This window comes from Neobacillus sp. 19, assembly GCF_049463095.1.
Taxonomy (GTDB): domain Bacteria; phylum Bacillota; class Bacilli; order Bacillales; family Cytobacillaceae; genus Neobacillus.
In genome coordinates this window covers 1-44,151 of the sequence record NZ_JBMPZU010000040.1, presented here as the reverse complement: position 1 = coordinate 44,151, position 44,151 = coordinate 1, and the positions used below count along the sequence as shown (strand labels likewise).

Here is a 44,151-nt window from a genome sequence, read left to right as displayed (position 1 = left end):
TCGGCCATCGGTTACACAATGGTATGGAATGTGCTTCGTTTTATCAACTTTGCACATGGTGAGGTTTATATGGAGGGGCATTCGTGTCCCTTTATCTTCTATTATTAGATACACCTATCTGGCTTGCGTACCTTGGAGGAGTATGCGCCGGGGCACTGCTTGGTTATCTCATGGAAAAAATGGTTTATATGAGGATGAGAAACGCACCAAAACTGAATTTATTAATTGCAGCAATTGGAATTTCGATTGTTCTGCAAAATTTGGCCCAATATATTTGGGGGGCGACACCTGAAAGATTAACCTCTCCCTTTCTTTCTAAAAATATTGCTATTGGAGATATGATGATCAATCAGCATTATATTTTCATCATTATCCTTACAATTCTTGTCATGATTGTACTAGAGTTATTTATTAATAGAACGCTGATGGGTAAAGCCGTTCAAGCAGCTTCGCAAAATATTAAAGCAACCCAATTAATGGGAATTAATGCAAATAAGATTATTTCGATTACCTTTGCCATCGGATCAGCCGTCGGAGCACTTGCCGGTATTTTGGTAGGACCGGTGTTTCTCGTTTATCCTACAATGGGTGTTTTTGCCGGTTTGAAGGGATTTACAGCATCCGTTATGGGAGGAATGGGCAATATTCCAGGTGCAATGATCGCCGGCTTATTGCTTGGTATTATTGAAAGCTTCGCTGCTGGGTTCATTTCCTCCGGTTACCGAGATGCGGTTGCAATGGTCATTCTATTAATTATCTTACTTGTGCGTCCTCAAGGGATTTTTGGGAAAATTGTCCAACAGAAAGTGTAAAGGAGGGAGAAGAAATGGAACAAATCAAAAAAACAGGTTTTAGAAAAATCGTGTTTATTTTTGGAGGAATTGCATTATTTCTCCTTCCGCTTGGCATAGCAAATCCTTACATTATGTATGTTATCGATCTTATTTTAATCTATGCCATCCTTTCTTTGGGACTTGATTTAATTGTGGGTTATACAGGTCAGGTTTCCGTGGGGCATGGTGCGTTCTTTGGGATTGGTGCTTATGTAGCTGCGATTATGGCGAAAAGCCTCGGTTTTTCCCTATGGTTAACACTCCCATTTTCGATTGTCGTTACGGCGGTAATTGGGTTTGTTATTGGATTTATTGGGTTGAAATTAATTGAAGAATACCTCGTTATGGCAACACTTGCTTTTGGAACTATTATCTGGCTAGTTTTTCTTAACTGGACAGATTTAACCGGTGGTCCCATGGGGATTGCGGGAATATCAGCACCTCCAACAATTACAATAGGGTTATTTGAATTTCCATTTATCCAATACCATGATTATTATCCCTTGTTATTAATCTTTGTTTATTTAGGTATTTTGATCACATGGCTGATTATCAAATCCGGGTTTGGGCGTGCATGTACCGCCATTCGTGATGATGAATTGGCTGCTCAAGCAATGGGAATTCCTATATTTAAAACAAAAGTTACCATGTTTACCATATCATCAGCCTTTTGCGGTGCGGCCGGTGCCCTTTATGCCCACTTTCTTCATGTGGTCAGTCCGGAAACATTCGCTTTTGGAATGTCTGTCACGATCTTAACCATGGTTATGATTGGCGGGCAGGGCTCGATTGCAGGTGCAATTATTGGAGCGGTCATTCTGACGGTTTCTTCTGAAGCTTTAAGAGAAACACCAGAATTAAGAATGCTGATTTATGGATGCTTGATCGTCATTATGATTATGTTTTTCCCTAAAGGAATTATGGGACTATTCCAAATGTCCAAAAGACGTCTTCAAAAAGGATCAGGTCAAGCAGAAAAAAAGGTGGTAGAGAAAGAGGGGTTGAGTTATGAGCAGTAATCTTGTTAATAATTCAGCTATTTTAACCGTTACGAATCTCTCAAAAGCCTTCGGGGGAGTAAAGGCTGTTAACAATCTATCTTTTTCCGTTACCGAAAACAATATTCATGCCATCATTGGACCAAATGGAGCTGGTAAAAGCACACTTTTTAACCTGATCACTGGAGTGATTACACCCGACGAAGGGAAAATAAAACTAGTCAATCAAAATATCACAGCTTTGAGACCTGATATAATTGCACAGAAAGGTGTATCGCGAACCTTCCAAAATATTCGTTTATTTCCGGATATGACTGTTTTTGAAACAGTGTTGATTGGAACCTATCTGTTGACGGGCGCGAAACTTCTCCCGGCTTTATTTCGAACAAAGAACTTTCGAAACAACGAATACTCTGCCAAAAAGCTGATTGAAGAAATTTTGCATTTTGTAGGGTTGTGGGATATGCGTAATGAATATGCGGCAAAATTATCGTATGGCAACCAAAGACGAGTGGAAATCGCCAGGGCATTGGCAACCAATCCACGGCTGTTATTACTTGATGAGCCAACTGCCGGCATGAATCAGACGGAAACAAACGAGCTTATGGAACTGTTTACGCAAGTCAATAAACAGGGTATCACTATTTTAATTATTGCACATGACATGCATCTCGTGAATGCGCTGTCAAACAAAATCACTGTGATTAATTTTGGAGAAAAGCTGGTCGAAGGTCCTCCTGAAGTGATTCAGAGTCATCCTGCAGTATTGGAAGCCTATATGGGGAGGGCTGAGGTAAATGCTTAATATCTCGAATGTGAGTACCTACTATGGACAAATATGTGCTTTAGATAAGGTCAGTATTAAGGTGGAAGAAAAGGAAGCCGTCTCTGTGATTGGCGCAAATGGGGCAGGAAAGAGTACTTTATTGAAAACAATCATCGGAGAGCTCCGTCCGAAAAGCGGGGATATTCAGCTGTCCGGTAAGTCAATCGCAAATGAAAAAACGTTTAAACTAGTCAGTCGAGGTATGACACTTGTTCCCGAAGGACGGCATGTATTTCCATTACTTTCTGTTTGGGATAATTTGCTTTTGGGGGGGTATACCCTATCTGCAAAGGAACGTCAGCAACGTGCTGAAGAGGTGACAGAACCTTTTCCCATCCTCCGTGAAAGGCGGGAACAATTGGCTGGTCTTCTTTCAGGCGGAGAGCAACAAATGCTGGCTATCGCACGTGCGATGATGACAAGTCCGAAACTATTATTGCTTGATGAACCTTCTATGGGGTTATCACCTAAACTAGTATTTGAAGTGTATGATAAAATCACAGAATTGCATCAGCAAGGTACAACGATTCTATTAGTCGACCAAAACGCGGAAATGGCGATTGATTTTTGCAGCCGAGGCTATGTTTTAATGGCAGGCAGATTGGCTGGTCAAGGGACGAAAAAAGAGTTAAAAGAAAGTGAGCTTGTTCATCGGTCCTATCTTGGATAAAAGAGCAATTAATTTTTTCGCAAACTTGACAATTTTCTGAATAGACTTTATATTATGTTTAAGGACCAAATAAGGATTAATTCCTTAAATGACTAGATGAGAGGATGATCAAGGATGTCAGTTCATGGTGAAACCAAAAAGGTAGAAATTCAAAGATTCCGTAAATTCAAAACAGACCAGTATTATCCAAAACATTTAGGAAAACCGGAGCACCATATTGTAAATGAATTTAGTATGGCAGTAAGAGCAGGAAATCGGATTTTCTTAAGGGGACAGACAGGATTTGATTTAGATGGAAACTTTCATGGTGTTGGAGATGTAGTCGAGCAGGCAGAAATGGCTTGTACTTGTGTGAAACAGCTAATCGAAGAGGCTGGCGGTACGATTAATGATATTTGTAAAATAACAGTCTACTTGATGCACCGCGAAGATCGAAGCAAAGTTTATCCGGTTATCGGGAAACATTTCAAAGATGTTTATCCATGCAGCACAGGATTACTAGTCAGCGGTTTTGCCATGCCTGAAATGTTAATGGAAATTGATGTCGAGGCAGTAATTAGCGAATAATATAGTTTTTTTACTGATTATTATTACTATTGTTATAGTGAAAATAGTGATAATAAGTTGAATAATTGTGTCACCAAGGAGGAATTTAATGACATTTTCAGTAGCAGGACGTTGTGCTGCCACGGGTGCATTTGGAGTCGTTGTTACGTCCAGCAGTCCATCTGTTGGGGCAAGATGCCCATGGGTGAAAACAGGTGTCGGTGCTATTTTAACACAAAATGTGACTGATCCACGGTTAGCAGCAATTGGTTTTTCAGTTTTAGAAAATGGTTATGATGCGGAAGCGGCGATTCGCGCAATGAAGGCAACATCACCATTTCCGGATTACAGACAGTTGGCGGTAGTTGATGCAAACGGAAAACCAGCTGCCTTCACTGGTTCGAATGCATTAGGTGTACATGGTGAGTTTTGCGCGCAAAATGTTGCCAGCATCGGTAATTTGCTAAGTGACCCTGATATTCCGGAAGCCATGGGCCGAGAATTCCTACGGACAGAAGGGCAGCCTCTGACTGAACGGTTAATTGCTGCAATCGAAAAGGGGTTCCAAATGGGCGGGGAGCTGGATCAAGAACGCTCTATAGGACTTCTTGTTTTTACAGACGAACCGTTCGCCTATGTTGATTTACGAGTGGATTTTAGTGAGCAGCCGCTTGAGGATTTAAAAAAGCTTTGGGAAATCTACGGTCCACAGGCAAACGATTACAAAGTAAGGGCAGTCATCCCTGAAATAGCTCCATCCTATGGGGTAAAAGGTGACGAGTAATAGATTGTAATAAACCTTTAAAGCATGGTGCCTGTTCCGCTTTGATTTAATTGTCATGCGGAGACAGGCACTATTTGTTTCTTCTATTATTTGTCTAGCAATTCAGGATTAATCAAATTTTTAGGTCGATTGCCCGTAAGTCCCGCCAGCAAATTTTCAACAGCCAGGTTTGCCATTTTCAGTTCTGTTTCATGAGTGGATGAACCAATATGTGGTGTCGTTACCACATTAGGGAATTGTAGTAATGGATGATCCGGCTGGATTGGCTCGGTTCGGAATACGTCCAATGCTGCACCGTGAATCTCTTTATTTCTTAATGCCTCAATCAGTGCCGTTTCATCTACTGTTTTTCCACGTGAGCCATTCACAAAAATACATGAGTTCTTCATCAGCTTAAATTCGCGTTCCCCAATCAAATTCTCGGTTTCTGGTGTGAGGGGGGTCATTAAGCAAACAAAATCAGCTTCTTTAAGTAATGTATCAAGGTCACAGTATGTAGCATTATATCGCTCCTCTGCTGAAGCGTTGCGAGAACGGTTGTGATATAAAATGTTCATATCAAAACCGAAATGGGCACGTTTTGCAATGGCTGAACCAATTTTTCCCATTCCAATTATTCCTAAAGTTTTATGATGGACGTCAATTGCATATTGTTCTGTGGTTAAATGCTGCTTCCAATTTCCTGTTTTCACAAAGTGGTCTAATTCCGGGATCCTTCGTGCAGCTGCAAGAAGAATGCCGAAAATGGCGTCGGCTGTTGTATTCTCGAGTACGCCGGGTGTATTTGTCCCCATTACGCCCCGTTTCGTCATTTCTTCAATCGAAAGATTATTGTAGCCGGTAGAGTTATTTGAGACTATCTTTAAATTGGGTGCAAGATCTAGGAACTCCTGATCAACGGGAAGCGCCAGGCCCACAATCCCTTCTACTTCCTTTAGGGCAACTAAGAAGGAGGTATCTGTTTTTGGATCAATCCCATCAAATATTTCAACCTCAAATTTGTCCTCCAATTTTTTTAAGGCTTCGGTTAATACAAAGTTATAGGCAATGACTTTTCTCTTCATGAGCAAAATGACTCCTTCCACAAGATGATGTGATTGAATATTGACATTATGTTTCTAAATTGACATAAAGATTCGAGTGAGTCAACAATTCTGAAAATGAGAAAAATGGAAATATCACCATTTTGATTTCAAAATAGGCCTAAAGCACTATTTTAATTATATTTGACAAGTTTATTGGTCCCTCCTAATAAGAATAAATACGACAGATAGAAAATGAATAAAGGGGGATGTTTTCAATTTGAAGAAGAGAAGTTTATTTCTATCATTGGTCTTTCTTTTAGTGATGTCAATGTTTCTAGCTGCCTGTGGCAGTAAGGAGGAAGGCGGGAAAAAAGAGGGTTCAGGCGACGCGAAAAAAGCAGAAGAGAAACCAAAATTCATTAGTATTCTAACTGGGGGAACGGGTGGTACCTATTATCCACTAGGTGGATCGTTTGCGAAAATTATTAAAGATGAAACAGGTATTGAGGCAAATGCGGAGACATCAGGTGCTTCAGCGGAAAACATGACAACCCTGAAAAATGGTGATGCTGAAATTGCTTTTTCACAAACCGATATTGCTTCCTATGCGAATCAAGGAACATTAATGTTTAAGGACAAAAAAGTGGACAATGTAAAAGCGATTGCGACCCTTTACCCGGAAACGATTCAAATCGTTACTACGAAAAAGTCTGGGATTAAGTCTGTAGAAGATCTAAAGGGAAAAAAGGTTTCTGTCGGTGCCCCTGGATCTGGAACAAATCCAAATGCTGAACAAATACTCGAAGTCCACGGGATGACGTTTGATGATATTAAGAAACAAGATCTATCTTTTGATGAATCTACTCAAGGCATTCAAGATGGGACCATTGATGCAGCATTTGTAACAGCGGGAATCCCTACTGGCGCTGTTGAAAGTCTATCAGCAACAGAGGATGTTGTCATCATCCCAATAGCTCAAGACAAAATTGAGGCCTTGATTAAAAAGTACCCATATTACATTAAAGACGAGATTCCCGCTGGAACATACGGGTTAGAGGGGGCAGTTTCAACGGTAGCAGTTCAAGCGATGCTGGTGGCAAGGAGCGACCTTTCAGAACAAGTAGTTTACGATATTACGAAGGCTATCTTTGAAAATCTTGATAAAGTGACACATGCGAAAGGGAAATTAATCAAAGTAGAAAATGCGCTTAACGGTGTGGGAATTGAAGTCCATCCAGGAGCAAAAAAATATTTTGACGAAAAAGGGGTAAAAGCACAGTAAGCTGTGAATCCATTTATATCATCAAATGTTGACCGGCAGCAGAAGAGCGTGCCGGTCTCCTTTTCTCCGGTTTTTGGAATGATGTAAAGATTGAAAAGGTGTAAGGAGATATTATGAAAAATAAAAAGCTAGTACACCTGACCATTATACTAGTAATCTGCTTTGTAATTGCTATCACCTTCCTAGCGGGCATTCCGCTCCAGCAAACCATTGTATTTGAACCGAATCACTCAAATCAAAAGCTTGCTTTCATTCCAATAAAAGATGAAAAACAATTTAAGATTAAATACACCCATTCGATTCATTTATCAGATGTGATCGAAAGTTATCACATTACACCAAGACAACTGATTCGGCAAGTTGAATTGGAATATGAGGATTTTTCCATTGGTATGCCATCAAATGCTGAAGAGGGAGAAACCTTTGAACAAAAAAGTGGAAAATATTATATCAGAAACATGAAGAGAATTTTTCCTTACTTTTATTTACGAATTGGACAGGTTCGCGCCAACCATCGGGTGATTTATAAAAACACAGAATACACATTATCACATTCGATTAAACCGGGAACGTCAGTCAAGGTTGAAATACGAAAGCTTACATTGCTTGAGCAATGGAAGGGAGTGAATATTCTTGAGTCATTATGAAGAGGCACTATCTGAAGAAAAACAGCAGGAGCTGATGGAGAAATATGATCCGGAAGCTGGAACTAGGAAATTAAAAGGTATGATGGGATGGATCACCTTTGGAGGACTGTTAGCGTTTTCCTTGTTTCAGCTTTATACGAGTATCTTTGGGGTATTAACAGCACAGCTTCAGCGCTCGATTCATTTAGGATTTGCTCTTGCACTCATTTTTTTACTTTTTCCAGCACGAAGGAAGAATAGGGGAAAAGAACATAAAGTGGCATGGTACGATATGATGCTAGCGGCATTATCAGTCATTATCGGCGCCTATTGGCCCTTGATGATTGATGATTTGGTATTGCGGGCAGGAAATGTAACTAGCTTAGATTTCTATATAGGAATGGCAGCGATTTTGTTGGTGTTAGAAGCGACGCGCCGTGCGGTTGGATTGCCTATAACCATCATCGCCGTTCTCTTTATGGTCTATGCCGTGTTTGGGCCATACATGCCGGGGTTTATTGCCCATCGCGGGCTTGATCTGGAGCGGCTGGTGCAAACGATGTTTTTTACCACTGAAGGGATCCTTGGTACGCCGCTTGCCGTTTCATCCACATTTATCTTTCTATTCTTATTATTTGGTTCCTTTTTAATCAAAACGGGGGTTGGGGAATATTTTAATGATCTTTCGATTGCAATTGCAGGGAGGAGTGTCGGTGGGCCGGCTAAGGTTGCCGTCTTTTCAAGCGCCTTGCAGGGAACAATAAGCGGCAGTTCAGTCGCGAACGTTGTGACCTCCGGCGCGTTTACGATACCGATGATGAAAAATCTTGGCTATAAAAAGGAATTTGCCGGTGCAGTGGAAGCATCGTCTTCGACCGGCGGACAATTAATGCCGCCAGTCATGGGTGCTGCTGCTTTCTTGATGGTAGAGTTCATCGGCGGAGGCATCAGTTATTGGGATATCGCTAAAGCGGCTGCTATTCCCGCGATCCTCTATTTTACCGGCATATGGATCATGACGCATTTTGAGGCCAAGCGAATCGGTCTCCGCGGTTTAACAAAAGAAGAAATGCCAAACCGGAGAGAGGTATTTGGAAATTTATACTTATTAGTACCGATAATCTCCATCATTCTTTTAATGATGTCTGGAATGAGTGTTATACGAGCGGCATTATGGTCGATTGTGATTACGGTGGTGGTTAGTGGGATTCGAAAAGAAACGCGAATTGGCCTAAAAGGAATCATTGAGGCACTTGTTGATGGGGCAAGAACTGCCCTCGGAGTAGCGGCAGCAACTGCAGCTGCGGGGATCATTGTCGGGGTGGTTACGAAAACAGGACTAGGTTTAAAAATGGCAAATGGGCTGCTTGATCTATCAGGGGGAGCACTTCTTCCAACATTATTCTTAACAATGATTGCCTCTCTAATTTTGGGGATGGGTTCGCCTACGACGGCTAATTATGTAATTACCTCAACGATTGCCGCACCTGCAATCATTTTATTAGGTGTCCCTGATTTATCAGCCCATTTGTTCGTGTTCTATTTTGGGATTGTTGCCGATATCACGCCGCCGGTAGCCTTGGCCGCTTTTGCCGCAGCAGCCATTTCGGGCGGGGAGCCTTTCAAAACAGGGGTAGAGTCCTCCAAGCTGGCCATTTCTGCCTTTATCATTCCGTATATGTTTGTCCTGTCACCTGAGTTGTTAATGATTGATACGACATGGACCTATTTGATTTGGGTTGTGTTTACCGCCTTCATTGGGATGATAGCGATTAGTGCAGGAGTAATTGGCTTTTGGATGCGAAAAATGTATTGGATTGAACGGGTGCTTGTCTTTATCTCCGGGTTATGTCTGATTTATCCAGAAAAAATTAGTGATATTATTGGCCTGGTGTCTTTTGGCCTCCTGCTCGCCCTGCAATATATGTTTAAAGGTGGCAGCAAAACAAAAGTTCAGGAAAGCTAGCGTAGTGTCCCTGTTATTGAACGGGGGCTTTTTCCATTAATAAAAAGAATAAATAGAGGAACCGACTAAATTTACTTATTACGTTCAATTTGAATAAGACGTACTATAGTAACTACTCTATTATTTTGCTAAAATATAATAGTCATTAGTTTTTTTAGGATAAATATCATATAATAACATTAAGGTGAATTTTCTGAAAAATGAAGTAATGTTGTCTTCAGGCTAGGAGGTATTGTCAGTGTGGGATTTTGATATGAATATAGATCAAATAGCGAGAATAAAAGTAATCGGTGTTGGCGGCGGTGGGAATAACGCCGTTAACCGCATGATAGAAGGCGGGATTCAAGGAGTCGAATTTATTGCAGTAAATACTGATTCACAGGCTCTTAATCTATCAAAAGCAGAGATTAAAATGCAAATTGGGGCATCATTGACTAGAGGATTAGGAGCAGGTGCGAATCCGGAAGTAGGAAGAAAGGCCGTAGAAGAAAGCAAAAATCAGCTGAAAGAGGTATTAGAAGGGGCAGATATGGTCTTTGTCACAGCCGGAATGGGCGGCGGTACAGGCACAGGGGCTGCACCGGCGATAGCGGAAATTTCTCGTACGCTCGGGGCTTTAACGATAGGTGTTGTCACTCGCCCCTTTGGATTTGAAGGGCGCAAGCGTGCGGTAAATGCAGCAAGCGGCATTGAGGCAATGAGACAAGCGGTGGATACCTTAATTATTGTTCCAAACGATCGTTTATTACAGATTGTTGATAAAAAAACACCGATGGTTGAAGCGTTTAGGGAAGCGGATAACGTCCTTCGTCAAGGTGTACAGGGAATATCGGATTTAATTGCAGTTCCTGGCTTAATCAACCTGGATTTTGCTGACGTGAAAACGATTATGACGAATCAAGGAACAGCGTTAATGGGAATTGGTGTTGCAAAAGGTCCACACCGTGCTGTTGAAGCTGCAAAAAAGGCGATTTCCAGTCCATTACTTGAAACTTCCATTAATGGAGCTCAAGGTGTACTTATGAATATCACTGGCGGCAGTAATCTCAGTTTGTATGAGGTACAAGAGGCAGCTGATATCGTAGCGTCTGCAGCAGACAAGGAATTAAATATGATTTTTGGTTCTATTATCAACGAGAGCTTAAAAGAGGAAATTATGATTACTGTTATTGCTACCGGGTTTGTTGATGATGACAGCCCTTCGCCAAAGGTGTCTGCTCCTGAAGATAAAAAACGGTCTAAACGTGAACAAACCATTGAGGAGGAGCCGGTAAACGAGTATCGACATCAAAGCCAGTACCAGGAAGAACCTCATTGGCATCAGCCAAATGAAGAGCAAAATGATCATCGTATCGATCAGCAGGAGAATGATGATTTACTAGATATCCCGGCATTTTTACGAAATCGAAATAGAAGGTCAAGATAACTCATAAACCCCCAAACCTTTATTGTTTGGGGGTTAGCTTTTTTCTTCAAGCTATTCAAAAAGAGATGTCGCCAGTTGTATGAGTTTTTGTAATTTCTCCTGATCGAACAGGTTATTTTTCACCTGTAAGGATGAAAGGGCGCTTTCAACAAGAAATCTTCTCGGTTTCTTGCTGTTTAATAGTTCATCCTGAATAAATTCTAATAACTCCATGTATTTCAACTTCTCTTCGTTATGGCTAAGCGATTTTTTTAATGACAATATGGTGTGAACAAGGTCATGTTGGAAATGCTTGCTGCTATTCTTACAATGCGGGATCCACTCCTTTAACACCTCGGGGTGAAGTAATTGTTCCCCTTTTTCTGAAACATCCTCAATCATAGTCGCTGTACGTTTCATACTATAGCGGACAATTTTTTCATAATCCCGCGAATTTGACTTATTTGCCATTCCTTGAAATTTAAGATTGTGGAGTAAGATTCCTACAAACATTATGGCACAATCTAACAAATAGTCTTTTTTCGCTTCTCCAAATAGATCAATAAATCGATTGTATATCCACTGAACATTCCTTAACTGGCCATCCCGCATAAATTGCTTAAGCTCTTCATCATTTGATACTAGCACTTCTTCATATAGAAAAAATAATTTATTACTTCTATGCATTTTCAATTGCATGATCACTTGCTTAATAAAGATATCTATATCGGCTGGATCTTCGCCCATCAATAATTCATTCCGATTTTGATCAAGCTTTTTATTTATCATTTTAAATAGAGCGATTAATAATTCATTTTTAGATGAAAAATAGTTATAAAATGTTCCTTTTGAGATTCCGCTGTAATTTAAAATGTCCTGTATAGACGTAGCCTGAAAACCCTTGTCAATAAATAATTGACGGGCCGAATCAACCACATGCTGTTTCCTGTCATTCATTTTGATCACCCTTAATTATTTGGTTGTTTAGACTGCCTGTATAAAAAACCGGTTGTATAAAAATAATAGTACCTTAATTTTTTATAGGTTACAAACCCATTAAATAACAGGATATTTTTTGATTGCAAAATTTGAACTAAAGGTATAAGATATTGTTTATGCGAATTTAGAGGATAAATTTGAACTATATGTCTAAGGGGGAACTTGAATGGATCAATCCATAAAAAAGCACGATCGTCCGCCATATGGGATAATAGCGGTATTAATGATCGGAGCATTTATTTCATTTTTAAATAATACGTTATTAAACATTGCGCTTCCTTCCATAATGAAGGACTTGAACGTTGAAGCTTCCACCGTTCAGTGGCTAACCACAGGCTTTATGCTCGTAAATGGAATTTTAATCCCAGCAAGTGCATTTTTAATTCAAAAGTTTTCGGTCCGGCATATTTTTTTAGCGGCCATGGCTTTATTTACAGCCGGGACGATACTCGCCGGTTTTGCCCATGTCTTTCCGCTTCTATTAGCAGGGCGGATGCTTCAGGCCTCAGGTTCGGCAATCTTGATGCCGTTGTTAATGAACGTGATGCTCGTAGCCTTCCCAATCGAAAAAAGGGGAGCAGCGATGGGTGTTTTTGGCCTGATTTTAATGTTTGCCCCAGCAATTGGTCCGACATTATCAGGCTGGATTATTGAACATTATGACTGGAGAATGCTTTTTCATTTTATTACACCAATTGCCATCATTGTTTTATTACTTGGTATTTTCTTGCTTAAAGATAAAAAAGAAAAAGTCGATATCCGGCTCGACTTTTTATCGCTTCTATTATCAAGTATTGGTTTTGGCGGTATTCTTTATGGTTTTAGTTCTGCAGGAAGTAAGGGATGGGATAACCCACAAGTATACGGTACAATTATAGTGGGTGTTGTTTCATTGTTTGTATTTATTTTGCGTCAGTATAAAATAGAACAGCCATTATTAAATTTCAGGGTCTATAAATACCCTATGTTTGCATTGTCATCAGTCATAGCAATGACAGTTAATATGGCTTTGTTTTCCGGTATGCTGCTGCTTCCAATTTATGTGCAGAACCTTCGAGGCATCTCACCAATGGATGCAGGATTAATGTTAATGCCTGGGGCCATTTTAATGGCATTTATGTCACCAGTCACAGGGAAATTATTTGATAAAATTGGCGGCCGGATATTGGCGGTTATTGGTTTAGCGATTATTGTGGTGACAACATATGGTTTTAGTAAGTTAACACTTCATACTAGCTATACACATCTAATCATTTTGTACTCAATTCGTGCATTTGGGATGTCTATGGTTATGATGCCAGTTTCGACGAATGGTCTAAATCAATTACCAAGGCAGTTCTACCCGCATGGGACAGCTATGAACAATACATTAAATCAGGTTGCTGGTGCGATTGGTACTGCCTTAATGGTCACAATCATGTCAAACCGAGCAGAGTCACAAGGGAAGATACTTGGTGAAGAGGCTATGAAACATTTGACTGGGAAACCGACACCAGCGGCACTTACTGAAATGAAACAACAGATAATGATGCAGGCAACATTAGATGGTATCAATTACTCCTTCCTAATCGCTACCTTTATCTCAATCGTAGCACTAATACTTGCATTCTTTATCAAACGCGTCAAACAAGCAGGGGATGAACTAAAAGGAGGCAGCACCTCTAATGCCGCCAATAAAAAAGTCACGACGAAATTAGCAGAAAACTAATTTCGTGCCTGACACCCTTTGCACCATTAGCATTATGCTTATAAGCCCATTTCATATTTGGAAGTGGGCTTTTTTCTATTTTTTTTTTGTAAGAAAGCGTTTTATTTCCGAAAATTCTCAAAATAAATTTTATTGAAAGCGTATGCTATAATAATGATAAAAAAACAACAGCAAGGAGTAATCGCGATGTTGAAAGATCTATTCATGGGCTTATCCCAAAACCAATTTCTTAATAGTGCAGCAAAAAAATATGGCTTAAAAATGGGGGCGCAAAACGTAGTAGCTGGCACGAATATACCAGAAGTCATCAAAAGCATTAAAGAACTTAATGCCCGCGGTATCTCTTGTACTGTTGATAATTTGGGAGAATTTGTTTTTAAAGAAGAAGAAGCAACAGCAGCAAAAGAACAAATTCTGAAAGTCATTGAGGCCATTCATGAGAATCAGGTCAATGCCCATATTTCGCTTAAACCAACCCAGGTAGGATTGGATATAGATTATTCCTTCTGTTTGAACAATGTAAGGGAAATTGTCGCTCAAGCAAGCCAATTTGATATGTTTGTCAATATCGATATGGAAGATTTTAAACACCTTGAACTTACTTTCAATTTATTGGACGACCTATCGGTTGAATTTGAGAATGTAGGGACCGTAATCCAGGCCTATTTCCATAATGCGCTTGAATACGTTGAAAAATATAAAAACTTCCGGATTCGACTTGTAAAGGGAGCCTATAAGGAATCGGAAGAAATCGCTTACCAAGATAAAAAAGACATCGATGCCAATTATATCAAGTTGATCGAATGGCATTTATTAAATGGAAAATTTACTTCTATTGCCACACATGACCATAGAATTATCAATCATGTAAAAGATTTTGTAAAAAGTAATAATATTTCAAAAGACAAATATGAATTCCAAATGCTCTATGGTTTTAGGAAAGAGATGCAGCTAAATTTAGCAAGTGAAGGATATAACTTTTGTACGTATGTTCCTTTTGGTAACGATTGGTACGGGTATTTTATGAGACGACTTGCTGAAAGACCACAGAATTTAAATCTAGTTGCCAAGCAAGTTTTTAATAAAAAAACCAATACAATCATCGGTGTAGCAGCCGGGGCATTTTTAATTGGTAGAATGACCACGTCTAAGGATAAGAAGAAAAAACGGAAATAGTTTATTATTAAAAGGCTGCCCGCCATTTAATTATGCCGGGGAGTCTTTTTTGATTTTCTAGATTTTTAACTTGAGTATATTTTAAAGAACATTTTTTTAACTTTTTCAAAAGAAATAGACAATGGTTCAACTTAAGCAATACACTTGAACTATAGCCCATTAGCGAGCAACTCAAAGTGTTTTATGTGAAATATTGAACAAGTAAATTCAAAAAATCGAATGAAAGGGAGAATGATTGTATGGCAGATTATAATTGGTTAGAAGCAATTAGCGTTAGTGAAGAGATGCTTATGAAAACAGATCAAAGACTTCCTGTTATTTGGATTAGTGCACTTGATTGTACTGGCTGCAAGGAGGCGTTTACTCGGTCTTTTGAACCAAGTACATTGGATACATTGTTGAATTTCATTTCATTGGAATATAGTGAACTGCTTTCCGCTGCCTCTGGGGAGCATGTAGAAGCCCATAAGGAATCTATTTTTGAGAAATATAAAGGGGAATATGTACTAGCAGTTGAAGGAAGTGTTCCCGGCAGTGATGAATTTCTCATGATAGCTGGAAAATCAGTAAGAGAAGAGATTTATCATGCCGCAAAAAATGCCAAGGCGGTTATTGCCGTGGGAAGCTGTTCGGCATGGGGTGGTATCCCAGCTGCTGGTTTAAATCCAACGAATGCTGAGGATGTAATGGCGGTGATTCCTGAGGAAGTGCCCGTTGCGCTTGTTCCGGGCTGCCCGCCGATTCCGGAGGCCATAATAGGAACGCTCTTACATATTCATTTTCATGGGGAACTGCCTGAACTTGACAAAAAGAAGCGGCCTATGGTTTTTTATCAGAAAACAGTCCATATGACATGCCATCGTAAACCCTATTTTGATCAAAAACTATTTGTGGAAAGCTATGATGATGAGGGAACAAGGAAAGGATATTGCTTATTTAAGTTGGGCTGTAAAGGCCCAACAGCATTTAATGCTTGCGAATCAATGGGGTACGACCGCTGTATTGCTGCGGGATTTTCGTGTATTGGATGCTCGGAAAAGGGATTTTGGGACAAAGGAGGATTCTGTGGCACAGTAAAAAGAAAACGGAAATGAAGGAATTGAGCAAAAAAATTGAGGGCGGAACCATTCGGCTTCGCCCCATTGAATATTCCTATGATGCAAATATAAGAACTATCATAATACAAGAAAGGGTGTCAGGCACCATTTGTAACAGCGCTGTAGGAGAAATTGGCGTCGTCCCATTGGTAAAGTCCTTCTTGGAGTTTTATGATGGAATCGAAAGGGCATCGGATGGAGTATTCTTCTTCGTGATGTATTTCATTCATATTATTTTTTTGTGCTTCTATCATTTGCTTTTTTAACCGAAGCATATCTGCTTTAGATGCAACTCGGATGATTTTATCCAGGGTAATCTTCTTTTCACTGATTCCATAACTTTTACAGATGCTTGTTTGGAAACTTTTGTTATATTGGAGCATCATGTGTAGATCATTGATACATGCCACCCCAAAAACCTCTTTAATGACATCCTCGTAGCGCAGCTGTGTGCCAGTTGCAAACTTAATGATATTCTTCTCAGGATTCTCTAAGAAATAAACAGTTTCGATTGAATTTTCCATATATACCACCTTTTCTACATTCATTTCTATCTCAAGTTCATCATTGGGCAGTTTACATATTGTTGGAAACTATAAAAAAGTGGCTATATTACGCCGACTATTATCTTTACGGCTCTCTGCATGCAGTACATCATATCTATTATACCACACTTTAATGCAGAAAAGTGATGAGCACTTGGAATGATGTAGATTTTTGTCGAATTACCTAATATTAAGACAGCAAACAGCCGATTTTTCAGCAGCTGTTTGCTCCGTTTATGTTCAACTTCGGTACATTTTATGTAGCTTCAAAGATTCGCTTTCCGGCCTTCCAAAGCTCATTGAATATCACCGGCAGCAGCGGCAGGGTTAGAACTAACAGCCAATCCCTTAGAGTTAAGTTGTTGATTTCAAAAATTTGATTGAAAAGCGGAATATTCACTAATGCCACTTGAATACAAATTCCCCCTGATATCGAACCCAATAAATATTTATTCGTTAATAGTCCTATGCTGAAAAGTGACTTATGATTGTTCCTTAAGTTTAGACAAACTAAAAAGGATGTTAATGGAAGAATGCTTTCAAACGCCCCCTTTACCATCACGAATAAACGCCCCTCATTTTGATGGACTGTGGCCATCATTTTTCGTTCAGAATCAAAGGGGATTTCGAAGACTCGTTGATAGCTTGTGTCCAATCCCTATTTAATAAACCCATGCTGCCTTGCCGCAACAACGAGGGCAATTTCAGTAGGATTTCCCTTTAAATTTGCTGTTTCAATGAAGAAGAAGGGTCAGTCCTCAATTCCGCCAAAATCAAATCAATACTTTTGGAAAACCACATGGTATTTTCACTCTCCAATAAATTGAGATGGAAAACCTAGCTAATTTCATTAAACCATAGATAGGGGGTGTACAACTGATTAACATCTAATAATGTCATAAATTGTTCGAAACTTCACAATATAGCACGCGATTTGCAGTATTCAATGTACTTAACCAATAATTCATTGGCCATTTTACAAATTTGCTGTGTGGGGTCTCCAATTCTCATGAGCAAGTCGAAATTCAGAAGTGCCCATCCTAATCATTCCGCAAAGTTCCGCAAAGTAAATAATTCAGACCAAGACAGCCTTCCATAGGGCTGTTTTTTCTATGTTTTTTAAAAGGATTATAAAAGCTTTGGCAGAATTTTAATATGTTAAAAAATGTTCACAGGATTGATGGCGAAAGTACTATAAAATAGAGGTATGTTAATCATTTCACAAACTTTAAGTGATAAGAAATTACAAAAGGAGAAGTACATATGGGATTCAGTAAACCGGAAAACATTTTGGAATTGACTGTCGAAAATGGCGTAAAAAAAGTAAAATACTCTCTTGTGCAAACAATGATATTAGGTTTTGAAGCAGGCGCATTTATTGCAATAGGTTACTTATTGTTCATCCGCGTTACAGCACCTTTATCACCACATTTAGAGGGGCTAAGCAGTTTAATCGGTGCATCCGTGTTCCCAATCGGTCTTATTCTTACGCTGCTTGCCGGGGGAGAACTGTTGACGGGGAATATGATGGCCGTCCCGCTTGCTTGGATGGCAAGCAAGGTTTCTACTAGGCATATACTCGTTAATTGGTTTCTTGTTTCGGTCAGTAACTTTGTCGGTGCCATATTTGTTGCCTACTTTTTCGGTCATCTTGTTGGGCTTACCGAAACTGCCCCATACCTTGGGAAGACCATTAGTATTGCAGAACACAAGCTTGAGGCATCCTTTCTCCAAGCATTTATATCAGGAATTGGCTGTAATTGGCTTGTTTCTGCAGCCGTGTGGCTTTCGTATGGTGCTAATGACATGTTCGGTAAGATTGCCGGTATTTGGTTTCCAACGATGACCTTTGTGGCAATCGGATTTCAGCATGTGGTAGCGAATATGTTTGTCATCCCAGCAGCCATCTTTGCTGGCCATTTTAGTTGGATGGCCTACTTGGATAATTTTGTTCCGGTCTTTTTAGGAAATGCTGTAGGCGGAACGATCTTTATTGCGATAGCATATTGGTATGCCTATAGAAAAAATGAATCTGCCACTACCGTGTCAAAGATGATTAAGTCAATGGAAAAAGTGGGGTAAAAATATTTTTATCAGCAGGGCGGTTGTTCTGCTGTTTTTTATATCGTAAAAAGGCACCTCAACTTTTCTTGAACTGTGTAATCTCTCTGTAATATTGACATGCCGGCAGGAATAAAATGGGTGAATGGAAGTATTCCCAATTTTGCATTTACGGGATTTTAGTCGGACATCAAAGAATACAGGGAAAGAGGAGAAGTTGAGGGAAATGGCTACACGGACATGGGCAATTTCAATTTTTGTTATTGGTAGTTTGCTAGGACTAGCGGGCTGTACAGAAAAGACCTCTAAAGATTCCATTCAACAAGAAAGGGCAATCGAACCGGAAAAAAAGCCAGAACAAAAACCGGCAGTAGAAACTCCAAAGGTTGAAGAGCAAAAGCCAATTATAGTGAATGTCATCGACCCAAATACGAAAAGCATATTAAAAACATTTTTACCTCTAGATTTGGGATTTGGGACAGAACCGGACGTATATAAAAAGGATTTGGAGAAGTGGGCGAAAGATTTAGCGAGAGGCACTGACACAACGACCGGTTATGACCAACGAATGGAACTTGATAAAATCGATGCGAATGGTCAAATTATAAAAGGAAAACCACAAATCATTTTGGATGAAGCCGAATTAGTGGATCGATTAATGACAGCATCCATTAAAGGAGGCGATGTGGAACTGCCGCTTACAGTAACAGAGAGTGGTTATAAACCTGAGGAGGCTGCCCATTTAAATGAAGTGGTGGTTGCTTCCTTTACGACTTACTTCAATAGCAGCGTGGCTGGCCGCTCAAAGAATATTGAGCTTTCAGCACAAGCGATCGATCAAATTATTGTCGGGGCTCAGGATATTTTTTCATTTAATACAACTGTGGGACCGAGTGATGCTGAACATGGGTATCAACCGGCTAAGGAGATCGTTAATAAGCAATTAGTCGATGGAATTGGCGGTGGCATTTGCCAAACATCCTCCACCTTATTTAATGCGGTTGACCAAGTGGGTGTAAGTTATGTAGAGAAGCATCATCATTCCTTATCCGTCGGTTATGTGCCTGCAGGTCGGGATGCCACAGTATCCTATGGCGGTAAAGACTTTCGCTTTCAAAATACAACAGGAGTACCGTTTATTCTAAAGACCATTTATGACAAAGGGAAATTAACGGTTGAGGTGAGAACGTCAGCAGCCTATCAAAGCCTGATCGCAAAGGGGAATTAGCACTGCAAATAAATAGATGCAGCTAGTAATCGACAGTACCGTTATACGAATAGAGGAGGATCCGAGACGTTTCGGATCCTCCTGCTTTTATGATAATTAGCTCATTCCAGACCCTCGATGACAATGGTTTTTGCAGGCAGGAATTCTTCACCTGTTTCAAGGTACTTAACTGATACCCGATCCCCTTCTTTTAGATAGATGGCTAATGGAGCTTTTTCTGACGAAATCAGATAGTTTTTATGATTGTCAAGGAGAAAGGAAACAATTGTGAAATCGCCGGATTTTTCTTTATAGACCCTAAGGACTGTTCCTGATAGTTGCTTTTCTTCCGCTTTGGAGCTGCCGTTCACGGTCCCTTTTCCACGCTGCAAGGCAGTTTTATATTGTTTTAGGGCTTCATTTGGTGTGACACCAAATACGGAAATTTCAGGATTTGCTGCCGAGACGATGAAATAATGTTGCAAAAAGCCGTTGGAATCCAAGACTGGTGTCAACCAACTTGCTTCACCGTAAAAGTTGTAAAGAATCGGCATTTGCCCGTGCCATTTCTTTTCGATAAATTTCTTTTCGATAATCTGCAATGCCCCCTGAGAGTCCATGTAGGATTGATCCGGGTTCCCGGTATAATAGGTGGCTTCGCCCGTTCTTGAGTTGGTAAGAGAGTAGCCGAGCATCGAATCGACACCTTCTTTAGGACTCGTAAAATCAGTGAAGTAATACATTACTCCATTTTCATCGAATATAGGACTAACGTTTGCCTCTGTTCCTTCATCTGAAGGGAGCTTGACATCTGATTTTCCAAATTTGCTATTCCAAAATCCATGAACAAAGTTTCCAAAGTAGCTGTTTTGCAGACTGACTACTTCTGGCGATACGGCGCCGTCAATGAATTTAGGAACGTTAGCTAATGGGTATTCTTTCGTTTCGCCGCTTTTTGAATCCACTACTACTATTCCTTTTACATCAAACCCGTTTCGGGCGGAAACAAATTCTCCATATGAACGGATGTAATAAGGTTTTCCGTCCTCATCAATTTCCAATTGAACATCTCCATAAAATATCTTTTTCGGTTCATGCATACGGATATGACGCTCAATATTTTTATTAAAATAGGAAGAAGGGGTGTAAACCATTTCAGACTTGATGAATTTAGGATTTTCCGACGAATCGGTCGCACTTAATGAAAAATAGCCCGGAGTTTGATTCCCGTTCCACCATTTGAAAAATCCAGAGAATTCAACTGGAGCAATGTATACATATTCGCCATTCACTTTTTGGATTTGTAAATTTCCTAGCTCATAGTAGCTTGTATTTGGAACCTGGCCGAAAGCTTTTTTCATTTTGTTTCGAGCAAACTGCGGCGGAACGCTAGCAGGTGTTTCTGTTTCATCAAAGGTCTTGATTTCCACTTTTTGATCCATTTTTGCCAATTCGTATTTTTCATCTGCATTCAATATAAAGGCGGTTAAGAAATAAGCCCCCGCGATCAGACTTAGCAAGAATAGGATTCCTTTGAATTTCCTTTCTACCCCTTTTGAAAATATCGAACCACCGGCGGTAACTAGAATGGCTAATGGCCATAAACTAGAAAAATTCCTATCATTATTACTAAAATAATAGAAAGCAAATACTGCTGGCATCAAAATGATGATCACGGCTAGGATGATACCTGACTTTAGTTGTTTACTTTCTTTTGCATTTAGCTGCTCATTTTTATAGACAGGTAATAGAATAAGAGCAGAAGCAATCCCAATGATCAGCGTAAATAATAATATATTCCCCATAAAAAAATCTCCTTTTATCATGACTTCTCATACTTCATGATAACTATACGGAATACAAAATGGAAAAGTTTCACCATTAATCATTTATTGATAGGATTGTGCTAGTTCGTCAATTAGTGAGCCGACAAAGGCTACTGCTTTACGGATGGGATCTGGTGTGGACATATCGACTCCTGCATGTTTTAACAGTTCAAGCGGTTTCATGGTTCCGCCGGCGCGCAGTACTTCAAGCCAGCGGTCAACGGCGGGCTGGCCCTCTTTCTGAATCATTTGGGCAACGGCTGTGGAAGCGGTTAAGCCGGCAGAGTATGTGTAGGGATATAAGCCCATGTAATAGTGCGGCTGACGCATCCAGGTTAAGCTTGCACCTTCATCAATTTTAACTGTGTCACCCCAGAATTCAGAAAGAACAGAAGCCTTTACTTCCGTTAATGTTGTCGCTGTAAGAGCTCTGCCATCCTCGGCAAGCTTATAGACCCTGCGTTGGTATTCGGCTTCGAGCAGGTGTGTGACAAAGTTGTGATAGTAGGTGCCCAGCAACTGTAGAACGACCCAGCGGCGCATTTGCTTATCTTTATTATTCGCTAGCAGATGCTGGCCTAATAGCATTTCATTCAGCGTTGATGGCGCTTCAATAAAATACAGGGATGGGTTGACATTCATGACCCGCTGGTTTTTATTCGCTAAATAGAAATGTCCGGCATGGCCAAATTCATGTGCCAGTGTGAAACAGCCGCGCATATTATCCTGCCAGGTGATTAGAATGTAAGGATGGGAACCATATGGGCTGGAGCAGAAAGCGCCTGTTGACTTCCCAATGTTATCAGCAATGTCTACCCATCTTTCTTTAAATCCGCGCTCAATAATTTCACTGTACTCCGGCCCCATGACTTTTAACGATTCCAAGATGACTTGACTTGCCTCCTCATAGGTGGTTTTCAGATTGAAATCAGAATCCAATGGTGCTTTTAAATCGCAGAAAAGCATTTGATCAAGACCTAAAACTTGTTTCTTTAATTGCGCAAAGCGGCGCATGTGGGGGGCTAATTCTGTGAAAATGGTGTCAATCTGGTTATTGTACATTTCTATCGTAACCTGTTGCGGATCCAGCAGCATATGGGTGGCTGACTCATAATTGCGCAGCCGAGCAAGGGTAACCTGCTTATTAACCTCTGCAGCATACGTTGCGGCTATTGTGTTTTTGTACTGCTTTAGTGTTTTAACGAAAGAGTGGTAGGCCTTTCTGCGAATATCTGTATCTGTCGAAAACTCGTATCGGCTCTCAAATAATGCAAACGACATCGGCAATTCATTGCCCTCTGCATCTTGAAAGGGTGCAAACTCCATATCGGCCAGCTTGGACATTTGATAGATTTGGTAAGGAGCACCCTGAAGTTCGCCGAGAGCAGCCAATGCTTCTTCGGTTTCCGGCGAAAGCTTATGTTTTTTTGATTCGAGAAGCTCTGCTAGATTTTTCATAAAGTCCTTCAGTCCGGGCTCTTCTTTTACGAATTGTTCAATTATACCTTCATCAAGAGCGAGAATCTCGGATTGAATAAATGATAATGCTGCAATACTCTTAGTTCTTAAGGCAGAGATTTTGGAAAAATTCGCCTGATTCAGCGGATCTGTTCCATCTGCGGATCGCTTTAAGCTTGCAAATGTGAAAGCTTTAATGATTCTCATCGAAAGCTGTTCTTGTGCAAGTAAGCAATTTAATAATGCCTTTGCACCAGTATGTAATGCCCTTTTATATTGATTAAATTCCAAGATTTCCTTGTTAATTCCATCTAATTCAACTTCCCATTCTTTTTCAGATGGGAATAAATCATCGAGGTTCCATGTCAGTTCTACGGGAACCTCTGAGCGGACTAGGCGTTTTTCAACCGTTTTTTTCATAAAATCTCCTCCTCGTATAAAAAACCTTCGTACCACTAAATTTTATCATATTGGATGAAATATGTTATACTTTTCTGAAAAAGGGGGAGTGAATATGGTAGAAAACGGTTTAAATGCCATTCAAGATGAATATCCTGACGATTATGCCTGGTGTTACGGCTGTGGAAGATTAAATGAAGCCGGTCATCATTTCCGCACAAGATGGGAAGGGGAGCATACGGTGACGATTTATTCGCCTGAGCCTGAGCACTTGGCATTGCCGGGCTTTGTCTACGGCGGGCTTGTCGCCTCATTAATTGATTGTCATGGGACAGGTTCCGCGGCGCTCACACTGCATCGGAAAAATGGACATGAACCAGGTGAAGGGGCAGAACCTCCTCGGTTTGTGACAGCTTCATTACATGTAGACTTTTTGAAGCCAACCCCGCATGGTGTGCCAATAAAAGCAGTTGGAACCGTACATGAAATTCATTCGAAGAAATTTAAAGTGGAAACAGAAGTGTTTGCTGACGGCCAACTCTGTGCACGGGGAGAAGTGGTCGCTGTAGTCATGCCAAGTTCATTTTTAAAACAGGAATAAAGACATGCCAAAAACCCTTAATCCTACAGATTAGGGTTTTTTTCAAATTCATCCAATTGTGTAAAGAATCCTTCCACTAACTGTTCAAGCTGTATAAGTTCTTTTTTCCAAAAAGAATATTTATTCATAGAAGAAAGAATGCTTTCAATTAAAAATTTTCGCGGGTTATTTGTGTGCAGTAATTCATCCTGAATAAATTCTACCATTTCAATATATTTTTCCTGTTCGTTTTCAGCAAGTACATTTTTTGAAATTGTTTTTCGTATAGTACCTGATAATTGAAGAAGCTGATTTTTAAACTCGTGACCACTTTTATTCGGACAGCTAGGAAGCCAATCTTCTAATAACTCCGGCTTAAGCAATTGATCCTCGGAATCAGATACCTCTTCCACCATTTTTACCAAACGACTTACACTGTAACGAACCACATGGCTGATATTTTCACCGGATTTATGTGCTCTGCGATTAAATTGAACATTATGCTGCAATATGCCCTGGAACATGATGGCACAATCTAATAAGTAGGGCTTCTTATCTTCTCCGAAAATGTCAATGAACCTGTGATAAAGCCAACGAAGCGCATTTAATCGGCTTTCTTGAATAAATTGCTTAAGATCAGCATCATTTGAAGCCATCACTTCTTCATAAATGGTTATGAGTTTATTTTTTCTATTTGTTATCATTTGCATTTCCAATTGTTTAATAAAAATTTCAATATCTTTAGTGTCCTTACCAACTAATAAATCGTTCCGATCCTGTTCCAGCTTCCGATAAATTGATTTATAAATGCCAATTAATAACTCATTTTTTGATGAAAAATAATTATAAAAAGTCCCTTTCGATATTCCGCTGTAATCTAAAATGTCTTGAATAGACGTAGCCAGGAATCCTTTTTCGACAAATAACCGATGGGCCATTTTAATGACATGCTGTTTCCGATTGTACATATAATCACCTTTAATTCATTTTGTACCCCTTGTATAAAATAATACTACCTTAATCTTAGTCCCTTTACAAACCTATAATTTTCTAGTGATTTTTGGTTGCAAATATTTAACTAACAGTATATTATTATCTAAGTATGAAACCCTGGTATAAAAAAATGGACTACCAGTTTAAAGGGAGGGAATTTAGTGAGTCAAACGATAAATAACACAAAGCGTCCACCGTACGGGATTTTAGCAGTTCTTATGATTGGCGCCTTTATTGCCATGTTAAATAACACATTATTAAATATTGCCTTGCCGTCTATTATGAAGGATTTAAAGGTTGAAGCATCAACCGTTCAGTGGCTGGCGACCGGATTTATGCTAGTGAATGGAATATTAATTCCGGCGACAGCCTTTTTAATACAAAAATATACGGTTAGACGATTATTTCTCGTTTCAATGGGGTTATTTACAATAGGCACGATCATTGCTGGATTTGCTCATGTATTTCCAATTTTGTTAACTGGACGAATGATTCAAGGTGCGGGTTCAGCGATCTTGATGCCGCTTTTGATGAATGTGATGTTAGTCAGCTTTCCAGTGGAAAAAAGAGGAGCAGCGATGGGGGTATTTGGCTTAGTCTTAATGTTTGCCCCTGCCATTGGCCCGACATTATCGGGCTGGTTAATTGAACATTATGATTGGAGAATGCTGTTCCATTTTGTTACACCGATTGCGTTTGCAGTGTTGTTGATCGGCTTTTTCTTACTGAAAGATAAAAAAGATAAGGTTAATATTCATCTTGACTTTTTATCCCTTTTGCTTTCGAGTATTGGGTTTGGCGGAATCCTTTATGGATTTAGTTCGGCTGGTAAGAAAGGCTGGGACAGTCCGGAAGTATATGGGACACTGATTATAGGCGTTTTTTCCCTTGTTGTGTTCATCTTCCGACAGTTAAAGCAAGAAAGGCCGATGCTTAATTTCAAGATTTATAAGTATCCAATGTATGCCTTGTCTTCCGTTATTTCAATGGTTGTTACGATGGCAATGTTTTCCGGAATGCTGTTAATGCCAATCTATGTTCAAACCATCCGCGGAATTTCACCGCTTGATGCCGGTTTAATGATGCTTCCTGGTGCAATTTTAATGGCCATCATGATGCCGATCACCGGGAAATTGTTTGATAAGTTTGGCGGCCGAGTATTAGCCATTATTGGTTTAACGATTACTGCGGTAACAAGCTATTATTTTAGCAAACTTACACTTGAAACAACTTACACACATCTAATTATTTTATACACAATACGGATGGCTGGTATGTCAATGGTCAATATGCCGGTTTCAACGAATGGCCTAAATCAATTACCTGCGCGCTTTTATCCGCATGGTACGGCGATGAATAGTACCATGTCACAGGTTTCCGGCGCGATCGGAACGGCATTGCTTGTTACGGTTATGTCAAACCGCACAGAAACACATGCAGCGGAAATCGGGAAGTCAGCAATGGCTCACTTAACCAAACCGCCAACACCGGAAGTTATAGCCGAAATAAAGCAGCAAGTAATGATGAAAGCGATGTTAGAAGGAATCAATGATGCTTTCCTCGTAACAGTAGGAATTGCAACAGTTGCATTAATTCTCTCATTCTTTATTAAACGGGCGAAACAAGCTGAAGAACCAAATGATGTAAAGCCTGCTGGTAAAAATGTTGGCGCAGCAATACCAGAAGGTTAATTTTAAAACTGGGGATGACGATTGTAGTCATCTCTTTTTTTGTATCATTTGCTTTTTTATAAAAAAAAACACAATATTAATGGAGGAAGATACATTTAGGAGGGTTTTCATGTTAAAGGATCAACAATTCACAGAAAATGTTAACGGTGCCAGATTTGCAGAAGCTTATATAGAACGCTGTGATAAAGAAACGGAAAATATGATTAAGAATGAAACATCTGCGTTTTTATCTGAACCGCTTGATTACTTGAAAAAGCATAAAAATGAGTTTATCTATTTGGAATCAAAATGGTTTGAGGATGTAAGTGTAGATTCTATTTCAATAGAAGCAGATGATGTTTTTGGCACATATGATGTCATGTTGGGGTTAAAGCTGCAGAAAAAATTTGAAAAAATGATAAAAGATCAACTGAATGCCAGTTTACAAAATGAAGAAGCGAAATTTGATTTATTATTCAGTCAAGAGGATGGGTTATGGAATTTGAATTTTGCCTTAAATTTTGTCGAGGGTTATACGGAGCAATTATCGATAGGGGAAGCGTTCGAGTTAATTTATAGGTTCCTCTTACACTTGGTTGAAGTGGTTAAAGAAAATAAGAAATGATTGATTATGTTATTACAAACCCTACCCAGCTGATTTTACTGGGTAGGGTTTGTAATAGGGATGGTCACTGTTTTGATCCAAGACCCTGTACTGAATTCTCGAGCTTTAAATTCTACTTTGTCTCGATAAACATTTACTACATAACCTTGGGATAAGGTGTAATTTTCTCCGCTTTCAGGTGTGTATGTGTAAGCAACGGAACTTGTATTTACCATTGTTATGCCATCAGTGTAGATACTTTTAGGGTGATCTAAGGGGTAATGAGAATGCCCGGAAAATAGAATAACCTGAGGATACTTTTTCAGGATGGCAAGAATTCTTTGGTCTTGAAGTCTAGCTCCCCATTCACTTCCATAAACCGTATTTGTAATAGGTTGATGAAAAAACACAAAAATTGGTTTATGATCCACAGCGTTGATTGGCAGCGTTTTTTCCAGCCATTTAATTTGTTCTTCTGTCACGTAGGCGGAGTCTCTCTCAGAATCTCCGTACATTCCAACCATTGTGGCCTCTGATTTTTCACCTGCAATTGTAATAAAATGATAGCCATTAATCCATTTATCATAATAAAGTCCGGACACATTCATTTCTTCAATAAATCTGCCTTTTAATTGCTCATCAGATACAGATGTTTCAGGAATAATCCGTTTTTCCATCCATTCATGATTACCGATAACCATGAATTCATCCGCAGACGGGTTTTTATTTTCCTTAAGGATGGACTTGAATAGTTGGTATTCCTCAGCCAGGCCGAAGTTTGTCATATCACCGTTAATGGAAATCGCATCATAATCTGGTGCGACCTTTTTTAAATCCTGTAAAGCTGTTACAAATTTCTGATTCACAACTGGATCATGTGTATCAATGTGAGTGTCACTCATGATGGCCAACTGCAATGCGGGTTTGTTATCAATTTGTTCGGTTTGTGTATCAGATTCCTCAACGACACTTACTGTCTCTGTAGCTTCACTTCCGTTTACCAAATGAAAAAAGGGGGTGGTGCTGGCATTCGTCAATTGATAAACGGGAAAGCCTAACACTGCGATAATAAGAATGATAGAAACAATGAATTTTTTCATGGGTAACTCCTCACTTAAAACGTTAGTATGCCATGATCATAGATAATTATCCTTAATTTTTTATTAAGATTCACTAATTGGACCGAAATGTTCATCTGCTCTGCAAATGTCAGCAAGTAATTTACGAATGTCGAAAGTTTTTTATTCAAAAAATGGCTAATTCGTCATTTTTTTACATTTTTTTTGATATGGTTGTGATAAATTGAAAAAGAATTCAAATATGTACAAGAAGGCTATTATGACAGTCGACTATCATAGCGGTTAGTGGAAACAAATTTCTTTTTACATATTGGATAATGAAATACTGTCATCATTTTACAAGTTGTATGGTGAATTGCCTATCAAGGAACTGTAAAATGGAAGATAAGATGCGGAATTTTCTGGATATTATTCATTCATCCAAAAGGGGTTGGTGTAAATTTAGGTATCTCTTATTTTTAAAGCGCTTTCATTTCTAGTAAATTAACCATTCAAAATTGAAGGAGGATTTCACTTGGCGAATGAAAAAATGCAGCGTATATCCTTGTCTAACCTTGATGACAACTTTCTTGAGGTGGAACAAGCACTAACAAAGCAAGAAGCTGTTGAAGAATCAAACCGATGCCTCTATTGCTATGATGCCCCATGTATAAAGGCATGTCCTACCGGAATTGATATTCCATCCTTTATTAAAAAAATTGCCTCAGGAAATCTGCTTGGATCTGCTAAAACCATTATGTCTTCGAATCCTGTTGGGGCAAGCTGTGCCAGGGTTTGTCCTACAGAGGAGCTCTGTGAGGGAGCTTGTGTTCTCAACCATTCCACAAAACCAATCATGATTGGCAATCTCCAAAGGTACGCAACAGATTGGGCAATCCAAAACGAACAAACTCTTTTTCAACCTGGTGTTTCAAATGGTAAAACAGTTGCCGTGATTGGCGGCGGCCCAGCCGGATTATCAGCTGCACGGGAACTTGCCAGACTGGGCTATGATGTGACTATTTTTGAAGCTGCTGAAAGAGCGGGGGGATTAAATACTTATGGTATAGTTTCGTTCCGGCTGCCGCAAAAAATTTCCTTTTGGGAAGTCGAACAGGTTGAAAAATTAAATGTAAAAATTAGAACGAACACAGTTGTCGGAAAGGATATTTCAGTTCAAGAAATAACTGAAGTTTTCGATAACATCATCTTGGCTGTAGGAATGGCACATGTTCCTAACCTCGGTGTGGAAGGTGAAAATTTGGATGGAGTTTATGATGCAATTGAATTTGTGAAGGCAACGAAAAGCGGTCAGTTATCGCAAAGCTTTGTCGGTAAACGAGTGGTGGTCATAGGAGCCGGAAATACCGCGATTGACGGGGCAACATGTTCTGTTCGTTTAGGGGCAGAAAACGTTAAGATTTTATATCGGAGAACTGAAGAGGAAATGACTGCTTACAATTTTGAATATGAATTTGCGAAACAAGATGGGGTAGAATTCCGTTGGTTAACCGCACCAAAAAGGATTATTGGCGATGAATTTGGAAAGGTAACGGGGATTGAATGCATCAAAATGAAACTTGGAGAACCTGAAAAGGATGGCCGCCGCAGACCATATGAGATGGAAGGTTCCGAACACGTCATTCCTGTGGACGCAGTGGTAAAGGCAATCGGACAAACAAGGCACTTAGAATTAATCGAAGCATTTGGCCTGCAGCATGCTGGCGGTGTAGTAAAGGTCGAACAAGAAACCCTCCAGACTTCCAATCCAAAAATATTTGCTTGCGGTGATGTGGTTTTTGGTAAAGGAAAAGGGGATGCAATGGTCGTAACAGCTGCCCAGCAAGGGAAAAATGTTGCCTATGCAATCCACAAGCAAAATTCAGCTGTAGGTTTGGCAAATTAATCTATTAATCTAGGAATCACAAAGGGGGAAAAGTGATGGCTGATTTACGCATTAATCTTGCAGGAATAAAATCTCCTAATCCGTTCTGGCTGGCATCTGCACCGCCTACAAATTCAGGCTACCAAGTTCAGAGGGCTTTTGAAGCCGGCTGGGGCGGGGCAGTTTGGAAGACATTAGGTGATCCGATCTTGAATGTATCATCCAGATTTGCCGCGATTAGTTTTAACGGACAAAGGGTAGCGGGTTTTAATAATATCGAGCTCATTACCGACCGGCCATTAGATGTGAATTTAAAGGAAATCTACGAAACGAAAAAGCGATTCCCTGACCATGCCATTATCGCCTCGTTAATGGTCGAGCCAAAGCAGGAAAAATGGCATGAAATTGTCAAGCGGGTGGAGGATGTCGGGGTTGACGGCCTAGAACTTAACTTTGGCTGTCCGCACGGAATGGCAGAGCGGGGAATGGGTTCTGCTTCCGGCCAGGTGCCGGCGCTTGTCGAAAGGCAAACATATTGGGTAAAAGAAGTGGCCAAGACACCTGTTATTGTAAAATTGACTCCAAATATAACGGATATTACCGCTACAGCCGAAGCAGCATGTAATGGCGGAGCAGATGCCATTAGTATGATTAACACAATCAATAGCTTAATGGGAGTAGATCTTGACTCCTGGAATACCATCCCGCATGTCGCAGGCAAAGGGGCACACGGCGGTTATTGCGGACCCGCGGTTAAGCCAATTGCCCTTAATATGGTTGCAGAATGTGCCAGACATCCGCATATTAATGTACCAATTTCCGGAATTGGCGGCATATCGAATTGGCAGGATGCAGTGGAATTTATGCTCATGGGGGCAACGGGGATTCAAGTTTGTACAGCCGCAATGCACCATGGTTTTCGCATTGTCGAGGATATGATTGAGGGCCTCAGCCATTACTTAGACAGTAAAGGGATTGCATCTGTATCAGACATTATTGGAAAGTCTGTCCCAAGATACTCGGATTGGGGGAATTTGGACTTAAATTACAATATTGTTGCCAAAATCAATACCGATGTTTGTATCAATTGCAACAAATGTCATATTGCCTGTGAAGATACGTCCCATCAATGCATCGATATGCTTACAGATGAATCAGGAAAAAGCTATCTTAAGGTACGAGAGGAAGACTGTGTAGGCTGTAATTTATGTTCAATTGTCTGTCCGGTTGATGGTGCGATTGACATGGTTGAAGCAGCAAGGGAACTGCCGCCAATGACATGGAATGAGCGTCAATCCGCTTTAAATGTTGCAGTAGAATGCAAAGCAGATGTAACCAAGTAAGAGAGATAGAATAGGAGGAACCAATCAATGAAAAAAATTATTAAAAATGGCACAATTGTTACTGCATGTGACACGTACCAAGCAGAGATATTAATCGAAGATGGAAAAGTATCACAAATTGGCAAGAATTTATCAGCTCTTGGTGCAGAAGTCATTGATGCGAAAGGCTGCCTTGTCTTTCCGGGAGGGATTGACCCTCACACCCACTTAGACATGCCTTTTGGAGGAACGGTGACAAAGGATGATTTTGAATCGGGCACCATTGCTGCTGCCTTTGGCGGAACCACAACCGTAATTGACTTTTGCTTAACCAATAAAGGGGAACCGCTTAAGAATGCGATTCAAACGTGGCATGACAAATCACGAGAAAAAGCAGTTATTGATTATGGTTTCCACTTGATGATCTCAGAAATTAACGAAAATGTTCTTAATGAACTTCCACAGGTCATAAATGAGGAAGGAATTACCTCGTTTAAAGTATTTATGGCTTACAAAAATGTGTTCCAGGCTGATGATGAAACATTATTCCGTACATTAGTTTCCGCGAAAGAACATGGAGCATTGGTAATGGTCCACGCGGAAAATGGCGACGTCATCGATTATTTAACGAAAAAGGCATTAGAGGAAGGAAAAACAGAACCCATTTATCATGCGTTAACAAGACCGCCTGAATTAGAGGGTGAGGCAACAGGACGGGCGGCAAAGCTTACTGGACTGGCAAACTCGCAGCTCTACGTTGTCCATGTATCCTGTGCTGATGCAGTGGAAAAAATTGCGGAGGCACGCAGTAAGGGTTTTGATGTTTGGGGCGAAACATGTCCTCAATACTTAGTCCTCGACCAGAGCTATTTAGAAAAGCCGAATTTTGAAGGAGCAAAATATGTCTGGTCTCCGCCATTACGTGAAAAATGGAACCAGGAAGTTCTTTGGAATGCCTTAAAGAGCGGTCAGCTGCAAACACTTGGCTCTGATCAATGTTCGTTTGATTTTAACGGGCAAAAGGATTTAGGGAAGGAGGACTTCACTAAGATCCCGAATGGGGGACCGATTATTGAGGATCGTTTATCCATTCTATTTTCAGAGGGAGTGAAAAAAGGACGCATTAGTCTCAACCAATTTGTTGATATCACATCTACTCGCATTGCCAAACTGTTTGGCTTGTTCCCGAATAAAGGAACAATTGCAATTGGTGCTGACGCAGACATCGTCATTTTTGACCCAGCGATTGAACGGGTAATCTCAGCTGAAACCCATCATATGGCGGTAGATTACAACGCCTTTGAAGGGATGAAGGTGACGGGGGAGCCGGTTTCTGTTTTAGTTCGCGGGGAATATGTGATCCGTGATAAGCAGTTTGTGGGGAATCCGGGATCTGGGCAATATTTGAAACGGGCAAAATATAATACGAGTGCCGCAACGGCCCAAGACCAAACTTTATCAATCAACTAAATGACCAAGCTTCACTTCACCAATTATGGAACCACTCCTGCAATTGCTCAGAACGTCCTGGGCAATTGCCGTTTTTAAATTGAAATGCTGTTGTCGGTTTTGAATTTTGGAATCTAAAATTCTTGTAGAATAACCGAAATGGAGTGTTCATATGAAAAAAAGCCACTTAAAATCGCCCGACTTATTACCGATTCATCAAAAAGATCGAAAAATAACCAAATTAGGGTTTTCATTTATGTGGGTGGGAATGTGTGTCGTTCTTGCCGCCTTTGCCATCGGGGGCTCCGGAATTATGAGCCTTTCATTACCCTGGGTAATTCTCGCCACCGTCATTGGCAGCCTCGCGATTGGTTTTTTCATTTCATTAATCGCTGATATTGGGATTGAACACGGGTTGTCCTTTCCTGTTTATATGAGGGCACCTTTTGGTACGATAGGTACCCATATTCCTTCGATTACGCGTGGAATAACGGCATCGATGTGGTTTGGGATTAATACGTATTTTGGTGCGACAGCCATGAACGGCATCTTAAATATTTTATTTGGTTTTGATAATTGGTTTATCTGCTTCCTCATTTTTGCTGTTGTTCAATTAGTTAATACTGCTTTAGGAATTAAATCGATTGAGCGATTTGCTGACCTTGCTGCTCCTATCATTATCTTAATTTCGTTGTGGATGTATTCGTCTTTATCAGATAAAGCTGCAGCTGCCGGAAGAGATATTTGGAGTTGGGCGGAGTCCCCTGTTACGGGCGGTGCTGCCTTTACTGCCTTTTTAGTAGTTATTTTCAGTAACATGGGCTTTTGGGCAACATTGAGTGCCGATATACCGACTATCTCCCGTTTTATTAAAGCGCCCGCACATGAAAAGAACTGGTTTAAACGTAATAAAGGCTCCTTAATTGGAAACATGGTTGCGATGCCATTAACGCAAACCTTTATGATCATTATTGGTGCTGTTGCCTATGCTGCGGTATTAAATTACGACCCTGTTGTTGCGCTTCAGGAATCTGCTAGCGGTTTTATCCTTGCTGTTCTGCTATTGATGATTGTGTTGGCCCAATGGTCAACCAATACCGCCGCAAATGTTGTTCCAGCAGCCACCATATTCTCTAATGTGGGAGGTCCGAAGTTTCCATTTTGGGCGGGTGTAATCACTGCAGGTATTGTTGGCACCATCGTCCAGCCATGGACATTGTTTGGTGTCATTATTCCGATTCTGCTCATTGTCGGGGGAATATTATCGGCTATTGTAGGTATTCTATTTGCCGATTATTATTTGCTTCGGAAACGACGTGTTAATGTCCCTGAATTATATGAAGATCATGGTCAGTATAAATATATGGGCGGTGTAAATGCTGCTGGATTTTTTGCCTGGATTATCGGTGGAATTGCATCCTATTTTGTGCCGGAATATGGGTTTTTAATAGGCTTCTTAGTTGGTGCAGGAATCTACTATGTCCTTGCTAAATACTGGTGGTTCAAAAAATATAAGCAAGCGGAAATTGAAGATCCCAGCGATGAAAAATATTTAGGTATTTCTGTTGGCCGTGATTGGGTTATCGAAGACAAGGCATTTGAACCTGTTATAGAGGAAATTCCAAATAATGTAGATTTATACTAAATCAGAATTTGAGGAGGATAACATGTCAGAACATCAGCAATTTCTCGATGAAAGAGACAAAATTGATTTCCTTATCCAAAAGGGCTGCCGGATCAGTGGGGTAAGAGAACATTTAAACGGAGCTTCCGTTGATTTTCTACACCCAAATGGCAACGTAACCGAAACCCTTCTTATCGGAACAGCAAATGGCCGCAAGTATTTCTCACATTTTTTAATTAACCAGAAACAGGCAAACAGCTAAGAAAGGGTTTCGCAAAATTAGGGAAGGATTGGTCGAATGGTCAATCCTTCTTTACCCAAATATCTTAAGTTCAAGGAGAATCATAGGTATGAAGGGACATTTCCAATTAACGGTCGCAGATATTTTTAAGCGAAAACATTTTGAACATGCCATAGTGATTGCAGGGCATGGAGGCATCCAGCGGACCGTCAAATGGGTTCATGTGGTGGAAGCGACTAGTATTCGGAATCTGTTAAATGGGCATGAGCTCATTTTATCAACCGGTGTTGCCTGGAAGGACAATTCAACTTTATTTGTGTCAATGGTCAGGGAATTCATTGAACAAAATGCCGCTGGATTGTGTATGGAGATTGGAACGTATTTAACTAAAGTTCCTGATGAAGTCATTGAAATTGCCAATGAACATCAATTTCCGATCATTATTTTTCAAAAAGAAGTTCCGTTTGTTGAAATTACCCAAGATTTACATTCGGTTATCATTAATCAGCAATATCAAAAAATTTCGGATTTAGAGAATTATTCACAGAGCCTAAATAAACAGTTGCTAACAATCGAAACATACGAGGATATCCTTCAGTTTATTTTCTCGGCTTTAGATGTCCAAATTATTTTCCGTCTGAAAAATCAGGAGTATGAATTTGTACCAGAAATAAGCAGCAGTGAACAATCTGTTATTATACAACAGCTAAAAAAGGCAAAAAAACAAGACAATCTACATATCGCTGCATCGCCAATTTTCTTATTTGGTCAGGAATATGCCGAGTTGTTTATATATTCCAAAGATATTCCGATCAACGAATATGATTTATTGATTTTGGATCGAACAGCCACTGCATTAGCCCAGCATTTATTAAGAGATTTATTTGTAGAGGAAAAAAAGCGGGTGCAAGAGTTTGAATGGCTCCATGGCTGGTTGGAGAATGAGCATTCACTCGAGGAAATCCATGATTACTTATTAGAAAATGGAATAAAAACAAAGACGAATGATGCTGTGGTTATCCTCACGAAACATATCCCTATGAAAGAAAAAGCAGGTCAGGATATGACTTATTTAAAATTATTGTTTCGATCAATTTTTGAGCAAAATGGATTTTCGGTTTTTTTTGTTGATAAAGAAACGTAATTACCTTCATTCTATTGAATAATCGTACGAAAAGGAATTTGAAGGAACGAATTAAAAAAGCAATCGAATCCATTAAGGAATCTGAATTTATTCAGAAACAATCCTCGGCGAAATTCATCATCGCAGCCGGGAAGTTTATTCATTCCGTAGGTGACGTACATAAAAGCTATCAATCAGCAAAAAGAGACTCTACGAATACAACAAAAAATGCCAAACAAACAAATTTCCCATTTTTACGAGGATTTACATTTATACCGTCTCATTTCTCAATTAAGTGTGTATAACGATTTACAGGAGCTGTCAGCAGAATATCTTCAGCCTGTTATTCAATATGACCGTACATATAATGCTAGGCTTCTAGAAACGTTAAAAGTCTATTTGGAATGTAATGGCTCTAAACAGGAAACATCTAACAAACTGTATATTGTAAGGCAAACATTATACCATCGACTCCAGAAGCTTGAAAACCTCTTGGGGGAGGATTTTATGGCGCACGAAAAAAGGGTCGCCATTGAATTTATGCTTCTTGTCCATGATTACTTATCTGCTGCTAAAGAGAGGCGGGACCATCAAGTCTTGTGAGTTAATTTTGAAATAAAATACTATAGGAATAGAAAAAGAACACTCGCAATCTTACAATTTGTAAATTGCGAGTGTTTTTTTTACTATAAAATGTCGAAATACTCCGAAAGAGTAATTGACAGTGGCTTTCCATCGGTTATAATGAAATTAACATATGTTCATCATGGTTTAGCATAATTTCAGTTATTTGTGTTTTTTGAAATATTGTACATATTAGTTAAACAATGTTTTGAAACCGTTTACTTTTTTAGGGAATGGTTGTTTTTGAATATGATAACTATAGAAAAATAGGTGAATGATGATGGCGGATGAAAAAATATCGCGGCTAGTGGAAGTGGCTAAAATGTATTATCAATTAGACTACAGCCAGCAGGAAATTGCGAAGAAATTAGGTATTTCCCGTCCTACCGTCTCAAGGCTTCTCGTCCAAGCTGTTCAAGAGGGTGTTGTTCATATAAAAATATGTGACCCCACTGAAAATGTTCTCGAGCTTGCAAAAAGGGTAAGAGATAAATTTCAGCTAAAGGACTGTATTGTCGCTCCGATTCCGGAATATGAGGATGAACTAATAAAAGAGAAACTAGGAGAAGTTTCTGCCGATTACTTGCATAAGATTGTACAAAGCGGAGATACCATCGGGATCACTTGGGGAACAACCCTTTTTCAACTAGTCAAAAAACTGCAGCCTAAGAATGTAAAGGATGTAACGATTGTCCAGCTTAATGGCGGGGTGAGTTACTCAGAATCCAGTACATATGCATCAGAGATTATCAATGGGTTGGCAAATGCTTTTCATACGACCCCGCATTTCTTGCCAGTTCCAGCGGTTGTTGACCATATTGTTGTAAAGCAGGCCATTGTTGCCGACAGGCATGTGAGAAGGATTTTGGAACTAGGCAAACAGGCAAATATTGCGATATTCACGGTAGGAGAGCCCGGTGAACAATCCACATTGATGCACGCCGGCTATTTTTTAGACAATGATATCGAAATACTAAAGTCAAATAAAACCGTCGGTGATATTTGCTCGCGGTTTATTGATTTGAAAGGACATATTAGTCACGAGGCTCTAAATGATCGTACGATTGGTATTGAACTATCACAATTAGTTGAAAAAGAATACGGCATCCTTATAGCCGGAGGCAATACAAAAGTTGATGGGATTTACGGTGCCCTTCACGGGGGTCATGCCAATGTCCTGATTACCGACCAATATACTGCCAAGGCTTTACTCGATTTGGGGGGTGATACCATTCATGGATAAAGAAAGAATAAGAGAATTAGTCCAGGAGATTGTCAGGAATACACTGCAAAAATCTAAGCAGGTTCCGATTGCAGTTTCCAATCGCCATATTCATTTATCACCTGAACATGTGGAACGTCTCTTTGGACGCGGCTATCAATTACAGAAGTTGAAGGATTTATCCCAGCCGAACCAATTTGCTGCTAAGGAAACCATTACCCTTATCGGACCTAAAGGAAAGATCCAACATGTACGGGTTCTCGGACCAGCGCGAGGCAGCACCCAGGTGGAAATTTCTCTATTTGACGGATTTACTCTTGGAGTGAAACCCCCGTTACGGAATTCCGGTGATATTAAAGGATCGGCGTCAATCACAATCCAAGGCCCCAGGGGTCAAATCAAAATAAATGAAGGATTGATTTGTGCAAGGCGCCACATTCATATGCACCCTAGCGATAGTGAGTCGTTTGGTGTAGCTGATGGGGATCGGGTCCAAGTGAAGGTAGATGGAGACCGCGGGGTTATTTTTGCAAATGTTTTAATACGAGTTTCACCAAAGTATAAGCTGGAGATGCACATCGACCTTGACGAAGCCAATGCTGCTAACATCAAAAATGGGCAGTTGGGAGAGATTGTGGCACTGGAAAGCACTAAGCATACAGGAGGGGGATGATGGAGATGGGTAGTAAAGAAGAGATTAAAGAAATTGTCAGGGAAGTAGTCCTAGAGTATTTACATAATCATTTACATGAAAATAAAGGACAACCGATCACGATTCTTTTAGGCTATCAATCTCCTAATCCTGCATCGGTTTTGGAAGCAGTTACTCCAATACTGACAGCTTATAAAGTAACGTGGATCCTTTCGAAGGATTGGCTCCCTGCTGTAAATCCATTAAATGGAACATCTTATCTTTTATTGGAAGAGGCAACACAGCAACAATTGATTAGCGTTGTTGAACACTCCTCTGTGCTTGTTGTTCCTGCGGCATCATATCGTTTGCTTTCGAAGCTGGCCCTTACGATAGATGATGAACTGGCTGTCTGGCTTACGGTACAATTTCAAATGCTTGGCAAGCCGATTATCATCGCGAGCAATGATGTAGCGCCAAATGTGTACCAGCAAATCCATGCCCCCCAGTCCGTTCAGGATCGTTTGCAGTTATACATAAGACAGATTCAAGCGGATCAGGTGAAATGGGTTCCTTTAAAAAAGCTGGCAGCAACTGTTGATGACCAATTTAAGGCATACCGGGAGAAACAATCGCTCATTCTTGCAAAACATGTGGAAAAGGCTTCTCAGGAAGGACTTAAACAAATCATCGTCCCGGCAAGGAGTAAGGTGACACCATCTGCAATGGACCTGGCAAAAGATTTAAAGCTTGAGATTAAGAAAAAAGACTCCTAGAAAAGAGGGACGCTATGCTCATATGTAAAGTGGTTGGTTCAATTGTCTCCACCACCAAAGCAGAAAAATTGAAAGGGAAGAAGCTCCTAATCGTCCAGCCGCTTGATTTAAGGACGATTATCGACGACGGTAAACCGCTTGTTGCGATTGACACCGTCGGAGCAGGTGTAGGAGAAGTGGTGTTACTTGTCAGCGGTAGTTCAGCACGGCAAACAGATATGACAAATGGTGTCCCTACAGATGCTGCGATTATAGGTATCGTCGATCAAATTGAAATACAAGGTGCCCTTACTTTCAAAAAAGGAGGTAGCTAATATTGCAAGTAAATGAAAGCGATATCAAAAAAATGGTTGAACAAGTACTGCAGCAATTGGGGCATCCTCAAACGGCCGAAGCTGATGCCGATGAAGGGATCAGCCTTGGCGATGGTGTGTTTGCCACTGTTGATGAAGCAGCAGCTGCGGCAAAGCAGGCGTGGGAAAAACTGCGCAAGCTAACCACTGCCGCAAGGAAACAAATGATTGAAAACATGAGAGCAGCAAGCCGGCAGCATGCGAGGGAGTTGGCGCAGCTTGCCGTGGAAGAAACAAAGCTTGGCAGGATCGAAGATAAAATCGCGAAAATTCTTTTAGCTGCGAATAAAACGCCAGGGGTTGAAGATTTAGTCAGTACGGCTTATTCGGGTGATGATGGATTAACACTTGTCGAATATGCACCGATTGGGGTCTTTGGTTCAATCACGCCTTCAACCAACCCGGCTGCAACCGTGATTAACAATTCGATTTCTATGATTGCAGCTGGGAATACGGTTGTTTACAACCCACACCCTAGTGCAAAACAAGTTTCACTTAAAACACTGAAGCTGTTAAACAAGGCGATAACTGCTGCAGGAGGACCGGAGAATGCACTCACATCTGTGGCTGCACCAAATCTGGAAACGTCTGCGCAAGTGATGAATCATCCCATGGTGAATGCTCTTGTCGTAACCGGCGGCGGTCCTGTTGTAAAGGCCGCGATGGCGGTGGGCAAAAAGGTGATCGCAGCCGGTCCTGGTAATCCGCCTGTTGTTGTTGATGAAACCGCAATCATCCCGCAGGCTGCTGCTGACATCGTAAAAGGTGCCAGCTTTGACAACAACGTGTTATGTACAGCTGAGAAAGAAGTCTTCGTTGTTGATAAAATAGCCAATGCCCTTAAAGCGGAAATGGTGAAAAACGGAGCCATTGAACTGAAAGGCTTCCAATTAGAAAAGCTGCTGGAAAAGATATTGGTGAAGAAAAACGATAAGTTTTATCCAAACAGAGACTTTATCGGAAAAGACGCTCCGGTGATCTTGCAGGCAGCCGGCATCCAAGCAAGCCCTAATGTAAGGTTAATCATTGCAGAAACAACGAAAGATCACCCATTGGTGATGACAGAAATGTTAATGCCGATTTTACCGATCGTCAGGGTTACGGATGTCGATCAAGCAATTCAGCTTGCAGTCATCGCTGAAAAGGGAAACCGCCATACAGCGATTATGCACTCGCAAAACGTTACTAATTTAACAAAAATGGCGCAGGAAATCCAAGCGACTATTTTTGTGAAAAATGGACCTTCAGTAGCGGGTTTAGGTTTTGAAAGCGAAGGATTCACAACACTGACTATTGCCGGGCCGACGGGTGAAGGATTAACCAGTGCGAAAACATTTACACGTCAGCGCCGCTGCGTTTTAGTAGATGGATTTAGAATTATATAGCGAGGTGTGTTAATTGGCCAAATCGAAGGAAGAACAAATCGTCCCTTCACAAGAAGAAAAAGAGGCAACACAAAAACAAGAGGTTACTAAAGGAGGAAATATAATGAGTCAAGAAGCGTTAGGTATGATTGAAACAAAAGGATTAGTAGGTGCGATTGAAGCAGCAGATGCGATGGTGAAGGCAGCCAATGTTTCATTAGTGGGAAGGGAATTAGTTGGAGCAGGAATTGTAACGGTAATGGTCCGTGGTGATGTTGGTGCTGTGAAGGCAGCAACAGAAGCGGGCGCCGAGGCCGCACAGCGTGTGGGTACACTACTTTCTGTACACGTCATTCCACGTCCAAACGGTGATGTAGAAGGTATTTTACCGAAAGCTGAATAAGGTGAAAGAGAATGGAACAATCCATTGAAATTTATATCAAAAACCTTGTAAGAGATGCAATTAGTCATACATTAAGCGGTCTTGAGCTTCAACACGATCGAAAGACGTATGTCATTGGCAATTGGAAAATGAACAATATGGTAGCTGAGGCAGCCGAATTCTTTCATGACCTAAAGAGCAATAAGAATGTATCTGTCGTTATCTGTCCGCCGACACAGCTTCTCTATCCGGCACATCTTTTGATCAAGCAATCAGGAAAACCAATTGCTTTAGGCAGCCAAAACGTCCATTGGGCTGATCAAGGGGCTTACACAGGCGAAACATCCACAAGCATGCTGCTGGATGTTGGATGCGAATACGTCATCATTGGCCATTCCGAAAGAAGGCAGTATGCCGGCGAGGATGATCAACTCGTAAATAAAAAGGTAAAACAGGCGCTAAAGACAGGGCTAACACCGATTATTTGCATCGGCGAAACGTTAGAAGAAAAAAATTCACGGCAAACGGAACGAGTTTTAACGACACAGCTTTTCGGCGCATTGAAGGATGTCAGTTCCAGCGAAGTGATTATTGCGTACGAGCCGGTATGGGCAATTGGAACAGGGCAATCAGCAACAGCTGATTCAGCCCAGCAAACACATGCCTATATTCGCTCCGTTTTGAAGCAAATTCTCGGCCCTCAAGCAGTCGGAATATCGATTTTATATGGAGGATCAGCGAATGAAAGCAATGCTGCCGACTACTGTGTGATGCCGGATATAGATGGCGTACTTGTCGGTGGTGCGAGCCTGAAGGCTCAATCGTTTGACGGAATAATTAATGTATTTGCCAAAGGAGAAAAAAGTAAATGAAAAAAGTTGCGATTGGCTGCGACCATGGTGGATACGAACTGAAAGAAACATTAAAAACGTATTTAACCGAACTAGGTTATGAATATCTTGACTTTGGCTGTAAGGCGGGTGAATCAGTAGACTATCCCGATATCGCCTTTCTGGTTGGCGAAACAGTTGCCACGAATGCTGACTATGTCGGCATCATGATCGATGGTGTGGGCATCGGCAGCGGGATGGTACTAAATAAAATCCCCGGCGTCCGCGGTGCGGTGTGCTGGGATTTAACCTCTGTCATCAACAGTAAAGAACACAATAACGCGAATGTGTTATCGATTGGCGGGCAATTTATAGGCGAAGGTCTTGCAAAGCAATTAGTAAAAACTTGGCTGGAAACCGACTTTGCAGGTGGCCGACATGACCGTCGTGTCACGAAGATTATGGAAATTGAAAGTCGCTTCTTACATCGTTAAAGGCAGGTTAGAAAAATGTTTGTAGCCAAAGTGATTGGAAACATGGTCTGTACCCATAAAAATGAAAATTTAATAGGGTTAAAGCTTCTGATTGTCCAACCAGTTGATGATCAGTTACAGGATAAAGGCAAACCACTTGTGGCTATAGATACGATAGGACAATCAGGACAAGGGGATCTCGTTTATCTTGCCAAAAGCAGGGAGTCTTCCCTACCGCTTAATAAAGATTTAGTCCCATCAGACGCTGGGATTTTAGGAATTATCGATTACTATAATGTGACTAAACGAATGGAGGAAAAATAAATGAGCAACGCATTAGGAATGATTGAAACAAAAGGATTAGTAGGAGCTATTGAAGCGGCAGATGCGATGACAAAAGCAGCAAATGTTACCCTTCTTGGAAAAGTGAATGTTGGGGGAGGTTTGGTTTGTGTCATGGTGCGAGGTGATGTTGGTGCGGTGAAGGCAGCAACAGAAGCAGGTGCCGATGCCGCACAGCGTGTTGGCGAGTTCTTATCTGTCCATGTAATCCCAAGACCGCATACTGATATCGAAAAAATTCTTCCTGCAGTAAAATAATGAAACTAGCAAAAGTGGTTGGGAATGTCGTATCAACGATTAAAACACCGAGTCATCATAATAAAAAGCTAATGGTTGTGATCCCTGTTGATGCAGAGGGGAACGAATGCGGTGAAGCCATGATTGCCTTTGACCGCTTTCAGGCTGGAGTTGGTGATTATGTACTGGTTTTGGAAGAAGGCGGATCGGCCAAGGACATTTTAGAAGATCCAACTGGTTCTTTTGATGCCGTCATTGCCGGAATCGTTGATCGACTACATTAAGGGTGAGGTGAATAAGGGTGCAAATTGAAGCATTAGTAGAACAAATTACAAATCAAATCATGCAGCAATTAACAAATAAGGAAGCGTTGAAGGAGGTTAAACCTTCTGGAAACGTAACGTATAAAGAAGGACCAGCGACCACCATATAGCGGGCCCGTCCGTTGCTCGAATGATCGATCATACACTTTTAAAGCCAGAGGCATCTAAAGAGCAAATCATCAAGCTTTGTGAAGAAGCAAAAGAACATAAATTCGCAACCGTGTGTGTGAATCCATACTGGGTACAGACTGCTGCTAAAGAACTGGAAGGATTCTGGCGTAGGTGTTACCACGGTTGTCGGCTTTCCGTTAGGAGCAACAAGCACGTTTGTGAAATCAGCTGAAACACGTGACGCAATTGCAAATGGTGCAACAGAAATCGATATGGTCATAAATGTTGGTGCACTTAAATCCGGTGACTTTGACACCGTGAAAAAAGACATTGAAGGGGTTGTTTTAGCAGCCAAAGGCCACGCACCTGTTAAGGTTGAAGCGGCGCAAAATTAAAAACGCGAAAGCGTTTCACGATAAATGCGAAAACGCCTATCTAGGTTGTTGGGTTTGGCGGCATCGGTGGCTGCACAACCCAACGAATAAACGGCACAACAT

The 44,151-nt window shown here is 40.6% G+C and carries 45 protein-coding genes and 1 pseudogene; 38 read left to right on the top strand and 8 right to left on the bottom strand.

Annotated elements, in window-relative coordinates:
* Positions 1-83: 83 nt before the first annotated feature.
* From ACO1D1_RS13235 to ACO1D1_RS13210, 6 genes are all read left to right on the top strand, one after another.
* Positions 84-812, top strand: coding sequence for a branched-chain amino acid ABC transporter permease (locus tag ACO1D1_RS13235; protein WP_423336186.1), 729 nt, complete (start codon positions 84-86; stop codon positions 810-812).
* A gap of 14 nt (positions 813-826) precedes the next feature.
* Positions 827-1,852: a branched-chain amino acid ABC transporter permease gene (locus ACO1D1_RS13230; protein WP_149870365.1), complete on the top strand. Its 1,026-nt coding sequence runs from the start codon at positions 827-829 to the stop codon at positions 1,850-1,852.
* On the top strand, positions 1,842-2,636 hold the full coding sequence (locus ACO1D1_RS13225; protein ID WP_149870364.1) for an ABC transporter ATP-binding protein: 795 nt from the start codon (positions 1,842-1,844) through the stop codon (positions 2,634-2,636). Before ACO1D1_RS13230 ends, ACO1D1_RS13225 begins: the two co-directional genes overlap by 11 nt.
* Positions 2,629-3,327, top strand: a complete 699-nt coding sequence (locus ACO1D1_RS13220) for an ABC transporter ATP-binding protein (RefSeq protein WP_149870363.1) — start codon at positions 2,629-2,631, stop codon at positions 3,325-3,327. The genes ACO1D1_RS13225 and ACO1D1_RS13220 overlap by 8 nt, the downstream gene beginning before the upstream one ends.
* Positions 3,328-3,441: 114 nt before the next feature.
* Positions 3,442-3,894: a Rid family hydrolase gene (locus tag ACO1D1_RS13215; protein ID WP_149870362.1), complete on the top strand. Its 453-nt coding sequence runs from the start codon at positions 3,442-3,444 to the stop codon at positions 3,892-3,894.
* An 88-nt stretch (positions 3,895-3,982) separates the two neighbouring features.
* Positions 3,983-4,657 carry a DUF1028 domain-containing protein gene (locus tag ACO1D1_RS13210; protein WP_149870361.1) on the top strand — a complete coding sequence of 225 codons (675 nt, stop codon included), beginning with the start codon at positions 3,983-3,985 and terminating at the stop codon, positions 4,655-4,657.
* Between the two features lie 86 nt (positions 4,658-4,743).
* On the opposite strand, the gene ACO1D1_RS13205 is transcribed toward ACO1D1_RS13210, so the two are convergent.
* Positions 4,744-5,721 carry a 2-hydroxyacid dehydrogenase gene (locus ACO1D1_RS13205; RefSeq protein ID WP_149870360.1) on the bottom strand — a complete coding sequence of 326 codons (978 nt, stop codon included), beginning with the start codon at positions 5,719-5,721 and terminating at the stop codon, positions 4,744-4,746.
* A 238-nt stretch (positions 5,722-5,959) separates the two neighbouring features.
* On the opposite strand from ACO1D1_RS13205, the gene ACO1D1_RS13200 reads away from it, so the two are divergent.
* The 4 genes from ACO1D1_RS13200 (at position 5,960) to ftsZ (ending at position 10,982) form a co-directional block, all read left to right on the top strand.
* Positions 5,960-6,964 carry a TAXI family TRAP transporter solute-binding subunit gene (locus tag ACO1D1_RS13200; protein ID WP_149870359.1) on the top strand — a complete coding sequence of 335 codons (1,005 nt, stop codon included), beginning with the start codon at positions 5,960-5,962 and terminating at the stop codon, positions 6,962-6,964.
* A 113-nt stretch (positions 6,965-7,077) separates the two neighbouring features.
* Entirely contained in the window at positions 7,078-7,611 is a 534-nt protein-coding gene (locus ACO1D1_RS13195) for a DUF1850 domain-containing protein (protein ID WP_423336185.1), read from the top strand.
* Between the two features lie 34 nt (positions 7,612-7,645).
* The gene (locus ACO1D1_RS13190; protein WP_423336189.1) at positions 7,646-9,556 is read left to right on the top strand and encodes a TRAP transporter permease; all 1,911 of its coding nucleotides are present in this window, start codon (positions 7,646-7,648) and stop codon (positions 9,554-9,556) included.
* A 253-nt stretch (positions 9,557-9,809) separates the two neighbouring features.
* A complete protein-coding gene (ftsZ, locus tag ACO1D1_RS13185) occupies positions 9,810-10,982 on the top strand; it encodes a cell division protein FtsZ (RefSeq protein WP_411675494.1) in 1,173 nt (390 codons plus the stop codon).
* 51 nt (positions 10,983-11,033) lie between these two features.
* Here ftsZ and ACO1D1_RS13180 read toward each other — a convergent pair whose 3' ends face one another.
* The gene (locus tag ACO1D1_RS13180) at positions 11,034-11,918 is read right to left on the bottom strand and encodes a TetR/AcrR family transcriptional regulator (RefSeq protein WP_423336184.1); all 885 of its coding nucleotides are present in this window, start codon (positions 11,916-11,918) and stop codon (positions 11,034-11,036) included.
* Between the two features lie 208 nt (positions 11,919-12,126).
* Here ACO1D1_RS13180 and ACO1D1_RS13175 point away from each other — a divergent pair, with 208 nt between their 5' ends.
* From ACO1D1_RS13175 to ACO1D1_RS13165, 3 genes are all read left to right on the top strand, one after another.
* Positions 12,127-13,668 carry a DHA2 family efflux MFS transporter permease subunit gene (locus tag ACO1D1_RS13175; RefSeq protein WP_423336183.1) on the top strand — a complete coding sequence of 514 codons (1,542 nt, stop codon included), beginning with the start codon at positions 12,127-12,129 and terminating at the stop codon, positions 13,666-13,668.
* A gap of 186 nt (positions 13,669-13,854) precedes the next feature.
* Positions 13,855-14,844 (top strand): proline dehydrogenase family protein, encoded by a 990-nt coding sequence (locus tag ACO1D1_RS13170; protein ID WP_423336182.1) that lies wholly within the window; start codon positions 13,855-13,857, stop codon positions 14,842-14,844.
* A 239-nt stretch (positions 14,845-15,083) separates the two neighbouring features.
* Positions 15,084-15,938: a hydrogenase small subunit gene (locus ACO1D1_RS13165; protein WP_423336181.1), complete on the top strand. Its 855-nt coding sequence runs from the start codon at positions 15,084-15,086 to the stop codon at positions 15,936-15,938.
* Positions 15,939-16,039: 101 nt separating this feature from the next.
* Here ACO1D1_RS13165 and ACO1D1_RS13160 read toward each other — a convergent pair whose 3' ends face one another.
* On the bottom strand, positions 16,040-16,465 hold the full coding sequence (locus ACO1D1_RS13160; protein ID WP_423336180.1) for a hypothetical protein: 426 nt from the start codon (positions 16,463-16,465) through the stop codon (positions 16,040-16,042).
* A 277-nt stretch (positions 16,466-16,742) separates the two neighbouring features.
* Complete coding sequence (locus ACO1D1_RS13155; RefSeq protein ID WP_423336179.1) at positions 16,743-17,141, bottom strand: cation transporting ATPase C-terminal domain-containing protein; 399 nt, start codon at positions 17,139-17,141, stop codon at positions 16,743-16,745.
* Positions 17,142-17,749: 608 nt separating this feature from the next.
* Here ACO1D1_RS13155 and ACO1D1_RS13150 point away from each other — a divergent pair.
* Together ACO1D1_RS13150 and ACO1D1_RS13145 are read left to right on the top strand one after the other, a co-directional pair.
* A complete protein-coding gene (locus ACO1D1_RS13150; RefSeq protein ID WP_423336178.1) occupies positions 17,750-18,568 on the top strand; it encodes a formate/nitrite transporter family protein in 819 nt (272 codons plus the stop codon).
* 205 nt (positions 18,569-18,773) lie between these two features.
* On the top strand, positions 18,774-19,775 hold the full coding sequence (locus tag ACO1D1_RS13145; protein ID WP_423336177.1) for a VanW family protein: 1,002 nt from the start codon (positions 18,774-18,776) through the stop codon (positions 19,773-19,775).
* Positions 19,776-19,876: 101 nt separating this feature from the next.
* On the opposite strand, the gene ACO1D1_RS13140 is transcribed toward ACO1D1_RS13145, so the two are convergent.
* On the bottom strand, positions 19,877-21,559 hold the full coding sequence (locus ACO1D1_RS13140; RefSeq protein ID WP_423336176.1) for a hypothetical protein: 1,683 nt from the start codon (positions 21,557-21,559) through the stop codon (positions 19,877-19,879).
* Positions 21,560-21,643: 84 nt separating this feature from the next.
* Positions 21,644-23,458 (bottom strand): oligoendopeptidase F, encoded by a 1,815-nt coding sequence (gene pepF / locus ACO1D1_RS13135; RefSeq protein ID WP_423336175.1) that lies wholly within the window; start codon positions 23,456-23,458, stop codon positions 21,644-21,646.
* 94 nt (positions 23,459-23,552) lie between these two features.
* On the opposite strand from pepF, the gene ACO1D1_RS13130 reads away from it, so the two are divergent.
* A complete protein-coding gene (locus ACO1D1_RS13130) occupies positions 23,553-24,038 on the top strand; it encodes a PaaI family thioesterase (protein ID WP_149870346.1) in 486 nt (161 codons plus the stop codon).
* A 23-nt stretch (positions 24,039-24,061) separates the two neighbouring features.
* Here ACO1D1_RS13130 and ACO1D1_RS13125 read toward each other — a convergent pair whose 3' ends face one another.
* A complete protein-coding gene (locus tag ACO1D1_RS13125) occupies positions 24,062-24,985 on the bottom strand; it encodes a TetR/AcrR family transcriptional regulator (RefSeq protein ID WP_149870345.1) in 924 nt (307 codons plus the stop codon).
* 243 nt (positions 24,986-25,228) lie between these two features.
* Here ACO1D1_RS13125 and ACO1D1_RS13120 point away from each other — a divergent pair, with 243 nt between their 5' ends.
* Together ACO1D1_RS13120 and ACO1D1_RS13115 are read left to right on the top strand one after the other, a co-directional pair.
* The gene (locus ACO1D1_RS13120; RefSeq protein WP_423336188.1) at positions 25,229-26,701 is read left to right on the top strand and encodes a DHA2 family efflux MFS transporter permease subunit; all 1,473 of its coding nucleotides are present in this window, start codon (positions 25,229-25,231) and stop codon (positions 26,699-26,701) included.
* A gap of 109 nt (positions 26,702-26,810) precedes the next feature.
* A complete protein-coding gene (locus ACO1D1_RS13115; protein WP_423336174.1) occupies positions 26,811-27,305 on the top strand; it encodes a branched-chain amino acid aminotransferase in 495 nt (164 codons plus the stop codon).
* A 35-nt stretch (positions 27,306-27,340) separates the two neighbouring features.
* On the opposite strand, the gene ACO1D1_RS13110 is transcribed toward ACO1D1_RS13115, so the two are convergent.
* Positions 27,341-28,384 (bottom strand): metallophosphoesterase family protein, encoded by a 1,044-nt coding sequence (locus ACO1D1_RS13110; RefSeq protein ID WP_423336173.1) that lies wholly within the window; start codon positions 28,382-28,384, stop codon positions 27,341-27,343.
* A 508-nt stretch (positions 28,385-28,892) separates the two neighbouring features.
* Here ACO1D1_RS13110 and ACO1D1_RS13105 point away from each other — a divergent pair.
* The 20 genes and pseudogenes from ACO1D1_RS13105 to deoC form a co-directional block, all read left to right on the top strand.
* Positions 28,893-30,248 carry an NAD(P)-dependent oxidoreductase gene (locus tag ACO1D1_RS13105; protein ID WP_149872703.1) on the top strand — a complete coding sequence of 452 codons (1,356 nt, stop codon included), beginning with the start codon at positions 28,893-28,895 and terminating at the stop codon, positions 30,246-30,248.
* Positions 30,249-30,283: 35 nt separating this feature from the next.
* On the top strand, positions 30,284-31,570 hold the full coding sequence (gene preA / locus ACO1D1_RS13100) for an NAD-dependent dihydropyrimidine dehydrogenase subunit PreA (protein WP_423336172.1): 1,287 nt from the start codon (positions 30,284-30,286) through the stop codon (positions 31,568-31,570).
* A 27-nt stretch (positions 31,571-31,597) separates the two neighbouring features.
* Complete coding sequence (gene hydA, locus ACO1D1_RS13095) at positions 31,598-33,019, top strand: dihydropyrimidinase (protein WP_423336171.1); 1,422 nt, start codon at positions 31,598-31,600, stop codon at positions 33,017-33,019.
* Between the two features lie 151 nt (positions 33,020-33,170).
* Complete coding sequence (locus ACO1D1_RS13090) at positions 33,171-34,643, top strand: NCS1 family transporter (RefSeq protein WP_423336170.1); 1,473 nt, start codon at positions 33,171-33,173, stop codon at positions 34,641-34,643.
* 22 nt (positions 34,644-34,665) lie between these two features.
* A complete protein-coding gene (locus ACO1D1_RS13085; RefSeq protein WP_149870338.1) occupies positions 34,666-34,884 on the top strand; it encodes a hypothetical protein in 219 nt (72 codons plus the stop codon).
* Positions 34,885-34,972: 88 nt separating this feature from the next.
* Positions 34,973-36,007: a PucR family transcriptional regulator ligand-binding domain-containing protein gene (locus ACO1D1_RS13080; protein ID WP_423336169.1), complete on the top strand. Its 1,035-nt coding sequence runs from the start codon at positions 34,973-34,975 to the stop codon at positions 36,005-36,007.
* Positions 36,008-36,214: 207 nt separating this feature from the next.
* Positions 36,215-36,589: a PucR family transcriptional regulator gene (locus tag ACO1D1_RS13075; protein WP_423336168.1), complete on the top strand. Its 375-nt coding sequence runs from the start codon at positions 36,215-36,217 to the stop codon at positions 36,587-36,589.
* A 301-nt stretch (positions 36,590-36,890) separates the two neighbouring features.
* The gene (locus tag ACO1D1_RS13070) at positions 36,891-37,853 is read left to right on the top strand and encodes a sugar-binding transcriptional regulator (protein WP_423336187.1); all 963 of its coding nucleotides are present in this window, start codon (positions 36,891-36,893) and stop codon (positions 37,851-37,853) included.
* Complete coding sequence (gene pduL / locus ACO1D1_RS13065; protein WP_149870335.1) at positions 37,846-38,505, top strand: phosphate propanoyltransferase; 660 nt, start codon at positions 37,846-37,848, stop codon at positions 38,503-38,505. The genes ACO1D1_RS13070 and pduL overlap by 8 nt, the downstream gene beginning before the upstream one ends.
* A 5-nt stretch (positions 38,506-38,510) precedes the next feature.
* Positions 38,511-39,239, top strand: a complete 729-nt coding sequence (locus ACO1D1_RS13060) for a hypothetical protein (protein ID WP_423336167.1) — start codon at positions 38,511-38,513, stop codon at positions 39,237-39,239.
* A gap of 14 nt (positions 39,240-39,253) precedes the next feature.
* Positions 39,254-39,553: a EutN/CcmL family microcompartment protein gene (locus ACO1D1_RS13055; protein ID WP_149870333.1), complete on the top strand. Its 300-nt coding sequence runs from the start codon at positions 39,254-39,256 to the stop codon at positions 39,551-39,553.
* Positions 39,554-39,555: 2 nt separating this feature from the next.
* Positions 39,556-40,977, top strand: a complete 1,422-nt coding sequence (locus ACO1D1_RS13050; RefSeq protein ID WP_423336166.1) for an aldehyde dehydrogenase family protein — start codon at positions 39,556-39,558, stop codon at positions 40,975-40,977.
* A 103-nt stretch (positions 40,978-41,080) separates the two neighbouring features.
* Positions 41,081-41,359 (top strand): BMC domain-containing protein, encoded by a 279-nt coding sequence (locus tag ACO1D1_RS13045; protein ID WP_149872702.1) that lies wholly within the window; start codon positions 41,081-41,083, stop codon positions 41,357-41,359.
* An 11-nt stretch (positions 41,360-41,370) separates the two neighbouring features.
* A complete protein-coding gene (tpiA, locus tag ACO1D1_RS13040) occupies positions 41,371-42,210 on the top strand; it encodes a triose-phosphate isomerase (protein ID WP_423336165.1) in 840 nt (279 codons plus the stop codon).
* Positions 42,207-42,662, top strand: coding sequence for an RpiB/LacA/LacB family sugar-phosphate isomerase (locus ACO1D1_RS13035; RefSeq protein WP_423336164.1), 456 nt, complete (start codon positions 42,207-42,209; stop codon positions 42,660-42,662). Before tpiA ends, ACO1D1_RS13035 begins: the two co-directional genes overlap by 4 nt.
* A gap of 15 nt (positions 42,663-42,677) precedes the next feature.
* Positions 42,678-42,965: a EutN/CcmL family microcompartment protein gene (locus tag ACO1D1_RS13030; RefSeq protein ID WP_149870329.1), complete on the top strand. Its 288-nt coding sequence runs from the start codon at positions 42,678-42,680 to the stop codon at positions 42,963-42,965.
* Complete coding sequence (locus ACO1D1_RS13025) at positions 42,966-43,241, top strand: BMC domain-containing protein (RefSeq protein WP_423336163.1); 276 nt, start codon at positions 42,966-42,968, stop codon at positions 43,239-43,241.
* Positions 43,241-43,504 (top strand): EutN/CcmL family microcompartment protein, encoded by a 264-nt coding sequence (locus ACO1D1_RS13020; protein WP_423336162.1) that lies wholly within the window; start codon positions 43,241-43,243, stop codon positions 43,502-43,504. Before ACO1D1_RS13025 ends, ACO1D1_RS13020 begins: the two co-directional genes overlap by 1 nt.
* A gap of 17 nt (positions 43,505-43,521) precedes the next feature.
* The gene (locus ACO1D1_RS13015) at positions 43,522-43,653 is read left to right on the top strand and encodes a hypothetical protein (protein WP_423336161.1); all 132 of its coding nucleotides are present in this window, start codon (positions 43,522-43,524) and stop codon (positions 43,651-43,653) included.
* A gap of 20 nt (positions 43,654-43,673) precedes the next feature.
* Positions 43,674-44,031: pseudogene (gene deoC, locus ACO1D1_RS13010) on the top strand (deoxyribose-phosphate aldolase); the annotation flags it as partial.
* Between the last annotated feature and the right edge of the window lie 120 nt (positions 44,032-44,151).

Bases quoted from the DNA above. Each gene is read 5' to 3' on its own strand.
- ACO1D1_RS13230 (WP_149870365.1), top strand. From the start codon at position 827: ATGGAACAAATCAAAAAAACAGGTTTTAGAAAAATCGTGTTTATTTTT.
- ACO1D1_RS13225 (WP_149870364.1), top strand. From the start codon at position 1,842: ATGAGCAGTAATCTTGTTAATAATTCAGCTATTTTAACCGTTACGAAT.
- ACO1D1_RS13220 (WP_149870363.1), top strand. From the start codon at position 2,629: ATGCTTAATATCTCGAATGTGAGTACCTACTATGGACAAATATGTGCT.
- ACO1D1_RS13215 (WP_149870362.1), top strand. From the start codon at position 3,442: ATGTCAGTTCATGGTGAAACCAAAAAGGTAGAAATTCAAAGATTCCGT.
- ACO1D1_RS13210 (WP_149870361.1), top strand. From the start codon at position 3,983: ATGACATTTTCAGTAGCAGGACGTTGTGCTGCCACGGGTGCATTTGGA.
- ACO1D1_RS13205 (WP_149870360.1), bottom strand. From the start codon at position 5,721: ATGAAGAGAAAAGTCATTGCCTATAACTTTGTATTAACCGAAGCCTTA.
- ACO1D1_RS13195 (WP_423336185.1), top strand. From the start codon at position 7,078: ATGAAAAATAAAAAGCTAGTACACCTGACCATTATACTAGTAATCTGC.
- ACO1D1_RS13190 (WP_423336189.1), top strand. From the start codon at position 7,646: ATGGAGAAATATGATCCGGAAGCTGGAACTAGGAAATTAAAAGGTATG.
- ftsZ (WP_411675494.1), top strand. From the start codon at position 9,810: ATGAATATAGATCAAATAGCGAGAATAAAAGTAATCGGTGTTGGCGGC.
- ACO1D1_RS13180 (WP_423336184.1), bottom strand. From the start codon at position 11,918: ATGAATGACAGGAAACAGCATGTGGTTGATTCGGCCCGTCAATTATTT.
- ACO1D1_RS13175 (WP_423336183.1), top strand. From the start codon at position 12,127: ATGGATCAATCCATAAAAAAGCACGATCGTCCGCCATATGGGATAATA.
- ACO1D1_RS13170 (WP_423336182.1), top strand. From the start codon at position 13,855: ATGTTGAAAGATCTATTCATGGGCTTATCCCAAAACCAATTTCTTAAT.
- ACO1D1_RS13165 (WP_423336181.1), top strand. From the start codon at position 15,084: ATGGCAGATTATAATTGGTTAGAAGCAATTAGCGTTAGTGAAGAGATG.
- ACO1D1_RS13160 (WP_423336180.1), bottom strand. From the start codon at position 16,465: ATGGAAAATTCAATCGAAACTGTTTATTTCTTAGAGAATCCTGAGAAG.
- ACO1D1_RS13150 (WP_423336178.1), top strand. From the start codon at position 17,750: ATGGGATTCAGTAAACCGGAAAACATTTTGGAATTGACTGTCGAAAAT.
- ACO1D1_RS13145 (WP_423336177.1), top strand. From the start codon at position 18,774: ATGGCTACACGGACATGGGCAATTTCAATTTTTGTTATTGGTAGTTTG.
- ACO1D1_RS13140 (WP_423336176.1), bottom strand. From the start codon at position 21,559: ATGGGGAATATATTATTATTTACGCTGATCATTGGGATTGCTTCTGCT.
- pepF (WP_423336175.1), bottom strand. From the start codon at position 23,458: ATGAAAAAAACGGTTGAAAAACGCCTAGTCCGCTCAGAGGTTCCCGTA.
- ACO1D1_RS13130 (WP_149870346.1), top strand. From the start codon at position 23,553: ATGGTAGAAAACGGTTTAAATGCCATTCAAGATGAATATCCTGACGAT.
- ACO1D1_RS13125 (WP_149870345.1), bottom strand. From the start codon at position 24,985: ATGTACAATCGGAAACAGCATGTCATTAAAATGGCCCATCGGTTATTT.
- ACO1D1_RS13120 (WP_423336188.1), top strand. From the start codon at position 25,229: ATGATTGGCGCCTTTATTGCCATGTTAAATAACACATTATTAAATATT.
- ACO1D1_RS13115 (WP_423336174.1), top strand. From the start codon at position 26,811: ATGTTAAAGGATCAACAATTCACAGAAAATGTTAACGGTGCCAGATTT.
- ACO1D1_RS13110 (WP_423336173.1), bottom strand. From the start codon at position 28,384: ATGAAAAAATTCATTGTTTCTATCATTCTTATTATCGCAGTGTTAGGC.
- ACO1D1_RS13105 (WP_149872703.1), top strand. From the start codon at position 28,893: ATGCAGCGTATATCCTTGTCTAACCTTGATGACAACTTTCTTGAGGTG.
- preA (WP_423336172.1), top strand. From the start codon at position 30,284: ATGGCTGATTTACGCATTAATCTTGCAGGAATAAAATCTCCTAATCCG.
- hydA (WP_423336171.1), top strand. From the start codon at position 31,598: ATGAAAAAAATTATTAAAAATGGCACAATTGTTACTGCATGTGACACG.
- ACO1D1_RS13090 (WP_423336170.1), top strand. From the start codon at position 33,171: ATGAAAAAAAGCCACTTAAAATCGCCCGACTTATTACCGATTCATCAA.
- ACO1D1_RS13085 (WP_149870338.1), top strand. From the start codon at position 34,666: ATGTCAGAACATCAGCAATTTCTCGATGAAAGAGACAAAATTGATTTC.
- ACO1D1_RS13080 (WP_423336169.1), top strand. From the start codon at position 34,973: ATGAAGGGACATTTCCAATTAACGGTCGCAGATATTTTTAAGCGAAAA.
- ACO1D1_RS13075 (WP_423336168.1), top strand. From the start codon at position 36,215: ATGCCAAACAAACAAATTTCCCATTTTTACGAGGATTTACATTTATAC.
- ACO1D1_RS13070 (WP_423336187.1), top strand. From the start codon at position 36,891: ATGGCGGATGAAAAAATATCGCGGCTAGTGGAAGTGGCTAAAATGTAT.
- pduL (WP_149870335.1), top strand. From the start codon at position 37,846: ATGGATAAAGAAAGAATAAGAGAATTAGTCCAGGAGATTGTCAGGAAT.
- ACO1D1_RS13060 (WP_423336167.1), top strand. From the start codon at position 38,511: ATGGGTAGTAAAGAAGAGATTAAAGAAATTGTCAGGGAAGTAGTCCTA.
- ACO1D1_RS13055 (WP_149870333.1), top strand. From the start codon at position 39,254: ATGCTCATATGTAAAGTGGTTGGTTCAATTGTCTCCACCACCAAAGCA.
- ACO1D1_RS13045 (WP_149872702.1), top strand. From the start codon at position 41,081: ATGAGTCAAGAAGCGTTAGGTATGATTGAAACAAAAGGATTAGTAGGT.
- tpiA (WP_423336165.1), top strand. From the start codon at position 41,371: ATGGAACAATCCATTGAAATTTATATCAAAAACCTTGTAAGAGATGCA.
- ACO1D1_RS13035 (WP_423336164.1), top strand. From the start codon at position 42,207: ATGAAAAAAGTTGCGATTGGCTGCGACCATGGTGGATACGAACTGAAA.
- ACO1D1_RS13030 (WP_149870329.1), top strand. From the start codon at position 42,678: ATGTTTGTAGCCAAAGTGATTGGAAACATGGTCTGTACCCATAAAAAT.
- ACO1D1_RS13025 (WP_423336163.1), top strand. From the start codon at position 42,966: ATGAGCAACGCATTAGGAATGATTGAAACAAAAGGATTAGTAGGAGCT.
- ACO1D1_RS13020 (WP_423336162.1), top strand. From the start codon at position 43,241: ATGAAACTAGCAAAAGTGGTTGGGAATGTCGTATCAACGATTAAAACA.